The sequence below is a fragment of the Streptomyces sp. NPDC058525 genome (assembly GCF_042719495.1).
Taxonomy (GTDB): domain Bacteria; phylum Actinomycetota; class Actinomycetes; order Streptomycetales; family Streptomycetaceae; genus Streptomyces.
The window spans coordinates 1-55,267 of the sequence record NZ_JBHXNP010000029.1 but is presented as its reverse complement, the minus strand read 5'-3'; the positions used below and the strand labels follow the sequence as shown (position 1 = coordinate 55,267).

52 protein-coding genes and 7 tRNA genes (1 of these 59 cut by a window edge) are annotated in these 55,267 nt (G+C 72.5%); 19 read left to right on the top strand and 40 right to left on the bottom strand.

Annotated features, from left to right (window positions below):
• The 3 genes in view from alaS to ACFWP3_RS16200 are tightly spaced (at most 8 nt apart) and all read right to left on the bottom strand, a layout consistent with a single transcriptional unit that may run on beyond the window.
• A protein-coding gene (alaS, locus tag ACFWP3_RS16210; RefSeq protein ID WP_384221029.1) for an alanine--tRNA ligase crosses the window boundary here: on the bottom strand, positions 1 to 867 show its beginning. 1,803 nt of this gene lie to the left of the window's left edge; only the first 867 of its 2,670 coding nucleotides appear in the window; its start codon is at positions 865 to 867; its stop codon lies off the left edge, out of view.
• Positions 867 to 1,220 (bottom strand): DUF6167 family protein, encoded by a 354-nt coding sequence (locus tag ACFWP3_RS16205; protein ID WP_384221027.1) that lies wholly within the window; start codon positions 1,218 to 1,220, stop codon positions 867 to 869. Before ACFWP3_RS16205 ends, alaS begins: the two co-directional genes overlap by 1 nt.
• A gap of 8 nt (positions 1,221 to 1,228) precedes the next feature.
• Positions 1,229 to 1,657, bottom strand: coding sequence for a DUF948 domain-containing protein (locus ACFWP3_RS16200; protein WP_384221025.1), 429 nt, complete (start codon positions 1,655 to 1,657; stop codon positions 1,229 to 1,231).
• 146 nt (positions 1,658 to 1,803) lie between these two features.
• Here ACFWP3_RS16200 and ACFWP3_RS16195 point away from each other — a divergent pair, with 146 nt between their 5' ends.
• Entirely contained in the window at positions 1,804 to 3,948 is a 2,145-nt protein-coding gene (locus ACFWP3_RS16195; RefSeq protein WP_384221023.1) for an ATP-binding protein, read from the top strand.
• 14 nt (positions 3,949 to 3,962) lie between these two features.
• Here the strand turns inward: ACFWP3_RS16195 and rpsD are convergent, their stop codons facing one another.
• Positions 3,963 to 4,574 (bottom strand): 30S ribosomal protein S4, encoded by a 612-nt coding sequence (gene rpsD / locus ACFWP3_RS16190; protein ID WP_030294564.1) that lies wholly within the window; start codon positions 4,572 to 4,574, stop codon positions 3,963 to 3,965.
• A 55-nt stretch (positions 4,575 to 4,629) separates the two neighbouring features.
• Between rpsD and ACFWP3_RS16185 the strand changes: the two genes are divergently transcribed.
• The gene (locus ACFWP3_RS16185) at positions 4,630 to 5,526 is read left to right on the top strand and encodes a DUF2470 domain-containing protein (protein WP_384221020.1); all 897 of its coding nucleotides are present in this window, start codon (positions 4,630 to 4,632) and stop codon (positions 5,524 to 5,526) included.
• Between the two features lie 9 nt (positions 5,527 to 5,535).
• On the opposite strand, the gene ACFWP3_RS16180 is transcribed toward ACFWP3_RS16185, so the two are convergent.
• The 5 genes from ACFWP3_RS16180 to ACFWP3_RS16160 all read right to left on the bottom strand — a co-directional run bounded on the left by ACFWP3_RS16180 (position 5,536) and on the right by ACFWP3_RS16160 (position 10,595).
• Positions 5,536 to 6,240 (bottom strand): HNH endonuclease family protein, encoded by a 705-nt coding sequence (locus ACFWP3_RS16180; RefSeq protein ID WP_384221017.1) that lies wholly within the window; start codon positions 6,238 to 6,240, stop codon positions 5,536 to 5,538.
• Between the two features lie 52 nt (positions 6,241 to 6,292).
• Positions 6,293 to 7,648, bottom strand: a complete 1,356-nt coding sequence (locus ACFWP3_RS16175) for a replication-associated recombination protein A (RefSeq protein ID WP_384221015.1) — start codon at positions 7,646 to 7,648, stop codon at positions 6,293 to 6,295.
• A 44-nt stretch (positions 7,649 to 7,692) separates the two neighbouring features.
• A complete protein-coding gene (locus ACFWP3_RS16170; RefSeq protein ID WP_384221012.1) occupies positions 7,693 to 8,307 on the bottom strand; it encodes a vitamin K epoxide reductase family protein in 615 nt (204 codons plus the stop codon).
• A gap of 304 nt (positions 8,308 to 8,611) precedes the next feature.
• Positions 8,612 to 9,871 (bottom strand): histidine--tRNA ligase, encoded by a 1,260-nt coding sequence (hisS, locus tag ACFWP3_RS16165; protein ID WP_384221009.1) that lies wholly within the window; start codon positions 9,869 to 9,871, stop codon positions 8,612 to 8,614.
• A gap of 10 nt (positions 9,872 to 9,881) precedes the next feature.
• On the bottom strand, positions 9,882 to 10,595 hold the full coding sequence (locus ACFWP3_RS16160) for an MBL fold metallo-hydrolase (RefSeq protein ID WP_384221007.1): 714 nt from the start codon (positions 10,593 to 10,595) through the stop codon (positions 9,882 to 9,884).
• 153 nt (positions 10,596 to 10,748) lie between these two features.
• On the opposite strand from ACFWP3_RS16160, the gene ACFWP3_RS16155 reads away from it, so the two are divergent.
• Both ACFWP3_RS16155 and ACFWP3_RS16150 read left to right on the top strand, forming a co-directional pair.
• Positions 10,749 to 11,531: a peptidylprolyl isomerase gene (locus ACFWP3_RS16155; protein ID WP_384221002.1), complete on the top strand. Its 783-nt coding sequence runs from the start codon at positions 10,749 to 10,751 to the stop codon at positions 11,529 to 11,531.
• A 194-nt stretch (positions 11,532 to 11,725) separates the two neighbouring features.
• Entirely contained in the window at positions 11,726 to 12,955 is a 1,230-nt protein-coding gene (locus tag ACFWP3_RS16150) for a DUF349 domain-containing protein (RefSeq protein ID WP_384221000.1), read from the top strand.
• 67 nt (positions 12,956 to 13,022) lie between these two features.
• Here the strand turns inward: ACFWP3_RS16150 and ACFWP3_RS16145 are convergent, their stop codons facing one another.
• From ACFWP3_RS16145 to pgsA, 15 genes are all read right to left on the bottom strand, one after another.
• On the bottom strand, positions 13,023 to 15,446 hold the full coding sequence (locus ACFWP3_RS16145; protein ID WP_384220997.1) for a RelA/SpoT family protein: 2,424 nt from the start codon (positions 15,444 to 15,446) through the stop codon (positions 13,023 to 13,025).
• A 203-nt stretch (positions 15,447 to 15,649) separates the two neighbouring features.
• On the bottom strand, positions 15,650 to 16,192 hold the full coding sequence (locus tag ACFWP3_RS16140) for an adenine phosphoribosyltransferase (protein WP_384221081.1): 543 nt from the start codon (positions 16,190 to 16,192) through the stop codon (positions 15,650 to 15,652).
• A gap of 11 nt (positions 16,193 to 16,203) precedes the next feature.
• Entirely contained in the window at positions 16,204 to 17,262 is a 1,059-nt protein-coding gene (gene secF, locus ACFWP3_RS16135; RefSeq protein ID WP_384220994.1) for a protein translocase subunit SecF, read from the bottom strand.
• Between the two features lie 3 nt (positions 17,263 to 17,265).
• Complete coding sequence (secD, locus tag ACFWP3_RS16130) at positions 17,266 to 19,074, bottom strand: protein translocase subunit SecD (RefSeq protein WP_384220993.1); 1,809 nt, start codon at positions 19,072 to 19,074, stop codon at positions 17,266 to 17,268.
• 157 nt (positions 19,075 to 19,231) lie between these two features.
• Positions 19,232 to 19,693: a preprotein translocase subunit YajC gene (yajC, locus tag ACFWP3_RS16125; RefSeq protein WP_384220991.1), complete on the bottom strand. Its 462-nt coding sequence runs from the start codon at positions 19,691 to 19,693 to the stop codon at positions 19,232 to 19,234.
• Positions 19,694 to 19,859: 166 nt separating this feature from the next.
• A complete protein-coding gene (ruvB, locus tag ACFWP3_RS16120) occupies positions 19,860 to 20,918 on the bottom strand; it encodes a Holliday junction branch migration DNA helicase RuvB (RefSeq protein ID WP_384220989.1) in 1,059 nt (352 codons plus the stop codon).
• Between the two features lie 184 nt (positions 20,919 to 21,102).
• Complete coding sequence (ruvA, locus tag ACFWP3_RS16115) at positions 21,103 to 21,735, bottom strand: Holliday junction branch migration protein RuvA (RefSeq protein WP_384220986.1); 633 nt, start codon at positions 21,733 to 21,735, stop codon at positions 21,103 to 21,105.
• Positions 21,732 to 22,268, bottom strand: a complete 537-nt coding sequence (gene ruvC, locus ACFWP3_RS16110; protein ID WP_384220984.1) for a crossover junction endodeoxyribonuclease RuvC — start codon at positions 22,266 to 22,268, stop codon at positions 21,732 to 21,734. Before ruvC ends, ruvA begins: the two co-directional genes overlap by 4 nt.
• Positions 22,269 to 22,393: 125 nt before the next feature.
• Positions 22,394 to 23,146: a YebC/PmpR family DNA-binding transcriptional regulator gene (locus ACFWP3_RS16105; RefSeq protein ID WP_329193708.1), complete on the bottom strand. Its 753-nt coding sequence runs from the start codon at positions 23,144 to 23,146 to the stop codon at positions 22,394 to 22,396.
• A 57-nt stretch (positions 23,147 to 23,203) separates the two neighbouring features.
• On the bottom strand, positions 23,204 to 23,797 hold the full coding sequence (gene pdxT, locus ACFWP3_RS16100; protein ID WP_384220982.1) for a pyridoxal 5'-phosphate synthase glutaminase subunit PdxT: 594 nt from the start codon (positions 23,795 to 23,797) through the stop codon (positions 23,204 to 23,206).
• A gap of 7 nt (positions 23,798 to 23,804) precedes the next feature.
• Entirely contained in the window at positions 23,805 to 24,722 is a 918-nt protein-coding gene (pdxS, locus tag ACFWP3_RS16095; RefSeq protein WP_215144360.1) for a pyridoxal 5'-phosphate synthase lyase subunit PdxS, read from the bottom strand.
• Positions 24,723 to 24,867: 145 nt separating this feature from the next.
• The gene (locus ACFWP3_RS16090; RefSeq protein WP_384220980.1) at positions 24,868 to 25,410 is read right to left on the bottom strand and encodes a hypothetical protein; all 543 of its coding nucleotides are present in this window, start codon (positions 25,408 to 25,410) and stop codon (positions 24,868 to 24,870) included.
• Between the two features lie 78 nt (positions 25,411 to 25,488).
• Entirely contained in the window at positions 25,489 to 26,664 is a 1,176-nt protein-coding gene (locus tag ACFWP3_RS16085; RefSeq protein WP_384220977.1) for a glycosyltransferase family 4 protein, read from the bottom strand.
• Complete coding sequence (locus ACFWP3_RS16080; RefSeq protein ID WP_384220975.1) at positions 26,664 to 27,575, bottom strand: phosphatidylinositol mannoside acyltransferase; 912 nt, start codon at positions 27,573 to 27,575, stop codon at positions 26,664 to 26,666. Before ACFWP3_RS16080 ends, ACFWP3_RS16085 begins: the two co-directional genes overlap by 1 nt.
• The gene (gene pgsA, locus ACFWP3_RS16075) at positions 27,575 to 28,240 is read right to left on the bottom strand and encodes a phosphatidylinositol phosphate synthase (protein WP_384220972.1); all 666 of its coding nucleotides are present in this window, start codon (positions 28,238 to 28,240) and stop codon (positions 27,575 to 27,577) included. The genes ACFWP3_RS16080 and pgsA overlap by 1 nt, the downstream gene beginning before the upstream one ends.
• Before the next feature lie 323 nt (positions 28,241 to 28,563).
• Between pgsA and ACFWP3_RS16070 the strand changes: the two genes are divergently transcribed.
• The 3 genes from ACFWP3_RS16070 (at position 28,564) to ACFWP3_RS16060 (ending at position 33,031) form a co-directional block, all read left to right on the top strand.
• Positions 28,564 to 30,768, top strand: coding sequence for an elongation factor G-like protein EF-G2 (locus ACFWP3_RS16070; protein ID WP_384220969.1), 2,205 nt, complete (start codon positions 28,564 to 28,566; stop codon positions 30,766 to 30,768).
• A gap of 141 nt (positions 30,769 to 30,909) precedes the next feature.
• Positions 30,910 to 32,577, top strand: coding sequence for a hypothetical protein (locus ACFWP3_RS16065; protein ID WP_384220967.1), 1,668 nt, complete (start codon positions 30,910 to 30,912; stop codon positions 32,575 to 32,577).
• A 52-nt stretch (positions 32,578 to 32,629) separates the two neighbouring features.
• Complete coding sequence (locus tag ACFWP3_RS16060) at positions 32,630 to 33,031, top strand: DUF1992 domain-containing protein (RefSeq protein ID WP_384220964.1); 402 nt, start codon at positions 32,630 to 32,632, stop codon at positions 33,029 to 33,031.
• A gap of 6 nt (positions 33,032 to 33,037) precedes the next feature.
• Here the strand turns inward: ACFWP3_RS16060 and ACFWP3_RS16055 are convergent, their stop codons facing one another.
• Positions 33,038 to 33,598, bottom strand: coding sequence for an HIT family protein (locus ACFWP3_RS16055; protein WP_384220962.1), 561 nt, complete (start codon positions 33,596 to 33,598; stop codon positions 33,038 to 33,040).
• Positions 33,599 to 33,669: 71 nt separating this feature from the next.
• A complete protein-coding gene (gene thrS, locus ACFWP3_RS16050) occupies positions 33,670 to 35,646 on the bottom strand; it encodes a threonine--tRNA ligase (RefSeq protein ID WP_384220959.1) in 1,977 nt (658 codons plus the stop codon).
• A 902-nt stretch (positions 35,647 to 36,548) separates the two neighbouring features.
• On the opposite strand from thrS, the gene ACFWP3_RS16045 reads away from it, so the two are divergent.
• Entirely contained in the window at positions 36,549 to 37,019 is a 471-nt protein-coding gene (locus ACFWP3_RS16045; RefSeq protein ID WP_384220957.1) for a GNAT family N-acetyltransferase, read from the top strand.
• On the opposite strand, the gene ACFWP3_RS16040 is transcribed toward ACFWP3_RS16045, so the two are convergent.
• Together ACFWP3_RS16040 and ACFWP3_RS16035 are read right to left on the bottom strand one after the other, a co-directional pair.
• Positions 37,016 to 38,230, bottom strand: a complete 1,215-nt coding sequence (locus tag ACFWP3_RS16040) for a hypothetical protein (protein WP_384220954.1) — start codon at positions 38,228 to 38,230, stop codon at positions 37,016 to 37,018. The two genes, ACFWP3_RS16045 and ACFWP3_RS16040, sit on opposite strands and share 4 nt — an antisense overlap.
• Positions 38,230 to 38,832, bottom strand: a complete 603-nt coding sequence (locus tag ACFWP3_RS16035; protein WP_362297873.1) for a DUF4365 domain-containing protein — start codon at positions 38,830 to 38,832, stop codon at positions 38,230 to 38,232. Before ACFWP3_RS16035 ends, ACFWP3_RS16040 begins: the two co-directional genes overlap by 1 nt.
• Before the next feature lie 221 nt (positions 38,833 to 39,053).
• Between ACFWP3_RS16035 and ACFWP3_RS16030 the strand changes: the two genes are divergently transcribed.
• On the top strand, positions 39,054 to 39,779 hold the full coding sequence (locus tag ACFWP3_RS16030) for a 3'-5' exonuclease (RefSeq protein ID WP_384220951.1): 726 nt from the start codon (positions 39,054 to 39,056) through the stop codon (positions 39,777 to 39,779).
• A gap of 142 nt (positions 39,780 to 39,921) precedes the next feature.
• Here the strand turns inward: ACFWP3_RS16030 and ACFWP3_RS16025 are convergent.
• A tRNA-Val gene (locus tag ACFWP3_RS16025) sits at positions 39,922 to 39,993 on the bottom strand.
• Between the two features lie 141 nt (positions 39,994 to 40,134).
• Here ACFWP3_RS16025 and ACFWP3_RS16020 point away from each other — a divergent pair.
• Entirely contained in the window at positions 40,135 to 42,468 is a 2,334-nt protein-coding gene (locus ACFWP3_RS16020) for an SCO7613 C-terminal domain-containing membrane protein (protein ID WP_384220949.1), read from the top strand.
• A 92-nt stretch (positions 42,469 to 42,560) separates the two neighbouring features.
• Here ACFWP3_RS16020 and ACFWP3_RS16015 read toward each other — a convergent pair.
• Both ACFWP3_RS16015 and ACFWP3_RS16010 read right to left on the bottom strand, forming a co-directional pair.
• Positions 42,561 to 42,632: transfer RNA gene (locus ACFWP3_RS16015), tRNA-Val, on the bottom strand.
• Between the two features lie 57 nt (positions 42,633 to 42,689).
• Positions 42,690 to 43,124, bottom strand: coding sequence for a TIGR02611 family protein (locus ACFWP3_RS16010; protein WP_384220946.1), 435 nt, complete (start codon positions 43,122 to 43,124; stop codon positions 42,690 to 42,692).
• Positions 43,125 to 43,301: 177 nt separating this feature from the next.
• On the opposite strand from ACFWP3_RS16010, the gene ACFWP3_RS16005 reads away from it, so the two are divergent.
• Positions 43,302 to 43,715 (top strand): SsgA family sporulation/cell division regulator, encoded by a 414-nt coding sequence (locus tag ACFWP3_RS16005; protein ID WP_030011909.1) that lies wholly within the window; start codon positions 43,302 to 43,304, stop codon positions 43,713 to 43,715.
• A 213-nt stretch (positions 43,716 to 43,928) separates the two neighbouring features.
• Complete coding sequence (locus ACFWP3_RS16000) at positions 43,929 to 44,549, top strand: CGNR zinc finger domain-containing protein (RefSeq protein WP_384220944.1); 621 nt, start codon at positions 43,929 to 43,931, stop codon at positions 44,547 to 44,549.
• 235 nt (positions 44,550 to 44,784) lie between these two features.
• On the opposite strand, the gene ACFWP3_RS15995 is transcribed toward ACFWP3_RS16000, so the two are convergent.
• Complete coding sequence (locus ACFWP3_RS15995; RefSeq protein WP_384220941.1) at positions 44,785 to 45,234, bottom strand: hypothetical protein; 450 nt, start codon at positions 45,232 to 45,234, stop codon at positions 44,785 to 44,787.
• 177 nt (positions 45,235 to 45,411) lie between these two features.
• Here ACFWP3_RS15995 and ACFWP3_RS15990 point away from each other — a divergent pair, with 177 nt between their 5' ends.
• The gene (locus ACFWP3_RS15990) at positions 45,412 to 45,909 is read left to right on the top strand and encodes a DsbA family protein (protein WP_384220939.1); all 498 of its coding nucleotides are present in this window, start codon (positions 45,412 to 45,414) and stop codon (positions 45,907 to 45,909) included.
• Between the two features lie 66 nt (positions 45,910 to 45,975).
• On the opposite strand, the gene ACFWP3_RS15985 is transcribed toward ACFWP3_RS15990, so the two are convergent.
• Genes ACFWP3_RS15985 through ACFWP3_RS15975 form a run of 3 tightly spaced genes read right to left on the bottom strand, consistent with a single transcriptional unit; the run spans position 45,976 to position 48,779 of the window.
• Positions 45,976 to 46,818 (bottom strand): GNAT family N-acetyltransferase, encoded by an 843-nt coding sequence (locus ACFWP3_RS15985; protein WP_384220936.1) that lies wholly within the window; start codon positions 46,816 to 46,818, stop codon positions 45,976 to 45,978.
• Positions 46,819 to 46,861: 43 nt separating this feature from the next.
• The gene (locus ACFWP3_RS15980) at positions 46,862 to 47,683 is read right to left on the bottom strand and encodes an aminotransferase class IV (protein WP_384220934.1); all 822 of its coding nucleotides are present in this window, start codon (positions 47,681 to 47,683) and stop codon (positions 46,862 to 46,864) included.
• A 43-nt stretch (positions 47,684 to 47,726) separates the two neighbouring features.
• A complete protein-coding gene (locus ACFWP3_RS15975) occupies positions 47,727 to 48,779 on the bottom strand; it encodes a chorismate-binding protein (RefSeq protein WP_384220931.1) in 1,053 nt (350 codons plus the stop codon).
• A 181-nt stretch (positions 48,780 to 48,960) separates the two neighbouring features.
• On the opposite strand from ACFWP3_RS15975, the gene ACFWP3_RS15970 reads away from it, so the two are divergent.
• From ACFWP3_RS15970 to ACFWP3_RS15950, 5 genes are all read left to right on the top strand, one after another.
• Positions 48,961 to 49,033, top strand: a tRNA-Gly gene (locus ACFWP3_RS15970).
• 41 nt (positions 49,034 to 49,074) lie between these two features.
• Positions 49,075 to 49,148: transfer RNA gene (locus ACFWP3_RS15965), tRNA-Cys, on the top strand.
• A 1-nt stretch (position 49,149) separates the two neighbouring features.
• Positions 49,150 to 49,221: transfer RNA gene (locus ACFWP3_RS15960), tRNA-Val, on the top strand.
• A 19-nt stretch (positions 49,222 to 49,240) separates the two neighbouring features.
• Positions 49,241 to 49,312, top strand: a tRNA-Val gene (locus tag ACFWP3_RS15955).
• 48 nt (positions 49,313 to 49,360) lie between these two features.
• Positions 49,361 to 49,435, top strand: a tRNA-Val gene (locus ACFWP3_RS15950).
• A 50-nt stretch (positions 49,436 to 49,485) separates the two neighbouring features.
• Here the strand turns inward: ACFWP3_RS15950 and ACFWP3_RS15945 are convergent.
• From ACFWP3_RS15945 to ACFWP3_RS15935, 3 genes are all read right to left on the bottom strand, one after another.
• Positions 49,486 to 49,794 carry a zf-TFIIB domain-containing protein gene (locus tag ACFWP3_RS15945; RefSeq protein ID WP_384220929.1) on the bottom strand — a complete coding sequence of 103 codons (309 nt, stop codon included), beginning with the start codon at positions 49,792 to 49,794 and terminating at the stop codon, positions 49,486 to 49,488.
• Between the two features lie 65 nt (positions 49,795 to 49,859).
• Entirely contained in the window at positions 49,860 to 50,789 is a 930-nt protein-coding gene (locus ACFWP3_RS15940) for a phosphotransferase (protein ID WP_384221079.1), read from the bottom strand.
• A 257-nt stretch (positions 50,790 to 51,046) separates the two neighbouring features.
• Positions 51,047 to 51,232, bottom strand: a complete 186-nt coding sequence (locus ACFWP3_RS15935) for a hypothetical protein (protein ID WP_384220926.1) — start codon at positions 51,230 to 51,232, stop codon at positions 51,047 to 51,049.
• A 550-nt stretch (positions 51,233 to 51,782) separates the two neighbouring features.
• Here ACFWP3_RS15935 and ACFWP3_RS15930 point away from each other — a divergent pair.
• Positions 51,783 to 52,973 (top strand): serine/threonine-protein kinase, encoded by a 1,191-nt coding sequence (locus ACFWP3_RS15930; protein ID WP_384220924.1) that lies wholly within the window; start codon positions 51,783 to 51,785, stop codon positions 52,971 to 52,973.
• Between the two features lie 35 nt (positions 52,974 to 53,008).
• On the opposite strand, the gene ACFWP3_RS15925 is transcribed toward ACFWP3_RS15930, so the two are convergent.
• Entirely contained in the window at positions 53,009 to 53,827 is an 819-nt protein-coding gene (locus tag ACFWP3_RS15925) for a TrmH family RNA methyltransferase (protein ID WP_384220921.1), read from the bottom strand.
• Positions 53,828 to 53,869: 42 nt separating this feature from the next.
• Positions 53,870 to 55,099 carry a uroporphyrinogen-III C-methyltransferase gene (gene cobA, locus ACFWP3_RS15920; protein WP_384220918.1) on the bottom strand — a complete coding sequence of 410 codons (1,230 nt, stop codon included), beginning with the start codon at positions 55,097 to 55,099 and terminating at the stop codon, positions 53,870 to 53,872.
• Positions 55,100 to 55,267 lie beyond the last annotated feature (168 nt).

Sequence of the window (55,267 nt, the reverse complement as noted above, 5' to 3'; positions counted from 1 at the left end):
GGTCGAGGTGCGGATGTGGTCGGCGACCACGCGCAGCGAGACGTCCGTGTGCTGCGCGGCGCCGTACTGCACGCCGGTCAGCTCGGTGGCCTTGTCCATGACCACGCGCAGGGTGTCGGTCTCGTACATGTTCTGCACGCCCTGCAGGATCATGGCGAGACGCTCGAGGCCCAGACCCGTGTCGATGTTCTTCGACGGCAGGTCGCCGAGGATCGGGAAGTCTTCCTTCCCGTCGCCGGCGCCGCGCTCGAACTGCATGAAGACCAGGTTCCAGATCTCCACGTAGCGCTCGTCGTTGACGGCCGGGCCGCCCTCGACGCCGAACTCGGGGCCGCGGTCGTAGTTGATCTCGGAGCACGGGCCGCAGGGGCCCGGGACGCCCATGGACCAGAAGTTGTCCTTCTTGCCCAGGCGCTGGATGCGCTCCTGCGGGACGCCGATCTTGTCGCGCCAGATCTGCTCGGCCTCGTCGTCGTCGAGGTAGACCGTGATCCAGAGCTTCTCCGGCTCCAGGCCGTAGCCGCCGTCCGCCACGGAGCTGGTGAGCAGCTCCCAGGCGTACTTGATGGCGCCTTCCTTGAAGTAGTCGCCGAAGGAGAAGTTGCCGCACATCTGGAAGAACGTGCCGTGGCGGGTGGTCTTGCCCACCTCTTCGATGTCCGGCGTGCGGACGCACTTCTGGACGCTGGTGAGCGTCGGGGCCGGCGGCTTGGTCTCACCCAGGAAGTAGGGCTTGAACGGCACCATGCCCGCGGGCACCAGCAGCAGAGTCGGGTCGTCCGCGATGAGCGACGCCGAAGGGACAACGGCGTGACCGCGCTCCTCGAAGAAGCTCAGCCAGCGGCGGCGGATTTCAGCCGACTCCATCAGTGGTCCTCATTCCGGTTGTACGTAACCGCCTGGCGGTTCGTTCGGTGGGTGGTCTTGTCGTGCTCGATGGCCCGCAGCCGCCGGGGCCCGGGGAGGGCGGTGACGTTGTCGGGCCGGTCGGGGTCGCTGTTCAGCCCCAGTGCATCGTTCAGCTCGTCCTCGCGCTGCGTCATTCCCGCCTTGACGTCGAGGGCGAAGTCCTTGAGCCGGTGGCCCGCCTCCACCGCCTTGTCGGCGGCCTGGGCGGCGAGGCTCTCCGGGGTCAGCTTCTTGAGCTGACGGTTGACCTTGGTGGTGGCCCACACGCCGGCGGCGGCGCCTGCGGTGAACCAGAAGGCTCGGCGGAACATCTGCGGTCTCAGCCCTTCTGCTTCCGGCGGCGGGCCGCCGGCACGGTGCGGCCGACGATCACGGTTCGCCTGGTGGTCTTCGCGGGCGCCTCGTCCGTGCGGCCCAGCGCCCGGCGGACGCCGTAGCCGAAGGCCGCGACCTTGACCAGCGGTCCCCCGAAGGCGGATGCCACGGTGGAGGAGAGCGCGGAGGCGTTGGAGGTGACCTCCTGGACGTCGCTCGCGATGGCGTCGACCCGGTCCAGCTGGGTGCGCGCGGAGCGGACGGTCGTGGAGGCGTCCGCCAGCAGCGGGACCGCCTGCTCGGTCACGTCGGCCACCAGCTTGGTGGTCGCCTTGAGCACCTGCGCCAGCCTCGCCAGCGCCACGGCGAGGAAGGAGACCAGGATGGCCCAGAAGACGGCCACGAGGATCCCGGCCACCTCTCCACCGGACACGTTGCACCGCTCCCTGAGCCTAGAAATCCACAAAGAAAAGTCTCCCCCGACCCTATCGCGCCGGGGATCCGCTGCCGTACCCGAATTACGAGGTCGAGGCGCCCGCCTTGTACGCAGCGCGTCCGGACCAGTACCCTCCGTGTCCCATGCGACAGAGGACCAACGGCAATCTTCCCTCGGAGCTGAGCGGCTTCGTCGGGCGGGGTGCCGAACTCGCCGAGGTCGGGCGGCTCCTGGAGTCCTCGCGGCTGGTGACGGTGACCGGCGCGGGCGGGGTGGGCAAGTCCCGGCTGGTGCTCGCCGCGGCGGGCGAGCGGGCGGACGGCGAGCGGGCGGACGGAGCGCAGGAACGCTACTGCGACGGTGCATGGCTGGTCGAGCTGTCGGCCGTACGGGATCCGGACCTGCTGGAGCTGGCCGTCTCGGAGGCCCTCGGGCTGACCGACCACACCACCCGCGCGCCCCGGACCGTCCTGGCCGAGCACCTGGCGGAGCGCCGGCTGCTGCTGGTCCTGGACGGCTTCGAGCAGCTGGTCGAGGAGGTGGCGGGGCTGGTACGGGAGCTGCTGCGCGGCTGCCCCGGCCTGCGGGTGCTGGCGGCGGGCCGGCGGGCGCTGGACCTGGACGGGGAGCTGGTCCTCCCGCTGGCGCCGCCGCCCCCGGAGGAGGCGCTGGCCCTGCTGGCGGCCCGGGCCCGCGCCGCCGACCCGGCCTTCGCGGTGACCGAGGCGAACCGGGCCGAGCTGACCGAGCTGTGCGCCCGCCTCGACGGGATCCCGCTGGCCCTGGAGCTGGCGGCGGGCCGGCTGCGGGCGCTGTCCCCCGCGCAGGTGCTGGCCCGTCTCGACGACCGCTTCGCCCTGCTGACGGGCGGCTCGCGCGGGGCGCTCCCCCGGCACCGGGCGCTGCGTACGGCGATCGGCTGGAGCCACGAGCTGTGCACGGCCGCGGAGCGGCTGCTGTGGGCGCGGCTGTCGGTGTTCGCCGGCCCGTTCGACCTCGATGCCGCGGAGTACGTGTGCGCGGGTCCGGACCTGCCGGTGGAGAGCGTGCTGGACCTGGTCGGGGAGCTGCTGGCCCAGTCACTCCTGTTCCGGGAGGAGACGGCGGCCGGAGTGCGCTACCGGATGCTGGAGACCGTACGTGCGTACGGGGCGGGCTGGCTGGAGTCGCTGGGTGACGCGGGCCGGCTGCGGCGGCGGCACCGGGACTGGTACGTGGGCCTGGCGACCTGGTGCGAGCTGGACTGGTTCAGCCCCCGGCAGGCGGAGGTGGCGGCGCTGGTGGAGACGGAGCTGCCGAATCTGCGCCTCGCGATGGAGTGCTCGCTGGACGAGCCGGACGAGGCGCACCTGGCCCAGTACCTGGCGGGGACCCTGTGGTTCTACTGGGCGGGCTGCGGCCGGCTCACGGAGGGCCGGCACTGGCTGGACCGGGCCCTGGACGACGCGGACCAGCCGGTGGAGTACGAGAACTCCCGGCTGAAGGCGCTGTGGGTGCTGGGGTACGTCGCGGCCCTCCAGGGCGACGCGGTGGCCTCCATGAGCGCACTGTACGAGTGCCGGGACGCGGCGGCGCGCAGCGGAAACCTGGTGGCGGCGGCGTACGCGGTGCACCGGCTGGGCTGCCTGGCGCTGGTCTCGGACGACATGGCGCGGGCGGCGGAGCTGCTGGGCCAGGCGCTGGAGCGGTACCGGGACGCCGGGGAGCTGAACAGCAACGTGCTGATGTGCCAGGTGGAGCTGGCGATGGCGCTGGCCTTCCAGGGCGAGCCGGCCGGGGCGCTCGCGCTGTGCCAGGAGGTCCGGGAGATCTGCGAGGAGCGCGGGGAGCGCTGGACGAAGGCGTACGCCCTCTACGTCCTCGCGTACGCGGCGCTGGACGCGGGGGCGGCGGACGAGGCGCGGCAGCTGCTGACCGAGTGCGTGGCCATCAACCACGCCTTCCACGACCTGGTGGGGCTGGTGCTGGCACTGGAGCTGCTCGCGCTGGTCGCGGTCGCGCAGGGCGATCCGGCGGAGGCGGCGGTGCTCCAGGGGGCGGCGGAGCCGATGTGGGCCGGGGTGGGCCTGCAGCTGTTCGGCTCGGGGTACTTCAACGCGCCGCGGCTGATGTGCCAGGAGCGGGCGGGCGAGCTGCTGGGCGCCGAGCGCTACGCGGCGTACGCGGCCGAGGGGCGGGGGCTGAGCCGGGAGGCGGTGGTCGCGCGGGCGCGGTACGGGCCCGGGGGGCCGGAGGACGGAAAAACCCGCCGCCCCCGGAGGGGACGGCGGGTTTCCACCAGCCTGTGAGGCCTATGCCTGCATCAGCGGGCGTAGTACTCGACGACGAGCTGCTCGTCGCAGATGACCGGGATTTCCTTGCGGTTCGGGTCGCGGTCCAGGCGGAAGGCCAGGGCCTTCAGGTTGACCTGCAGGTAGCGCGGGGTCTCGCCCTCGCCTGCGTAGCCACCCTCACGGGCAACCTGGAACGGAACCTTCTCGCGGCTGCGCTCGCGCACGGTGATGACGTCGTCCGGGCGGACACGGAACGACGGCTTGTCGACCTTGCCACCGTTGACCTCGATGTGGCCGTGAACGACCATCTGGCGGGCCTGGTAGATGGTGCGGGCGATGCCCGAACGCAGGACCAGGGCGTCGAGGCGACGCTCGAGCTCGACGACCAGCGCCTCGCCCGTCTTGCCCTCGGCCTTCTTGGCGCGGTCGTACGCGCGGGCCATCTGACGCTCAGAGATGTCGTACTGAGCGCGCAGACGCTGCTTCTCCAGCAGACGGACCTTGTAGTCCGAGTTCTGCTTGCGGCCACGGCCGTGCTCGCCCGGCGGGTAGGGGCGGGCCTCGAAGTACTTGACGGCCTTCGGGGTCAGCGCAATGCCGAGGGCACGCGACTTCTTGACCTTGGGTCGCTTCTGGTTCACGTGGAACCTACCTCCATGTAAGTTAGGTGAGGCTTACCTTAGCGAGGAGGACGTAATGTCTCGACCACATGGGATCCCCCTGCCCAGTGCGCATCGGAGTTCGGATTCCAACACAACGGAATCCGCTTTCGACAACGATAGGCAAGGTCAGCCGCGTCCCAGGGAAGGCGTTCGGCAGCTCACCGGAGCCGAACGCGTACGAACCCTCGTAGAGTCCAACGCCTCAGTATCCCTCACCTTGCCGGGTGCTCGTGACAGTCACGGGCCCGACGAGTTCGGGACAGGGATGCCGGCCGCACGGACCGTCACCCCGGACGGGGACGTGATTCTCCTTGTTTCCGCGGAGTCCGCGGCTGCCAGGGCAGCCGCTCACGCCCAGGACGACGACCTCACCGCCGTGATCGAGATCACGGACGTGGCGCCGGTGTCCGTGCCACATCGTATCCGAGGCCGCGCGTGGCTGGCGGGCTGGCTGACGGCGGTGCGCGGGGCCGAGCGCGCGGCCTGCGCTGCACTGCTCGCGGAGCGGCAGCCGGTGGGCGAGCTGCTGGGGATGTCCGGCCGCCCCGCGTGGGTCATGCTCCGCCTGGAGGTCGGCGAGATCTCGGTGGACGACCTGTGGGGCGCCGAGCACGTGGACCCGGACGACATGGCCGCCGCGGCGCCGGACCCGATGGTCGCCCACGAGGCGGAGCTCCTCCAGCACCTGGCCTCCGCGCACTCCGACCGGATCGGGGAGCTGTGCGGGCTGCTCGGCGCCCGGGAGGCGGACGGCATGTCCGCCACCCCGCTCGCCCTGGACCGCCTCGGCCTGCGCGTGCGCTTCACGGGAGGCGCGGCCGGCTCCTTCGACGCCCGGTTCGACTTCCCCGAGCCGGTGGCGGACATCTGCGGCCTGCGCCGTGCGATGCGGACGCTGTTCGCGGCTGCCGGGGACCCCTCCCAGCGGTAGCTCGGGGAGTCACCGGGGGCAGGTCGCGAGCATCTCCTGGAGCGCGAGCTTCTCGGGCGGCGTCACCGACAGCCGGTACTTGGCCTTGATCCCGGTGTAGCGGCGCGCGTACTCGCACCAGTACGTCTTGAGGGGCGGCTTCCACTTGTCGGCGGTCTTGCTGCTCTTCTCGTAGTTCGTCTGCTTGTCCACGGCGAGCAGCACGTCGAGGTCGTTGGCGTACTCGAGCCTGCGCTGCGGGGTCCAGGCGTACGCGCCGCCCCGCCAGGCGGCGCCCAGCGCGACGACGTGGTCGGTCTGGATCTGCGAGGCGCGCCGGTAGGTGTAGGGGAGCTCCTTGCCGGTGTACGGGTCGTGCAGCACCCCGGAGATCACGACGCACCGGTTCCGGTCCCCCTCGCGGAGCTCCTTGAGGTCCCGGCGCAGCACGTCGTCCCGGGTGTCGCACCCGTTGCGCCCGCCGACGCCGTCGGTCTCGTCCGACCAGTACCGGCCGAAGTTCTCCCGCTTGTACGTCTCCCAGTTCTTGCCCCACTCGACCTTCAGCCCCGCCAGCTGCGTCCTGGCGGTGGCCGCGCCCGGCGGGAACCCGGCACCGGCGAGCGGCACCTGGTCCACCAGCGCCCGGACCTCGCCCGGCGCGCGGTCTTCGTGGTGGCAGGCGCCGAGCAGCAGCGCCGCCGTCACGGCGAGGATCGGCGCACGGGGTCCCATGCGACGGAGCCTGCCACATCCGCCCTCGCCCGGGCCGCAACGGCGCCGCAGGTCAGGACCCGCCGCCGCGCAACCGCTCCCGCACCTTCTCCACCACGTCCGCGTACCGCGCCTCCGCCCCGTACCGCGTCGGCTCGTAGTAGCGCTTGCCGTGCACGGCGTCCGGCGCGTACTGCTGGGCCGCGATGGCGCCCGGCACGTCGTGCGGGTAGACGTACCCCACCGCGTGCCCCAGCTTCGCCGCGCCCTTGTAGTGCCCGTCCCGCAGGTGCGTCGGCACGGACCCGGCCAGTCCGGCCCGTACGTCGGCGAGCGCCGCGCCGATCGCGGTCGTGGCCGTGTTCGACTTCGGGGCCAGCGCCAGCGCGATGGTGGCGTGCGAGAGGGTCAGCGCGGCCTCCGGGAAGCCGATCATCGCCACCGCCTGGGCCGCGGCCACGGCGAGCGGCAGGGCCGTCGGGTCGGCCAGGCCGATGTCCTCGCTCGCCGAGATCATCAGGCGCCGCGCGATGAACCGCGGGTCCTCCCCCGCGTCGATCATCCGGGCCAGGTAGTGCAGCGCCGCGTCCACGTCCGACCCGCGGATCGACTTGATCAGCGCGCTCGCCACGTCGTAGTGCTGGTCGCCGTCCCGGTCGTAGCGGACGGCGGCGCGGTCGACGGCCTCCTCCACCGTCTGGAGGCTGATCTCCGCCTCGCCCTTGGCGATGGCCGCCCCGGCCCCCGCCTCCAGCGCGGTGAGCGCCCGCCGGGCGTCGCCGCCGGCGATCCGCAGCAGGTGCGCCTCGGCGTCCGCGGGCAGGGTGACGGCCCCGCCGAGGCCGCGCTCTTCCGTCAGCGCCCGGCGCATCAGCGCGCTCAGGTCCTCGTCCGTCAGCGGCTCCAGCGTCAGCAGCAGGGAGCGCGACAGCAGCGGGGAGATGATCGAGAAGTACGGATTCTCAGTGGTGGCCGCGATCAGCGTCACCCAGCGGTTCTCGACGGCGGGGAGCAGCGAGTCCTGCTGCGCCTTGCTGAAGCGGTGGATCTCGTCGAGGAAGAGGACGGTGTCCTTGCCGTACCCGCCGGCCGCGCGCTTCGCGCCCTCGATGACCGCACGTACCTCTTTGACCCCGGCCGTGATCGCGGACAGCTCCACGAACCGCTTCTGCGTGGCCTGGCTGACCACATAGGCCAGGGTCGTCTTCCCGATGCCCGGCGGACCCCAGAGGATCACCGAGGAGGCACCGGCGGGGCCGCCGGCCCCGTCCCCGACCAGCCGCCGCAGCGGTGATCCGGGCTTCAGGAGGTGCTGCTGGCCGACGACCTCGTCCAGGGTGCGCGGGCGCATCCGGACGGCGAGCGGAGAGGTCGAGGGGTCCTTCTCCTGGCGGTCTTCGGCAGCGGCGGTGAACAGGTCTGGTTCCACACAGGAAGCCTATGCGAGGCCACCGACAGTCCCGCCGCCTCCGGTCAGGAGGTCCAGAAGTCCCACCAGCGCGTCAGGATCAGCATGCCGATGATCCCGATGTGCAGGACCGGGAGCACCCAGGTGAACTCGTCGAGGAAGCCCTTCAGCCAGCCCGGCGCGGGCAGCAGGCCCTGGCGGACGTTGTGCGAGGTGACGTACCAGAACATCAGGATCGTGGCGACCCAGGCCAGGCAGCACCACAGGCAGAGCGAGTTGATGTTGTACAGCGACTGGTAGGTCAGCCAGGCGCAGAAGACGACGCCGAAGAGGGTGCCCGCGTTCAGCGTGAGCCAGTACCAGCGGCGGAACCGGGCCCCGGCCAGCAGGCTCATCCCGACGCAGATGACGATGCCGTAGGCGACCAGTCCGAGCATGGGGTTCGGGAAGCCGAACGCCGACGCCTGGTCGCTCGTCATGATGTTGCCGCAGGAGACGATCGGGTTCAGGCTGCAGGCCGGCTTGAAGTTCGGGTCCTCCAGCAGCTTGAACTTGTCGAGCGTGATGATCCAGGCGGCGAGCAGCCCCGCGGCCCCCGTGATCACCAGCAGCAGGGCCAGCGCGCGGCTGCCCCCGATCGTCCTGGGAGCGGTGTCCGCGTCCGCGCCTCGTGTCGTCATACCGATACCGATCCCGCCCGCTCCGCATTCCCAGGTCATCAAGCAGGGCCATTGTGCCGTACGGGACTGTGCGGCCACCGTTCGATGGGGATAAGGACGTGCCCGGGCCCGGGCGCCCGTCAGGAGCCGCCCGTGCTGACCAGGCCCGACTCGTAGGCGACGACGACCAGTGGGATTCGCCGGCGGCCACCGTTCTGCACGCGGCGCGGCGGTACGGCCGGGGAGGTACCGGGGAACGGAAGCGGAACGGAAAAGGGGCGGGGCCGGGGAGAACCCCGGCCCCGCCCCTTCGCGGGCGGCCGTGTCAGCCCAGGCGGGCCTGGATCACGGTGACCAGCTCGGCCACCGGCACGGCGGCCTGCTCGCCGGACTCCATGTCCTTGAGCTGGACGACGCCGTCGGCGAGGTCGCGGTCGCCCGCGACGACCGCGAACCGCGCGCCGCTGCGGTTCGCGTCCTTCATGGCGCCCTTGAGGCCCTTGCCCCCGTAGGACATGTCGGCGGCGATACCCGCCTTGCGCAGCGCGGTCACCAGCCCGAACAGGACCGGCTTGGCCTCGCCCAGGGCCACGGCGAACACCGAGGTCGCCGCCGGGAGGTCCAGCTCGATGCCCTCGGCCTCGAGCGCCAGCACCGTACGGTCCACGCCCAGGGCCCAGCCCACGGACGGCAGCGCGGGGCCGCCGATCATCTCGGACAGGCCGTCGTATCGGCCGCCGCCGCCCACCGCGGACTGCGAGCCCAGACCGTCGTGGACGAACTCGAAGGTGGTCCGCGTGTAGTAGTCGAGCCCGCGCACCAGCTTCTCGTCGTCCTCGAAGGCGACGCCGGCCGCCGTGATCAGGGCCCGCACCTCCTCGTGGTACGCCTTGCACCCGTCGCACAGGTAGTCCCGCAGCATCGGCGCGCCGACCAGCTGCTTCTGTACGTCGGCCCGCTTGTCGTCGAGCACGCGCAGCGGGTTGATCTCGGCCCGGCGGATGGTCTCCGCGTCCAGGTCGAGGCCGCGCAGGAAGGACTGGAGCGCCTCCCGGTACACCGGGCGGCACTCCTTGTCGCCCAGCGAGTTCAGCAGGATCCGGAAGTCGCGCAGGCCCAGCGAGCGGTACGCCTGGTCGGCCAGGATGATCAGCTCGGCGTCGAGGGCCGGGTCCTCGGCGCCGATCGCCTCGGCACCGACCTGCGAGAAGTGGCGGTAGCGGCCCTTCTGCGGGCGCTCGTAGCGGTAGTACGAGCCCGAGTACCAGAGCTTGACCGGCAGGTTGCCCTGCTTGTGCAGGCTCGCCTCCAGCGCCGCGCGCAGCACCGAGGCCGTGCCCTCGGGGCGCAGGGCGAGCTGGTCGCCGCCCTTGGTCTCGAAGGCGTACATCTCCTTGGAGACGATGTCGGTGGACTCGCCCACACCGCGGGCGAAGAGGCCGACGTCCTCGAAGCCGGGGGTCTCGATGTAGCCGTAGCCGGAGTTGCGCAGGGGGGCCGAGATGGCCTCGCGCACGGCCAGGTACTTCACGGAGACCGGCGGGATCAGGTCGTACGTGCCCTTGGGGGCCTTGAAGGTGCTCACGAAACTCTCGTCACATTCCTCGTCGTGGAGCGGCTGTCGGGTCCGCTGCCAGGCCGGCCGCGACCTCCCGCAGGTACGGGTTGGTCGCGCGCTCGCGGCCGATGGTGGTCTGGGGACCGTGGCCGGACAGCACCACGGTCGAGTCGTCGAGCGGCAGGCACACGCGGCCCAGCGACTCGAGCATCTCGGCGTGGGAGCCGCCGGGCAGGTCGGTGCGTCCGATGGAGCCGGCGAAGAGCAGGTCGCCAGAGAAGAACACGGACGGCACGTCCGAGGACTCCGGCATCCGGAAGGTCACCGACCCCCTGGTATGCCCCGGCGCGTGCGCCACGGAGAAGTCCATTCCGGCCAGCTTCAGCGCGGCGCCGTCGGTCAGCTCGCGGACGTCCTCCGGCTCGCCCACGGTCAGCTCGCCCATGAGCGGCATCCCGATGGAGCGGCCGAGGGCCTTCTCCGGGTCGCTCATCATGTAGCGGTCCTCGGGGTGGATCCAGGCCGGTACGTCGTGTGCTCCGCACACCGGGACGACCGAGGCCACATGATCGATGTGGCCGTGGGTCAGCACGACCGCGACGGGCTTGAGCCGATGCTTCCGCAGCGTCTCCTCGACACCCTGGACGGCCTGGTGGCCCGGGTCGATGATCACGCACTCCTCACCGGCGGCGGGGGCGACCAGGTAACAGTTGGTCCCCCAGGCCCCGGCGGGGAACCCGGCAATCAGCACGTTCGTCCTCAATCGTCGTCCGGCGGGAGGCTGCAGATCGGAATGCTGCTGCTCAGAGCCTACCGGCGCCCGTCATCACACAGCGAACCCATATACGGTACGGCCTAACCCAGCCCGGACAGTGGTACCAGAGACGCACAAGGAGACGACCCGGTGGTCACGAGCGATCAGCGGCGGCGACAGCTCGCCAGGGAGAAGTACGAGCGCCAGCAGAAGCGCCGGGCCGAGGCCCGCCAGAAGGCGCGCCGGCGGGCGGCGGTGATCGGCGCGGCGGTGGCCGTGGTGGTCGCGACGCTGGTCGGCCTCGTCGTCGGCGGCGTCTTCGACAAGGACACGAAGGACCAGGCGGCCGACCCGGCCGCCAGCCCGTCGGCCTCGCCGTCCCCGAAGCAGTCCCCCTCGCCCGAGATGGCCATCGACCAGAAGGCGAAGTACACCTTCGCCCTGAAGACGAGCGCGGGCGACATCAACTTCACGATGGACGCGGCGAAGACCCCGCAGACCGTGAACTCGTTCAAGTCGCTGGCCGACAAGGGCTACTTCGACAACACCAAGTGCCACCGGCTGACGTCGAGCGGGATCTTCGTGCTCCAGTGCGGCGACCCGGAGGGCACCGGCATGGGCGGCCCCGGCTACAACATCCCGGACGAGAACCTGGACTCGCTCGGCAAGGCGAACGAGCAGGGGCAGGTCGTCTACCCGGCCGGCACGGTCGCGATGGCCAACACCGGCCAGCCCGGCTCGGGCGGCAGCCAGTTCTTCCTGGTCTACAAGGACAGCCCGCTGGCGCCCTCGTACACGCCGTTCGGCAAGATCGACGCGGCGGGCGTGAAGGTCCTGGAGGAGATCGCGAAGGCGGGCACGGTCGACGGCGGCTCGGACGGGGCGCCGAAGAACGAGGTCAAGATCGAGAAGGGCACCGTCACCCAGAACTGACCGGAAGCAGCTGCCGCGGGCCCGGCGGCCCCCTTACCGCGCGTACGTCGATATTCCGTCGTGCGGGATGCGGACAGCCGGCCCGGCGGTCGCCTATGTTGGCGTTGTGCAGGGCGGGCGCGGCCCGCCCCAGGAAACTGTGGACGATGCCCAGGGGGTGAACCCCTCGCAAGGCATCAGGTGGAGGAGGCGCTGTGAGCAGCGACCCGTGGGGCCGAGTCGACGAGACGGGCACCGTGTACGTGCGTACTGCCGAGGGCGAGCAGGTCGTCGGTTCGTGGCAGGCGGGCACCCCTGAGGAGGCCCTGGCCTACTTCGAGCGCAAGTACGAGGGCCTGGTGGTCGAAATCGGCCTCCTCGAAAAGCGGGTGCGGACCACCGATCTGTCCGCCAAGGACGCGCAGACGGCGATCGACCACCTGCGCACGCAGGTGGACGAGCACCACGCCGTGGGTGACCTCGACGCGCTGCGCGTACGGCTGGACAAGCTGGTCGAGACCGTCGAGTCGCGGCGCGAGGAGCGCAAGGCCCAGAAGGCCAAGCAGACCGACGAGGCCCGCGCGGCCAAGGACGCGCTGGTCGTCGAGGCCGAGCAGCTGGCGCAGAGCGACCAGTGGCGCAGTGCCGGCGAGCGGCTGCGCGCCCTGGTGGACATCTGGAAGGGTCTGCCGCGGCTGGACCGCAAGTCGGACGACGAGCTGTGGCACCGCTTCTCGCACGCCCGCTCCGCGTTCTCCAAGCGCCGCAAGGCGCACTTCGCCTCGCTGGACGCGCAGCGCGAGGATGCCCGCAAGGTCAAGGAGAAGCTGGTCGCCGAGGCCGAGTCGCTGTCGAAGTCGGCCGACTGGGGTCCGACGGCCGCCCGCTACCGCGAGCTGATGGCGGACTGGAAGGCGGCGGGCCGGGCGCAGCGCGAGGCCGAGGACGACCTGTGGAACCGCTTCCGCGGCGCGCAGGACGTGTTCTTCGCGGCGCGCAGCGAGGTCTTCGCGGAGCGCGACGCCGAGCAGGTGGAGAACCTGAAGCTGAAGGAGGAGCTGGCCGACGAGGCCGAGAAGCTCGTCCCGATCACCGACCTGAAGGCGGCCCGTGCCGCGTTCCGCTCCCTCAACGAGCGCTGGGAGGCCATCGGCCACGTGCCGCGGGACGCCCGGCCGAAGGTCGAGGGCCGGATGCACACCGTGGAGCGGGCCATCCAGGAGGCCGAGGAGGGCGAGTGGCGCCGTACGAACCCGGAGGCGCGGGCGCGTGCGGCCGGTCTGACGGGCCAGCTCCAGGCGGCCGTCGACAAGCTGCGTGAGCAGATCGACGCGGCGCGCGCGGCGGGCAACAACGCGAAGGCCGACAAGCTCTCGCGCGAGCTGGAGGGCCGCCAGGCCCTGCTGGACCAGGCGCTGAAGGGCCTGGAGGAGTTCGGCGGCTAGCGGGCTCCCCGAGCACGCACGAGGGCCCCGGTACGGATGATCCGTACCGGGGCCCTCGTGCGTGCGGCTACGGCCGGCGGGCCGAGGTCACGCGGTAGACGTCGTACACGCCCTCGACGCCCCGTACGGCCTTCAGGACGTGGCCCAGGTGCTTGGGGTCGCCCATCTCGAAGGTGAAGCGGGAGGTGGCCACGCGGTCACGGGAGGTCTGGACGGCGGCCGAGAGGATGTTCACGTGCTGGTCCGACAGGACGCGGGTGACGTCGGAGAGCAGGCGGGACCGGTCCAGGGCCTCGACCTGGATGGCGACCAGGAAGACCGAGGACTGGGTGGGCGCCCATTCGACCTCCAGCATCCGCTCGGGCTGCTGGGAGAGCGAGTCCACGTTGACGCAGTCCGCGCGGTGAACCGATACGCCGCTGCCGCGCGTGACGAACCCGATGATCGGGTCGCCCGGCACCGGGGTGCAGCAGCGGGCCAGCTTGACCCACACGTCGTCGACGCCCTTGACCACGACGCCCGGGTCGGCGTTGCTGCGCCGCTTGTTGCGGGCGCGCGCCGGCGGGATGGACTCCTCGATGTCCTCGTTGGCGGCCTCCTCGCCGCCGAGGGCCTGGACGAGCTTCTGTACGACGCCCTGCGCGGCCACGTGGCCCTCGCCGATCGCCGCGTACAGGGAGGAGATGTCGGGGTAGCGCATCTCGTGCGCGAGGGTGACGAGCGAGTCGCCGGTCAGGATGCGCTGGATCGGCAGGTTCTGCTTGCGCATGGCCCGCGCGATGGCGTCCTTGCCGTGCTCGATGGCCTCGTCGCGGCGCTCCTTGGAGAACCAGCCGCGGATCTTGTTGCGGGCCCGCGGGGACTTGACGAAGCCGAGCCAGTCGCGGGACGGGCCCGCGCCCTCGGCCTTGGAGGTGAAGACCTCGACCAGGTCGCCGTTGTCGAGGGTGGACTCCAGCGGGACGAGGCGGCCGTTGACCCGGGCCCCTATGGTCCGGTGGCCGACCTCGGTGTGGACGGCGTACGCGAAGTCCACGGGCGTGGCTCCGGCCGGCAGCGCTATGACGTCGCCCTTGGGCGTGAAGACGAAGACCTCGTTGCGGGAGAGGTCGAAGCGCAGCGAGTCGAGGAACTCGCCCGGGTCCTCGGTCTCCTTCTGCCAGTCGAGCAGCTGGCGCAGCCAGGCCATGTCGTTGACGGTGTCCTGCCCGGCGCTGCCCTTGGCGGCCTGCGGGACGTCGGTGCGGACCTTGGAGGTGCCGGCGACGGTCTGCTGCTTGTACTTCCAGTGGGCGGCGATGCCGTACTCGGCGCGGCGGTGCATGTCGAAGGTGCGGATCTGGAGCTCGACCGGCTTGCCGCTGGGCCCGATGACCGTCGTGTGGAGCGACTGGTACATGTTGAACTTGGGCATCGCGATGTAGTCCTTGAACCGGCCGGGAACCGGATTCCACCGCGCGTGCACCGTGCCGAGGGCCGCGTAGCAGTCCCGCACGGTGTCGACGAGGACGCGGATGCCCACCAGGTCGTAGATCTCCGCGAAGTCACGGCCGCGGACGATCATCTTCTGGTAGACGCTGTAGTAGTGCTTGGGCCGGCCGGTGACGGTGGCCTTGATGCGGGCGGCCCGGAGGTCGGTCTGCACCTCGTCGGTGACGACGGCGAGGTACTCGTCGCGCTTGGGGGCGCGCTCGGCGACCAGGCGCACGATCTCGTCGTACATCTTCGGGTAGAGGATCGCGAAGGAGAGGTCTTCGAGCTCCCACTTGATCGTGTTCATGCCCAGCCGGTGCGCCAGCGGGGCGTAGATCTCGAGGGTCTCGCGGGCCTTCTTCTCCTGCTTCTCCCGCTTGAGGTAGCGCATGGTGCGCATGTTGTGCAGGCGGTCGGCGAGCTTGATCACCAGGACCCGGGGGTCCTTGGCCATCGCCACGACCATCTTGCGGACGGTCTCGGCCTGGGCGGCCTCGCCGAACTTGACCCGGTCGAGCTTGGTGACGCCGTCGACGAGGAGGGCCACCGCGTCGCCGAAGTCGCGGCGCAGGTCTTCGAGGCCGTACTCGGTGTCCTCGACGGTGTCGTGCAGCAGACCCGCCATCAGGGTGGCCGGGTCCATGCCGAGCTCGGCGAGGATGGTCGTGACGGCGAGCGGGTGGGTGATGTAGGGGTCGCCGCTCTTGCGCTTCTGGCCGCGGTGCCAGCGCTCGGCGACCTGGTAGGCCTGTTCCAGCTGGCGCAGCGTCGCCGTCTCGATCTTCGGGTCGTTGCTGCGGACTATGCGGAGCAGCGGCTCCAGCACCGGGTTGTACGGGTTCGAGCGCTGGACGCCCAGCCGGGCGAGCCGGGCGCGCACCCGGTTGGAGGACCCGGCCGACTTCACCGGCGCGGGCTTGACCGGCGGGGCCGGCGGGGGCGTGGCGGCGGGCGCCGCGGCCTGCTCGGCCTGCGGGTCGGGCTGCGCGGCGGAGAGTGGCTGGACCTCGTCTGGCAAGAGCGCTCCTCTGGGGGTCCCCCCGTACGAAGGTGGGGGAGGATCCGGTGCCCGTGTCCGGTCCGGATAACCCATCGTAGCGAGGGTTGGCCACCCTCGTTCCCCGAGCCCCACGCCTGAGCCGCCTGCACGGCACTGCGCCGCACATGCGAACGGCGGGCACCCGGGATGTCCCGGATACCCGCCGCCCGGCAGCGAGAAGGTCAGACCACGATCAGCGCGTCCAGCGGAGCCCCACCCAGCGCACCGGCCACCTTGGCCCGGCCCGGCAGGAACGACAGCTCCATCAGGACCGCCACGCCGGCGACCTCCGCCCCGGCCCGCCGGATCAGCGAGAGCGAGGCTTCGGCGGTGCCGCCGGTGGCCAGGACGTCGTCGATGACCATGACCCGGTCACCGGCCGACAGATCCTCCGCGTGGACCTCGATCTCCGCGGTCCCGTATTCCAGCTCGTACGACTGCGCCAGCGTCGCCCCCGGCAGCTTCCCGGCCTTGCGCACCGGAACGAAGCCGATCCCGGCCCGCACGGCCACCGGAGCCGCCAGGATGAACCCGCGCGCCTCCAGCCCGACGATCTTCGTCGCCCCGTACTGCCCGGCCAGGGCGACCAGCGCGTCCGTCAGCGCCGCGAACGCCTTCGCGTCCGCCAGCAGCGGGGTGATGTCCTTGAACATCACGCCCGGCTTCGGGTAGTCCGCCACGTCCCTGATCCGGCTGAGCAGCAGCTCGCGCACGTCCTCGGGCAGCGGCGACGCCGTCACCGGCGCCGCCCCGGCTGACGGCCCTGCGCCACGACCTGCGGCTCGTCCACGACGGTGTCCTCACCGTCCGCGGACTCGCCCTTGGCCGCCGCGGAAGCGCGCTTCGCGAGCACCCGCTTCTTCAGGGCCTTCATCGCCGGCTCGCGCTCCTTGAGGTCCACGACCAGCGGGGTCGCGATGAAGATCGAGGAGTACGCACCGGCCGCGAGGCCGACGAACAGCGACAGCGAGATGTCGTTCAGCATGCCGGCGTCCAGCAGGCCGCCGCCGATGAACAGCAGGGCCGCGACCGGGAGCAGCGCCACGACCGTGGTGTTGATCGAGCGGACCAGCGTGCCGTTGATGCTGCGGTTGGCGATCTCGCTGTACGTGAAGCGGGTCTGCTTCGTGATGTCCTTCGACCCCTCCTTGAGACCGTCGAAGACGACGACGGTGTCGTAGAGCGAGTAGCCGAGGATCGTCAGCAGACCGATGACCGTACCCGGCGTGACCTCGAAGCCGACCAGCGAGTAGATGCCGACCGTGATCGTGAGGTCGTGGATCAGGGCGATCAGCGCCGCGACCGCCATCCGCCACTCGAAGGCGATGGCCAGGTAGACCACCACGAGGACCATGAAGATCCCGAGGCCGGTCCAGGCCTTGTTGGCGATCTGCTCACCCCAGCTGGGGCCGACCAGGTCGGCGTTGATGCCGGCCTCGTCGACCTTGAGGTCGGCGGCGAGCTTCTTCTTGACGTCGGTCGCGGCGTCGGTGTCCACACCCGAGATCTGGATGCGCAGGCCCCCGGTGCCGAGCTCCTGGACGATCGCGTCGTGACCGGAGGCCTCCTCGGCGAACTCACGCGCCTTGGGCTCCGAGACGGCCGTCTTCGGGGTGGTGAAGACGGCACCGCCCTTGAACTCGATGCCCATGTTGAGGCCCTGAACGGCCAGGGCCGCGATCGCCGTGATGGTGATCAGGATGGAAACGCCGTACCAGATGAAGCGCTTGCCGACGAAGTCGTAGCCGACCTCACCGCGGTACAGCCTGGCGCCGAGATCTCCCAGCTTCGACATCTCTCACGCCTCCTTTGCGTCGACGGGGGCGGGTGCGGAACCCGTACGGCGGGACCGGCGCAGCGGCGGCTTGGCGCCGAGCCGCTCCGGGTCCAGCCCGGACCACGGGTGACCGCTGGAGAAGAACTTCGTACGCGCCAGCAGCGTCATGATCGGCTTGGTGAAGAGGAACACCACGACCACGTCGAGCAGGGTGGTGAGACCCAGCGTGAAGGCGAAGCCCTGCACCTTGCCGACGGTGACGATGAACAGCACCGCGGCCGCCAGGAACGACACGAAGTCGGAGACCAGGATGGTGCGCCGGGCCCGCGGCCAGGCGCGCTCGACGGCCGGACGCAGGGTGCGGCCCTCGCGGATCTCGTCGCGGATGCGTTCGAAGTACACGATGAACGAGTCCGCCGTGATGCCGATCGCGACGATCGCACCGCAGACGGCGGGCAGGTTCAGCGCGAAGCCGATGCCCTTTCCGAGCAGCGTCATGATCGTGTAGGTGAGGATGGCGGACACCAGGAGGCTGATGATGGCGACGAACGCCAGGCCCCGGTAGTACACCAGCAGGTAGATCACCACGAGCAGCAGGCCGATGGCGCCGGCGATCAGGCCGGCCTTCAGCTGCTCGCCGCCGAGCGCGGCGGTGACGGTGGTGACGCTGTCCTCGCTGAAGGAGAGCGGCAGGGCGCCGTACGAGAGCATGTTGCCCAGGTCCTGCGCGGACTGCTGGGTGAAGCCGCCCGAGATCTCCGCGTTGCCGCCGGTCAGCGCCTGGCTGACGGACGGGTCGGAGATGACCTGGCCGTCGAGGACGATCGCGAACTGGTTCTGCGGGGCCTGCTTGGTGGCGAGCTCACCGGTGATCTTGGCGAACTTGTCGGCGCCCTTGTCGGTGAACTGCATCGTGACGATCCACATGCCGCGCTGCGGGTCGATCTGGCCCTTGGCGTCCTTGACGTCCTGGCCGTCGACCTGGGCGGGACCGAGGATCCACTTGCCCCAGGCGGCGCCGCGCTGGCCGCAGGCGACCATCGGGTCCTCGGGCTTGACGCCCTTGCCGGCGGCCGCGCGCTGCTCCTCGTTGGTGCAGTCCAGCTTGGCGAAGGCCTCCTGCAGGCCGGCGGCCGCGGTGTCCTCGGCCGTCGGGGGCGTGGAGGGCGACGGAGCGCCCGACGCCGAGCCCGACGGGGTCGGCGTGGCCTTGTTGTCGTCTGCCTTCTTCGACTCGCTACCCGAGGGGGTGGGAGTGGGGGCGTTCGGGGCCTTGAGGGCCTCGCTGAGCGCACGGCCCTGGGAAGTGGCGCTGGACGACGGGGTGGCCGACGGGGACTTGCCGTCCTCGGCCTTGGGGGCGCCGGAGCCGCTCGCGGAGGGGCTCGGGCTCTGGGTGCCTTCGGGCGCGGCGGGGGCGCCGTCGGCGAAGGCGAGGACCGGGCGGAAGTACAGCTGGGCGGTGGTACCGACCTGCTCGCGCGCCTGCTGCTCGTTCGTCCCCTTGGGGATGTTCACGATGATGTGGTCGCGGCCCTGCGTCTGGACCTCGGCCTCCGACACGCCGAGACCGTTGACGCGGCGCTCGATGATGCCGACCGCCGTGTTCATGTTGGTCTCGTTGATCGCGTCCGGCTTGCCCGGCTCGCTCTTGGCCTTGAGCGTGATGCTCGTGCCGCCGGCGAGGTCGATGCCCAGCCGGGGAGTCGTCTGCTTGGAGAGGAACATCCCCGCGGTGAGCGCCACCATCGCGATCAGGATGATCGCCAGGGCGCGCCCCGGCCTCCCCTGAGCCCCCGTGGGCCGCCGGCCCTTCTTCGGTGCTGCCACCTTGTCGTTTCTCCCTGTCCAACCGCCCCGCGCCGGGTCAGCGCGCGGACGGCCACGAAAATGTGTGGTGGGGACCCCTGCCCCCCGCAGAAGTGGGTCACTGCCCGGGACCGCGACGGCCGCCGGTCAGGCGGCTTCGCGGTCCCCGGCCCGTGCGCTACTTCGCGCCGGGCTCGCCGTCCGCCTTGCCGTCCTTGGGCTCGTCGCCCTTGGGCTCGTCGTCCTTCGGCTCGTCCTTCTTGCCGAGGTCGAGCTTGGGGGCCGCGTCCTCGTCCTTCCCGGTGAGGGAGGAGGCGTCGTCGGGGACGACCGGCGTGTCGATGGTCAGATCATCGGTGGTGCCGTGGACGATGCGGTTGTATTCCGCGTCTTCGAGGACGGCGCCGATGGCGTTCTTCGCGAAGATCGCGTGGACGCCGGGAGCCACCTCGAGGGTGACGGTGTCGTCACCGATCTCCTTCACCGTGGCGTACATGCCGCCAATGGTGCGGACCCCGGTGCCGGGCGTCATCTGGTCGCGCATCTGCGCGGCAGCCTGCTGCTTCTTCTTCGCGGAGCGGGTCATCAGGAACATCGCCCCGATGAGCACGATGAACGGGAGGAGTGTCACGAGATTCACGGGACGGAGATCCTTCGCACGACCGCGCGCGGACGGGCGGCCTTTTCTACGGGGGTGGGCATGCCGACCCGAAAGGTCGGCATCGGCGGAGTCTAGGCGAGTCCGCACCGATGGAACAACGCCCAGCATGGCACCGCAGTTCCTGAGGGTGCGAACCTCCGCGCCGTCAGGCCCCGAACAAGCCCTGTTGTCCGCTTGATCCGCTCCCGTGCTGCTGCGGCGGCACGAGTCCCAGGTGGGACCAGGCGGCGGGCGTCGCGACCCGGCCCCTGGGGGTGCGCGCGAGCAGGCCCTCGCGGACGAGGAAGGGCTCGGCGACCTCCTCCACGGTCTCCCGCTCCTCGCCGACGGCGACGGCGAGCGTGGACAGGCCCACGGGCCCGCCGCCGAAGAGCTTGAGCAGCGCCTCCAGCACGGCCCGGTCCAGCCGGTCGAGCCCGCGCGCGTCCACCTCGTACACCTGGAGGGCGGTACCGGCCACCTCCCGGTTGATCACGCCGTCGGCGCGGACCTGGGCGTAGTCGCGGACGCGGCGCAGCAGGCGGTTCGCGATGCGGGGGGTGCCGCGGGAGCGGCCGGCGATCTCGGCGGCGCCGTCGGTGTCGATCTCCACGTCGAGGAGGCGGGCGGAGCGGTGGATGACGCGCTCCAGCTCCTCGGGGGCGTAGAACTCCATGTGCCCGGTGAAGCCGAACCGGTCGCGCAGCGGGGGCGGCAGCAGGCCGGCCCGGGTGGTGGCCCCGACCAGGGTGAACGGCGGCAGCTCCAGCGGGATCGCGGTGGCCCCGGGCCCCTTGCCGACGATCACGTCGACGCGGAAGTCCTCCATGGCCATGTAGAGCATCTCCTCGGCGGGCCGGGACATGCGGTGGATCTCGTCGAGGAAGAGCACCTCGCCCTCCTGGAGGGAGGAGAGGATGGCGGCGAGGTCGCCGGCGTGCTGGATGGCGGGGCCGGAGGTGATGCGGATGGGCGCGCCCATCTCGGCCGCGATGATCATCGACAGGGTGGTCTTGCCGAGGCCGGGGGCGCCGGAGAGCAGGACGTGGTCGGCGGTGGCGCCGCGCTGCTTGGCCGCCTTGAGGACGAGGTCCAGCTGCTGGCGGACCTTCTCCTGGCCGACGAACTCCTCGAGGTCCTTGGGACGCAGCGCCGCCTCGACGGCGGTGTCTTCCCCGTCGGCTGCCGGCGCGACAATGCGGTCGCTCTCGTCGTCCCAGTTCACGGTGTCAGTCTGCCTTCTCGGTTCGTACGGTGAGTCGTCGGGTGCGGCCCCGCCATATGCAGCCTCGCCGGTGTCAGCAGGCAATCCAGCCGAAGCCGACGGACGGCATCAGCCAAATCCAGCCCCGCCGGCGATTGAGGCTCGGGGTCTGGGGCGGAGCCCCAGCAGCGGCGCCGCACGGATCTCAGCGGGCTCGGTTCAGGGACTGGAGGGCCGCGCGCAGGAGCTGGGGAACGGGGGCCGAGCCGCCGGCGGCGATGGCGGCTTCGGCCTGCGGCGTCACCGCCGCCACCGCCTCCTCCGCATCGCGCGAGGCATACCCCAGCCCGATCAGGGCCGCGGCGAGCTGCTCCGTCCACGGCGCCGGACCCGACGCGGCGGCCCGCTGCGGCCCCACCAGGCCGCTGGAGCCGAGCGGCGCGCCCAGCTTGTCCTTCAGCTCCAGCAGCAGCTTCTGCGCGCCCTTCTTGCCGATCCCCGGCACCGCCGTCAGCGCCTTCTCGTCGCCCGTCGAGACGGCGACCCGCAGGGCGTCCGGGCTGTGCACCCCGAGCATCGCCTGCGCGAGCCTCGGGCCTACGCCGCTCGCGGTCTGGAGCAGTTCGAAGACCTGCCGCTCGTCGTCGTCGGCGAAGCCGTACAGCGTGAGCGAGTCCTCCCGTACGACCAGCGAGGTGGCCAGCCGGGCCGGTTCGCCCGTCCGCAGGCCGGCGATGGTGTTCGGCGTGCACTGCACGGCCATGCCCACTCCCCCGACCTCGATCACGGCCAGGGTGGGGGCGAGCGCGGCGACGGGGCCGCTGACGAAGGCGATCATCGGGTACGGCCTTTCGAGCCTGAGGCGTGCAGGGCGACCGCCTGCTGGAGGCGGTTCTGGGCGGGGGCCCGCCAGATGTGGCAGATGGCCAGGGCGAGGGCGTCGGCGGCATCGGCCGGCTTCGGCGGCGCGTCCAGCCTGAGCAGGCGGGTCACCATGGCCCCGACCTGGGCCTTGTCGGCCCGGCCGCTGCCGGTGACGGCGGCCTTGACCTCGCTCGGCGTGTGCAGGGCGACCGGTATCCCGCGCCGGGCCGCGCACAGCATGGCGACGGCACTGGCCTGGGCGGTGCCCATCACGGTGCTCACGTTGTGCTGGCTGAACACCCGCTCCACGGCGACGACTTCGGGCCGGTGCGTGTCGAGCCATTCCTCGATGCCCTGCTCGATGGCGACGAGCCGGTCGCCCAACTCGGCGTCCACGGGCGTGCGTACGACCCCCACCCCGAGCATGGCCAGGGGGCGGCCGGCGACCCCTTCGACGACGCCGATGCCGCATCGCGTCAGCCCCGGGTCCACGCCGAGTACGCGCATCCCGCCCCCATCCTCGATCACATGTCCGTGTTCGTGCAGGGTATCGGGACCCACTGACAAAGAGACCAAAGCGACGGGCCGACAGGGTGTGTCCTGTCGGCCCGTCGTCGGAATCGGTGCCCTGCTCAGGCGTCGACCTTCTCCATGACCTCGTCCGAGACGTCGAAGTTGGCGAAGACGTTCTGCACGTCGTCGCTGTCCTCCAGCGCGTCGATCAGCTTGAAGATCTTGCGCGCGCCCTCCTCGTCCAGCTCGACCTGCATGGTCGGGACGAAGCTGGAGTCGGCCGAGTCGTAGTCGATGCCCGCCTCCTGGAGCGCGGTGCGGACCGCGACCATGTCGGTCGGCTCGCTGATGATCTCGAAGGTGTCGCCGTTGTCGTTGACCTCTTCGGCGCCGGCTTCGAGCACCGTCTCCAGGACGTCGTCCTCGGTGAGCTCGCCCTTGGGCAGCAGGACGACGCCCTTGCGGTTGAACAGGTACGAGACCGAGCCCGGGTCGGCCATCGAGCCGCCGTTGCGGGTCATGGCGACCCGCACGTCGGAGGCGGCGCGGTTGCGGTTGTCGGTGAGGCACTCGATGAGCACCGCGACGCCGTTCGGGCCGTAGCCCTCGTACATGATCGTTTCGTAGTCGGCGCCGCCGGCCTCGAGACCACCGCCGCGCTTGACCGCGGAGTCGATGTTCTTGTTCGGGACCGAGCTCTTCTTGGCCTTCTGGATGGCGTCGAACAGCGTCGGGTTGCCGTCGATGTCGGCGCCGCCCATACGGGCCGCGACCTCGATGTTCTTGATCAGCTTCGCGAAGAGCTTGCCGCGCTTGGCATCGATCACGGCCTTCTTGTGCTTCGTCGTAGCCCATTTAGAGTGGCCGGACATCCGCCTGTCTCCTTCGCGTAACCAACAGTGTTCGTCCCCGATCCTACCGGGACCTGATTACAGCCCCGCGCGCACCATGTCGACGAAGTACGCGTGGACTCGGTCGTCGCCGGTCAGCTCGGGGTGGAACGAGGTCGCGAGGACGTTGCCCTGGCGGACGGCGACCGTGTGGCCGTCGTACGCGGCGAGCACCTCGGCGGCGGCGCCGACGGACTCGACCCACGGGGCGCGGATGAAGACGCCCTGCACCGGGCCGCCCGCTATGCCCGCGAACTCGATCTCCGCCTCGAAGGACTCGTTCTGGCGGCCGAAGGCGTTGCGGCGCACGATCATGTCGATGCCGCCCAGGGTCTCCTGGTCCTCGCGGCCGTCCAGGAGCTTGTCGGCGAGCATGATCATGCCGGCGCAGGTGCCGTACACCGGCATGCCGGCGGCCACGCGCTCGCGCAGCGGCTCCAGCATGCCGAACAGCACGGCGAGCTTCGACATGGTCGTGGACTCGCCGCCGGGGATCACCAGGGCGTCGACCTCGGCGAGCTCCTCGGGACGCCGGACCGGCCTGGCCACGGCGTCCGCCGCGGCCAGGGCGATCAGGTGCTCCCGTACGTCGCCCTGGAGAGCCAGGACACCGATCACGGGGGGATTCGTCATCTCGGTACTACCAGCCGCGGTTGGCGTAGCGCTCGGCCTCGGGGAGGGTGTCGCAGTTGATGCCGACCATGGCCTCGCCCAGGTTGCGGGACGCGTCCGCGATGATCTTCGGGTCGTCGTAGAAGGTGGTGGCCTTCACGATGGCGGCGGCGCGCTTGGCCGGGTCGCCCGACTTGAAGATGCCGGAGCCGACGAAGACGCCCTCGGCGCCGAGCTGGCGCATCAGCGCGGCGTCGGCGGGGGTGGCGACGCCACCGGCGGAGAACAGGACGACCGGGAGCTTGCCGAGCTCGGCGACCTCCTTGACCAGCTCGTACGGGGCGCGCAGCTCCTTGGCGGCGGCGAACAGCTCGTTGTTGTCGTAGCCGCGCAGGCGGGCGATCTCGTTCTTGATCTGGCGCAGGTGGCGGACGGCCTCGACGACGTTGCCGGTGCCGGCCTCGCCCTTCGAGCGGATCATGGCCGCGCCCTCGGCGATGCGGCGCAGGGCCTCGCCCAGGTTGGTGGCGCCACAGACGAAGGGGGTGGTGAAGGCCCACTTGTCGGAGTGGTTGACCTCGTCGGCCGGGGTCAGGACCTCGGACTCGTCGATGTAGTCGACGCCGAGGGACTGCAGGACCTGGGCCTCGACGAAGTGGCCGATGCGGGACTTGGCCATGACCGGGATCGACACGGCCTCGATGATCTCTTCGATCATGTTCGGGTCCGACATGCGCGCCACGCCGCCGTCCTTGCGGATGTCGGCGGGGACCCGCTCGAGGGCCATGACGGCCACGGCGCCGGCGTCTTCGGCGATCTTCGCCTGCTCGGCGTTGACCACGTCCATGATCACGCCGCCCTTGAGCTGCTCGGCCATGCCGCGCTTGACGCGCGAGGTGCCGATGGCCGACTCAGCGGACTGGGGGGTGGTGGGAAGCGTGCTCACGGATTGACCTCACTCGAAAGGAAGACGGGTGCTACTGGTACTACTCCGCCGAGCAAACCCCACGGACCAGTCCACTACAAGGGCCAATATGGAGCCAGTGGCCTCTGCAATTGTCCCTCGCGGCCCTTGGCGGGTGTCGTGTCGCTCAGACCGGCCGCTCCGCGAGGTCCGCCGGAGGCTCGTCGTCCATTTCAAAGGCCAGCGGGAAGGGCGCGTGCCCGGCCAGCCGGAACCAGCGGACCTTGCGGTGCCGGCGCAGGGCCCGGGCGGCCCGTACGGCGTCGTTGTGGAACCGGCGCGCCATGGGCACCCGCCGCACGGCCGCCGCCAGCTCCTCGGCGGCCTCCGCCCCACCCGGCGCGGCCTTCAGCACCTCGACCTGGTCGGCATCGGCGAACACGGCGCGCAGCGCCTGGCTGAGCTCGCTCTCGGCGACCTCCCGGTGCTCCTCCTCGGCCTGCCGCGCGGCGTGCGCGGACTCGTACAGCACGAGGGAGGACGCGGGGTCGAGCACTCCGGAGGTGGCCACCTCCACCACCACGGAGGCCCGCCGCACGAGCTGCGCGTCGAGCGCGGCCCGCGCGGCGTCCATCCGCGAGTGCAGCCGGTCGAGCCGCCCGGCGGTCCAGCTGAGGTAGACCCCGATGACTCCGAGGGCCAGGGCGATCCAGACAAGGGTTTCGATCACGCTGCGCGACCCTACCGCTCAGCGCGCCCCCCGCCCCCATCGGGCCCGGCCCGCACCCTGCGCGCCGGGGGTGGGCCGTCAGGAGGAGGGGGTGGTGTCCTTCGAGAAGCCGAGGCGGGTGCGGAGGGGGACCCGTTCGTCCGCGGCCACCGCCGCCGCGCCGTCCGTGACCGTCTCGTAGACCGCGAGGATGTCCGCGCCGACCGTGGACCAGTCGAAGCGGCGTACGTGCGCCGAGCCGCGGGCGCTCAGTTCCGCGCGGCGGGCCGGGTCGCGCAGCAGGGCGATCGCGCCGTCCGCGAGGGCGTCGGCGTTCTCGTTGGCGAAGAGGTCGCCCGCGCCGCCCTGGTCCAGGACCTGCGCGAAGGCGTCCAGATCGGACGCGAGGACCGTCGCGCCCGCCGACAGGGCCTCGACCAGGATGATGCCGAAGCTCTCGCCGCCGGTGTTCGGGGCCACGTACACGTCGACGCTGCGCAGCAGCCGCGCCTTGTCCTCGTCCGAGACCATGCCCAGGAACTCGACCCGGGAGCGGAGCTCGGCGGGCAGGGAGGCCACCGCCTCCTCCTCGTCGCCGCGGCCCGCGACGAGCAGCCGTACGTCCGGGCAGGCCGCCGCGATCTTCGGGAAGGCCGCCATCAGCACCGGCAGGCCCTTGCGCGGCTCGTCGATGCGGCCGATGAAGCCCAGGGTCTGGCCGGACCAGTCGGGATGGGGTTCCGCGGCGGCGAAGAAGTCCACGTCGACGCCGTTGGGGATGACGACCGCGTCGCCGCCCAGGTGCTCCACGAGCGTGCGCCGGGCGTACTCGCTCACCGCGATCCGGGCGCTGATCTTCTCCAGGGCCGGCTGGAGGATCGGGTACGCCGCGATCATCGCCCGCGAGCGCGGGTTCGAGGTGTGGAAGGTCGCCACGATCGGGCCCTGCGCGGCCCAGCAGGACAGCAGCCCCAGCGAGGGCGAGGCCGGCTCGTGGATGTGGATGACGTCGAAGGTGCCGTCGTGCAGCCAGCGCCGCACGCGGGCGGCGGAGAGGAAGCCGAAGTTCAGGCGGGCGACGGAGCCGTTGTACGGCACCGGCACGGCGCGGCCCGCCGAGATCACGTACGGCGGCAGCGGGGTCTCGTCGTCCGCCGGGGCCAGGACCGACACGTCGTGGCCGAGGCGGATCAGGTGCTCGGCGAGGTCCCGGATGTGGAACTGGACGCCGCCCGGCACGTCCCACGAATACGGGCACACGATGCCGATCTTCACTACGGGCGCTCCCCCTGGTCGGTCAGATCGTCGAGCCACAGCCGCTGCAGCATGTGCCAGTCCTCCGGGTGCTCGGCGATGCCCCACGCGAAGGCGTCCGCCACGGCCTGGGTCATGGCGGCGGTCTTCTCGACCCGCGTGCCGGTCCCGGGCACCTCCACCTCGGGGTGGATCCGGCCGTACATCTTCGGCGAGTCCCCGTAGTACAGGGTCGCCGGGAGCAGCACCGCCCCCGTCTGCTGCGCCAGCAGCGCCGGCCCGGCCGGCATGCGCGCCTTGGCGCCGAAGAAGTCCACCTCGACCCCGGAGGCCGACAGGTCGCGGTCGGCGACCAGGCAGACCAGGCCGCCGGCGCGCAGCCTGCGCGCGAGGGTGCCGAAGGCGGCGCCCCCGCTGTGCGGCAGGACCTCCATGCCGAGGCTCTCGCGGTAGGCCACGAAGCGGTCGTAGAGGCTCTCGGGCTTGAGCCGCTCGGCGACCGTGGTGAACGGCACGCCGATGTGGCCGATGGCCCAGGCCCCCGCGAGGTCCCAGTTGGCCAGGTGCGGCAGGGCGACGACGACCCCGCGCCCGGAGGCGAGGGCCTCGCGCAGGATGTGCTCGTCCTTCATCTCGACGTCCGAGCCGAACCGCACGGGGTCCATGGCCGGCAGCCGGAAGGATTCCATCCAGTACCGCATGTACGAGCGCATGCCCGCGTGCGACAGCTCGCGCAGCCGCTCCGGCGTCGCGTCCGGCACCACCCGGGCCAGGTTGGACTCCAGCCGCAGCACGCTCTTGCCGCGCCGCTTCCACGCCACGTCCGCGATCTTGCGGCCCAGGGCCACCGCGGCCGGTTCCGGGAGCTTCTTCACTCCGGCCCAGCCGAGCCCGTACAGCCCGTCGACCAGCTTGTCCTGCGCCGCGCCCATCAGGCCGCGCCGCCCTCTGCGCCGGCCGCGGCGGCGTCCGCCTCGGCCGATTCGCGGCGTACGGTGACCACGCGCTGGATCAGCGTGACCAGCGAGCCGGCCGCCACGATCCACAGCGCGATCGGCAGCAGCACCCCGATCCAGGACGGCACGCCGAAGGTCTGGAGCCCGGACAGGCCGGCCGCGACCAGGGAGATCACCAGCCGCTCGGCGCGCTCGATCAGCCCGTTGACGGCGACCGGCAGGCCGATCGACTCGCCGCGCGCCTTGGTGTAGGAGACCACCTGGCCGCTGGCCAGGCAGAAGATCGCCACCGCACAGAGCGCGTTGTCGTTGCCGGAGCCCGCGTACCAGAGGGCGAGTCCGCCGAAGATCGCCGCGTCCGCCACCCGGTCGAGGGTGGAGTCGAGGAAGGCGCCCCACCGGCTGGAGACGCCGGCCTGGCGGGCCATGTTCCCGTCCACCAGGTCGGAGAAGACGAAGAGGGTGATGGTGATCGTGCCCCAGAAGAACTCGCCCCGGGGGAAGAAGACCAGCGCTCCCGCCACCACTCCGGCCGTGCCGATCAGGGTGACCGCGTCCGGACTCACCCCCCGCCGGAGCAGAAACGCGGCGAACGGCGTGAGAACACGCGTGAAGAATGCACGCGCGTACTTGTTCAGCATGGCCTTCCCGGAGGGTCGCTGGGCCGCACGGCCACCACGGCCACCGGCTGGCCCATCGTAGCCAGCACGCCGCCCCCCGCACGCCGCGCACCCACCGGTTCGCTCCGCGTAAGACATACGTCACGTCGCGGACCGGCTCCCGTACCCCTCCGGTACGGCAGCCGTACGGCAGGCGTACGCCCCCGGTACGTGCCCGGTACGACGTATGGACGCGGTGTGACACCAGTGCAAAGCTCGAAGGGCCCCCTTTCCCTCCTCGAAGGCATGCGAAGGCACTCGCCAATCCACCCTCCTCACCGTCACCACCGGGAGGCACGAGAATCATGGGAGCCACCTCACACCAAGCCGGAGCCGCCGGCAGGGCACTGACGGCCGACCGCCCGTCCTCCGTACGGAACGTCGTGCTGGTCGGCCACAGCGGATCCGGCAAGACCACGCTGGTCGAAGCCCTCGCCCTGACCGCCGGAGCGGTCAACCGGGCGGGCCGGGTCGAGGACGGTGCCACGGTCTCCGACTACGACGAGATCGAGCACCGCCGACAACGCTCCGTCCAGCTGTCCCTCGTCCCCGTCGAATGGGGCGGAATCAAGATCAACATCCTGGACACCCCCGGATACGCCGACTTCGTCGGAGAGCTCAGGGCCGGTCTGCGCGCAGCGGACGCGGCCCTTTTCGTCGTCTCGGCCTCCGACGGCATCGACGGCGCCACCCGCATGGTCTGGGACGAGTGCGAGGCCGTCGGCATGCCGCGCGCCATTGTCGTCACGCACCTGGAGGCCGCCCGCGCCGACTACACGCAGATGGCGAACATCTGCGGCGAGATCTTCGGCGCCGAGGACCCGGACGCGGTCATCCCGCTCTACCTGCCCCTGCACGGCCCCGCGGGCCCCGACGGCCACGCCCCCGTGACCGGCCTGCTCGGCCTGCTCTCCCAGCGCGTGTACGAGTACTCCTCCGGCGAGCGCGTCGAACGCGATCCGGACCCCGCCGAGCTCGCCCTCATCTCCGGCGCCCGCTCCCGCCTCATCGAGGGGATCATCGCCGAGAGCGAGGACGAGAGCCTCATGGACCGCTACCTCGGCGGCGAGGACATCGACATCAAGACCCTCGTCGACGACCTGGAGCGCGCCGTGGCCCGCGGCACCTTCCACCCCGTCCTGATGGCGGCGCCCGCCGCCGAGGGCGCCCGGCAGGGCCTGGGCACCGTGGAACTCCTCGAGCTGGTCACCGGCGGCTTCCCCACCCCCCTGGAGCGCGCCGCCCTCGCCGTCACCGCCCCGGACGGCACCCCGCACCCGGCCCTCACCTGCGACCCGGCCGGCCCCCTGCTCGCCGAGGTCGTCAAGACCTCCTCCGACCCGTACGTCGGCCGCGTCTCCCTCGTACGCGTGTTCTCCGGCACCCTGCACCCCGACGCGACCGTGCACGTCTCGGGCCACGGCCTCACCGACCGCGGGCACGAGGACCACGTCCTCCGGGAGGCGGACGAGCGGATCGGCGCCCTCAGCTCCCCCTTCGGCAAACAGCAGCGCACCCTCAACCGGTGCATCGCGGGCGACCTGGCCTGCGTGGCCAAACTGACCCGCGCCGAGACCGGCGACACCCTCTCGGCCAAGGACGCCCCGCTCCTGATGGAGCCCTGGGCCATGCCCGATCCGCTGCTCCCCCTCGCCATCGAGGCCCACAGCAAGGCCGACGAGGACAAGCTCTCGCAGGGCCTGTCCCGGCTCGTCGCCGAGGACCCGACCATGCGGCTGGAGCAGAATCCGCACACCCACCAGGTCGTCCTGTGGTGCCTCGGCGAGGCCCACCAGGACGTCGCGCTGGAGCGGCTGCGCACCCGCTACGGCGTCCAGGTCGACGCGGTGCCGCACAAGGTGAGCCTGCGCGAGACCTTCGGGGCGAAGGCGGCGGGGCGCGGCCGGCACGTCAAACAGTCCGGCGGCCACGGCCAGTTCGCCATCTGCGAGATCGAGGTGGAGCCCCTGCCGCCCGGCAGCGGCATCGAGTTCGTCGACAAGGTCGTCGGCGGGGCCGTGCCGCGCCAGTTCATCCCGTCCGTGGAGAAGGGCGTACGCACCCAGGCCGCCCGCGGGATCGCCGCCGGGTATCCGCTGGTCGACGTGCGCATCACCCTCCTCGACGGCAAGGCGCACTCGGTGGACTCCTCCGACGCCGCCTTCCAGACCGCCGGCGCGCTCGCCCTGCGCGAAGCCGCCGCCGAGGCGAGCATCCACCTCCTGGAACCCGTAGCCGAGCTCGCCGTCGTGGTCCCCGACGAGTACGTCGGGCCCGTCATGAGCGACCTCGCGGGCCGCCGCGGCCGGGTCGTCGGCACCGAACAGGCCGAACCGGGGCGCACCCGGGTCCGCGCCGAGATCCCCGAGATCGAGATCGGGCGCTACGCCGTGGAGCTGCGCTCGGTCTCGCACGGCACCGGCCGCTTCGCCCGGAGCTACGCCCGCCACGAACCCATGCCGCCCCAGGTCGCGGACAAGGTGCGCGAACGGACGGAGAAGGGAACGTAACTGACGTGACGTCGGGAGACGCCGTCCACCCAACCCTGTTGCGGTGGACGGCATTTCCCTGTCCCATGACCATGGGGTGAGATCGCCCGATAGGCTCATCGGCGCACCAAAGAGCACGAACGCACAGCGATGGGGGCAGCGGTGGCGGACGACGGATTCGACTTCAGGCCCGGGGCGCAGATTCCGCTGCAGGGCGGCGGGGGGCAGACGGCGGCGACCAACGCACTGGCCTCCGCCGCGTACCGGGACGGCGCGAAGGACAGCGGGCTGGACCTCATACTCGGGGCCAACAACGAGAACCACCCCGCCACGGTCAAGCCCCCGAAGGTCTCCCTCTTCGAGCCCAGCCTCGGCGAGGCCTTCTGCCGGGCCGTCGAGGCCCGCACCCTCGCCCCCGGCCGCAAGCCGCTGATCCAGTCCTTCGGCGCCGATCCGCAGACCGTCGTCGAGCACTGCCTGGCGGCCTCCCGCATCCGCAAGGAGCGCGACCAGAAGCTCCGCCTGATCATGCTCGTCTGCGGCGTGGTGTTCCTCCCGGGCCTGCTGCTGTGGCTGGGCCTGTTCCAGCTCCGCAAGTCCCTGGCCTCCGGCGAGGGCAAGCGCGCCTCCTGGATGGGCACCGCGCTCCTGGTCGGCGTGGCGATCGTGGCGGCCGTGCTGATGTTCAGGCTGCCGTTCACCGGCTTCCTGGGCATCTACCTGCGCGGCATGATCATCGCCCCGGTCCTGGGCTGGCTGCTCGCCCGCCGGCTCTGCGAGTCCACCGCCGCCGACCTGCGCTCCCGCTGGGACGGGCTGCTGGCCGGCGACGGGATCGGCGCGAAGATCCCGGAGGCGGTGCCGGGCAACCCCGACGAGAAGGCCCGCGAGGACCTGCGCCACCAGCTGGCCAAGCTGACCGCCGAGGACCGCAGCAACCACGTCTTCTACGCGGGCCCCAAGGGCATCCTCGGCATGGGCACGCGCTGGGGCAGCTGGCAGATGGCGGAGGAGCTCACCCCCAAGACCGAGGGCGCCGAGATCCACCCCTTCCGCAGCTGGGACGTCATACGCGCGATCGACACCCAGCTCCGCAAGCTGGAGCGCGGCCCCCTGCACACCGGCGGCTTCCCGCCCGCCGCGATACAGCACTGGATCGTCACCCCGATCGGCGAGGGCGCCGGCGAGGTGGCCCGGCCGACCGGCGAGAACGTCGACACCTTCCTCATCAAGCCGCACGAGATCACCCGGATCTGCAACGAGCAGCAGTTCAGCGCCGGGAACCGGCACTACCTGGGCATCCAGTACCCGCTGTGGGACGGCCAGCTGGTCATCACGATGCTGGTGACCGTCACCGTGCTCTACAAGACGCTGCGCGTGGACGTCACCGCGCACGCACTGGGCCCCGTACACGGCCTGTTCACGACGAAGTCCAAGGCGCCGGTGGTGGAGGTGCCCAAGAGCATCCGCTTCTGGGAGACCGTGGAGCGGCCGCTGCCGCTGGTGGACGCGCAGGAGGTGGTGCGCCTCGCCGTGCGGGCCCCGCTGACCTGGTACCCGCCGATCCTCGACTTCTTCGGCGGCAAGCTGGTCCTGCCCGAGCCCTTCGGCCTGCGGCACGTGTGGGCGGGGTCGATGTGGCGCCACCGGTTCATGGCCGACGACGCCATCCGCACCGTGGCCCCGGTGCTGAGGTCCGTGCACGCCGCGACCTTCAAGGTCCTGGAGGAGAACGGCGTCGACACCGACCGCTTCACCAACCGCTCCTCGATCATGAGCGGTCTGATCCAGGAGCCGTCACCGCGCAAGGCGGACATGTACGACGCGTAGGTACGCTGAAGGCGAGGCCCGGCCGATCCCGGAACCGGAGGAGCGAGCGACCATGACCGAGCGCAAACCGCCTGGTGTCGACATCGAGTCCTGGGTGGACCGGCAGATCAGGGAAGCCGCCGACCGCGGCGACTTCGAGAACCTGCCGGGCTGGGGCAAGCCGCTGGCCTCGCTCGACGCCCCCTACGACGAGCTGTGGTGGATCAGGGGGAAGCTGCACCGCGAGGGGTTCTCCGCCCTGCCTCCGTCGCTCGCGCTGCGCAAGGAAGCCGAGGACGCGCGGGAGGCGGCCCTGGCGGCCCGTTCCGAGCGCCAGGCGCGGGAGATCCTCACCGCGGTCAACGAGAAGATCCGCGCGGCCCTGCGCATGCCGCCGCAGGGGCCGCCGCTCAACCTCGCCGAGTTCGACGTCGAGGACGTGCTGCGCACCTGGCGCGAGGCCCGCGCCGGGTAGCCGCGGTCAGTCGGTGGGCCAGGCCTCGGCGAGCATCTGGCGGGTGTCCGCGAGGAGTTGGGGCAGCACCTTGGTGTGCCCGACGACCGGCATGAAGTTCGTGTCCCCGCCCCAGCGGGGCACGATGTGCTGGTGCAGGTGCGCGGCGATGCCGGCCCCGGCGGCCGCGCCCTGGTTCATGCCGATGTTGAACCCGTGCGCCCCGGACGCCTTGCGCAGCGCCACCATGGCCCGCTTGGTGAGATCGGCCAGCTCGGCCGTCTCGGGCCCGTCGAGCTCGGTGTAGTCGGCGACGTGCCGGTACGGGACGACCATCAGGTGGCCGCCGTTGTACGGGTACAGGTTCAGCACCGCGTAGACGTGCTTGCCGCGGGCGACGACCAGGCCGTCCACGTCCGACATCTCCGGAATCCCGCAGAAGGGACAGCCGTCCCCGGCCTCCGGGCCGGTCGGCTTGTTCTCCCCCTGGATGTAGGCCATCCGGTGGGGCGTCCACAGACGCTGGAACGCGTCCTGCGTGCCCACACCGATCTGCTGCTCCGGCTCAGTCGTCATGGCGGCAAGCATATGACCTCGCCTGCGCGTACGAGGAAGGCCCCCGGAAAGTGATCACTTTCCGGGGGCCCGCCGACCGCCGGTCAGACCTGGACGCGGTCCGCGACGACCTTGGCCAGCTTGGCCAGCGCCTCGTCCTTGGCGATGCCGTTCTCCTGCGAACCGTCGCGGTAGCGGAAGGAGACGGTGCCCGCGGCCATGTCCTCGTCACCGACGATGATCATGAACGGGACCTTGAGCTTCTGGTGGTTGCGGATTTTCTTCTGCATCCGGTCCGAGGAGGCGTCCACCTCGACCCGCAGGCCCTGCTTCTTCGCCGCGGCGGCGAACTCCTGCAGGTACTCGACGTGCCCGTCCCCGATCGGGATGCCGACCGCCTGGACCGGGGCCAGCCACGGCGGCATGGCGCCCGCGTAGTGCTCCAGCAGCACGGCGAAGAACCGCTCGATCGAGCCGAACAGCGCACGGTGGATCATGACCGGGCGCTGGCGCGAGCCGTCCGGGGCGGTGTACTCCAGGTTGAACCGCTCCGGCAGGTTGAAGTCGAGCTGGACGGTCGACATCTGCCAGGTGCGGCCGATGGCGTCCCGTGCCTGCACGGAGATCTTCGGGCCGTAGAAGGCCGCGCCGCCCGGGTCGGGGGTCAGCGGGAGGCCCTGCTTCTCGGCGACCTGCTGGAGGACGGCGGTGGCCTCCTCCCACACCTCGTCCGAGCCGACGAACTTCTCCGGGTCCTTGGTGGACAGCTCGAGGTAGAAGTCGGTCAGGCCGTAGTCGCGCAGCAGGTTCAGCACGAAGGTGAGCGTGCGGTCGAGCTCCTCCGCCATCTGCTCACGGGTGCAGTAGATGTGCGCGTCGTCCTGGGTGAAGCCGCGGGCGCGGGTGAGCCCGTGCACGACACCGGACTTCTCGTAGCGGTACACGGTCCCGAACTCGAAGAGCCGCAGCGGCAGTTCGCGGTAGGAGCGGCCGCGCGCGTCGAAGATCAGGTTGTGCATCGGGCAGTTCATGGGCTTGAGGTAGTAGTCGGTACCACCGTCGAGCTGCATGGGGGGGTACATGCCCTCCGCGTACCAGTCCAGGTGCCCGCTCTTCTCGAAGAGCGCGCCCTTGGTGGCGTGCGGGGAGTAGACGAACTCGTAGCCCTCCTCCTCGTGCCGGCGGCGCGAGTAGTCCTCCATGGTCCGGCGGATGATGCCGCCGCGCGGGTGGAAGACGGCCAGGCCGGAGCCGATCTCGTCCGGGATGGAGAAGAGGTCGAGCTCGTTGCCGAGCTTGCGGTGGTCGCGCTTCTCGGCCTCGGCGAGGAAGTCGAGGTGGGCCTTCAGCTCTTCCTTCGACGGCCAGGCGGTGCCGTAGATGCGCTGGAGCATCGGGTTCTTCTCGCTGCCGCGCCAGTAGGCGGCCGCGTTGCGCATGAGCTTGAAGGCCGGGATGTTGCGGGTGGTGGGCAGGTGGGGACCGCGGCAGAGGTCCTTCCAGCACAGGTCGCCGGTCTTCGCGTCGAGGTTGTCGTAGATGGTCAGCTCGCCGCCGCCCACCTCGACGTTCGCGCCGTCGTCGGTGGAGGCGGAGCCCTTGATGCCGATGAGCTCGAGCTTGTACGGCTCGTCGGCGAGCTCCTCGCGGGCCGCCTCGTCGGTGACCACGCGGCGGGAGAAGCGCTGGCCGCGCTTCTGGATCTCCTGCATCTTCTTCTCGATGGCCTTCAGGTCCTCCGGGGTGAAGGGCCGGGCCACGTCGAAGTCGTAGTAGAAGCCGTTCTGGACCGGCGGGCCGATGCCGAGCTTGGCCTCGGGGAACAGCTCCTGCACGGCCTGCGCCATGACGTGCGCGGTCGAGTGGCGCAGGATGTTCAGGCCGTCCTCGGAGGAGATCTCCACCGGCTCGACGGTCTCGCCGTCCTTCACCTCGTACGCGAGGTCCTTGAGCTCGCCCGCGATGCGCGCGGCGACGATGGTGCGCTCGCCGGCGAAGAGCTCCGCCGCCGTAGTGCCCGTGGCCACCACGCGCTCGTCCCGCTCGGAATCGCGTTGGATGATCACACGGACGTCTGACACCGGTCTCTCCTGAACTCTGGGGGTGCGCGAGCGAACACTGCGCGCGTGAATCGTACCGAGCGGAGTGGCTGCGCCGCGAAACGGTTACCTGCCGACCCCGGCCCGGCCCGCCGCCCGCACCGGTGCGCGGCCCGCGACCCGCGGGCGGGGCCCCTGGGGCAGGCCCCTCTGCTCCGCACGGACGCGTCCTCGGCGGGGCCCTTCCGGGGCGCGGGCACACGGGAGGCGGGCCCGGCCCTGGCGGGGCGGCGCAGGCGGGGCCCTTCCGGGGAACGGGCACACGGGAGGCGGGCCCGGCCCTGGCGGGGCGGCGCAGGCGGGGCGCAGAGCGGGGCCCTTTCGGAGCGCCAGCGCGTGAGAGGCGGGCCCGGCCCTGGCCGGGCGGCGCAGGCCGAGCGTGGGGCGGGGCCGTTCCGGGGCGCGGGCGTGTAGGAGACGGGCCAAGCCCTGGCCGGGGCGCGCAGGCGGGGCGTGGGGTGGGGCCCCTCCGGGGCGTCTCCTCGGCTCGCGAACCCCGAGGCCGACCGGCCTGTGCCCGGCGGTGGGTTCGCTCGGCCTGCGGGGACGCCCCGGAGTGTCCCCACCCCACCTACAAGGCGGAACCTCGGCGTCGCCGTAAGCAGTCGGCAGCCGGAGTGTTCCCGCCCTGCGGGCAAGGCCGGGACACGGCCTCGCCGTAGGTGGCCGGCGGAGCTCGGCCTGTGGGGGCGCCCCGGAGTGTCCCCACCCCATCCGCCAGGCGGGACCTCGGCGTCGCCATAGGCAGTCGGCACAGCCGGGGCATCCCCCGCCCCGCGCGCAACGCCGGGGCGGAGGATGCGCCGGGGTGCCCCGCCCTGCGGGCAAGGCCGGGGCACGGCCTCGCCGTAGGTGGTCGTAGTCTGGGGCTTATGTCGATTTTGGTGCTGGATCTGGCCGATGATGCCACCGCGGTGGCCGTGCATCGGATCGGGCGGGCGGCGTATGCCGTGGAGGCGGAGCTGATCGGGTTCGGCGGCATCCCGGCGCTGGGGGAGAGCCTCGCTCAGATGCGGGCGCGCGGATTGAGCTGGGTCGGTGCCGTTGGCGCGGGCGGCGAGCTTGCCGGGTTTCTGGCCTGGGAGGAGACGGGCGGCGGCATCGGGATCGACCGGTTGTGTGTGGATCCCGCCTGGTTCCGACGGGGTATCGCGTCCCGCCTGCTCCGTCACGCCCTGACGGAGCTCTTCGCCGGCCTCGACGTGACGGTCAGCACGGGGGCGGCCAACCAGCCCGCCGTGGCCCTGTACACCCGGATGGGCTTCACCCGCGGCCCGGACTTCTCCCCCGCCCCGGGGCTGACCATGGCGTCGTTCCGGTTCGGCTCCGCCTCCGGCATCCCCACGGAGCCCTAGTCCGGCAGGACGTCCGCAGGGTCGAACGCGTCGTCCAGCGACTTCATCAGCCGGTCCCGCTCCACCTCGTCCAGCGGGACCGGGGTCACGTCCGTGACGTCGGAGAGCCGGCGGAACCCGCCCCGCCGCTGGAGCCGCCCGCTGACCCGGACCGGCAGGCCGACCAGGTGCGCGTGGCCCGCCACCCGGTACGCCTCCTCGTCCAGCGCGACCCGGACGTACGGGATCTCCGCCCCGGCCAGGACCCGCAGCCGGACCGTGCCCCCGCCGCCCGCCGCCGAGCGCCGCATCCGTACCACCGCGCCCGCGATCCGGACCTGTACGGCCGGCTCGGTCCGCGTGTAGCGGGCGGCCGCCTCGCGGAGCACCGGCAGGTCGCCGGGCGAGAACTCCACCGGCTCCGGCCGGGCCGCGCAGCCCGCCGGGGCCCCCGCCGCCGGAGCCCAGGCCAGCGCGACCCGGGCCCCCTCGGAGCCGCGGACCAGCGCGATCAGCGCATCGGCGAGCTCGCGGCTGACCCCGGCCCGCACGGCCGCGTCGAAGGCCTCCATGCCGCCGGTCGCCCGCTGGTAGTCCACGGCCTCGCGGGCCGCGTGCAGCGCGTGGTGCAGCCGGGTCACGGTCCCCCGCTCGCCGTCCACCGGCACGAACGCCGTGAGCCGCCGCCCGCCGGGGGACGGCCCCACCAGGACCCCGTCCAGCGCCCGTTCGGCCTGAGCCCGGTGCCGGGCCCCGTAATAGCCGGCCCGCTCCCGGTCGGCCAGGGCCCCGGCCAGCAGGAGCCGGCGGGCGGCCGAGCGCAGCTGTTCCTGCCCCGTCCAGTCGGCCTCGCCCCGGAGCCCGTACGCCCCTTCGGGGATCTCCCGCTCCCAGCGGACCTCGTCGCTCGGCACGCCCAGTCCGTACAGCACCTCCCGCGCCGACGGCAGCGAGCTGCGCGAGAGCGCGGTCAGCGCCTCCTCCAGCAGGTCCGCGCAGTCGGGGAAGGTACGGCTCTCGGGGACGAGCAGGCTGGTGCCCCCGGTGGCCGAGGCGTGGGCGGCCGGCGGGGTCCAGCGCCCGTAGCGTCCGGCGGCCCCGCCGCGCCGCAGCCAGCCGTGCCGGTGCAGCAGCGCGCCGAGCACGGCCGGGTCCACCTGCTCGGGGTCGGGCACGGCGGAGGCGAACTCCGGGGACGGGAGCGGTTCGAGGTGCGGTGCGTGCCAGTTCATCAGGGTGTCCCTCCCGACCCGACCCGGGTCATGATCTCGCACAGCGCACGGTCGTCGAAGATCCGCGAGGTCGGGATCCGTACGGTGGTCCGGCGCCGGCCGGTCACAGGGTGTCCGGCGAGGTTGGTCCAGTAGCAGCAGTGGCGCAGGTCGAGCCGGTCGTGTCCGGCGGCGAGCCACTGGTCGCGCTCCCGCGGGACGAGCATCACGACGAGGATCTTGTGGACGGCGACCGGGGTGCGGGCCAGCTTCACCAGGTGCTCGTTGTCCAGGGTGAAGCCGAAGGTGGGCCCGGCCGGCCGCGGCGGTATCTGGTAGGTCGCCTTCAACTGCACCTTGATGGTGACCTCGTCGTCGACGACGTGCTCGGGGGCGCCGTGGCTGACGTGCCAGTCGATGCCGTTGTCCGGAAAGGGCTGGGACAGCGAGCAGCCGGCCGCGGCCGCGACGGCGTGCAGGTATCCCACCTGAAGGGTCTCCATGCAGGCGGTGGTGGCGAGGGTGCCGCGCAGCGGTCCGCTCCGCGCCTCGCCCGGCGTGCCGGTGCGCGGATCGATCCGCCCCGCCAGCACCCCGCCCTGTTCGGGCTGCGCGAGCGCCATGGCCGGCTCCCCATGCCTTCCGGGCTCTGCCGTGGGTGGTGGGTGGGGTGACGACCGGTCATGTGCACGGCCCCCCATGGGTGTTGTCTCCGCACCCGGGTGCCCGCAAACGGCGTACGGGGCAAACAGCCCGGGTATCACCGATGCGGGCAAGGGTGGCACGTTCCGGGCGGCGGCGCCCGGGTGCGCCCCATCTGCCGACCGGGGACGAGGAGTTCGCCATGACACGCTGGTACGAGGGCCCGCTGGCCGCATTCGACACGGAGACGACCGGGGTGGACGTCGAGGAGGACCGGATCGTGTCCGCCGCGCTCGTCGTGCAGGAGTGCGCGGGCGGGCGGGTGCGCACCACGCGCTGGCTGGTCAATCCCGGCGTCCCGGTGCCCCCGGGCGCCACGGAAGTGCACGGGCTGACCGACGAGCACCTCCAGCGCCACGGCCGGTGGCCGGCGCCGGTGGTGGAGGAGATAGCCCGTGCGCTCGGGGAGCAGCAGGTGGCGGGCCGGCCGGTGGTGGTGATGAACGCGCCGTTCGACCTGACGCTGCTGGACCGGGAGTTGCGCCGGCACCGGGCGTCCTCGCTGACGCGGTATCTGGACAACCGGCCGCTGACGGTGCTGGATCCGCGGGTGCTGGACAAGCACCTGGACCGCTACCGCAAGGGCCGCCGGACCCTGACGGACCTGTGCGCGCACTACGGGATAGAGCTGGAGGGCGCGCACGACGCGGCGGCGGACGCGCTGGCCTCGCTGGAGCTGGTCCGGGCGGTGGGGCGGCGGTTCGCGGCCCGGCTGGAGCGGCTGTCGCCGGCCGAGCTGCACACGCTGCAGGCGGTGTGGCACGCGGCGCAGGCGCGGGGGCTGCAGGCGTGGTTCGCACGGCAGGGGACGCCGGAGCCGGTGGATCCGCACTGGCCGCTGCGGCCGGGCCTGTCGACGGCGGCGTAGGCACCGGCGTAGCCGCGGCCTCAGCCGGCAGCCCGCAGCCGCAACCCGCAGCCCGCAGCCCGCAGCCGTCCGGGCAACGTGCCGTGTACGTGCCGGACATGCGGAAGGCCGGTCCGTCAGATGACGGACCGGCCTCTCCCGGTGGGCGATACTGGGATCGAACCAGTGACCCCTTCGGTGTGAACGAAGTGCTCTCCCGCTGAGCTAATCGCCCGGGAACGCACTGAACAATACAGAAGCCTTGGGGCTGGTTCAAACCGCTTCCGGCGGACCCCGGCGGGCCGTGCGTACTCAGGGCGGATCTGAGTACGCCGCCCCATGTCCCGACCGCGTGACGGGCGCCACACTGCGAACCATGAACTCCCCCCTGCCGCCGGCCGAAGAGCTGGCGCTCATCGACCGTGAGCTGGCTCAACTCGATGTCCGGCGCCTGTACTTGCTGGGCCGCCGGGACTGGCTGCTGCGGCTGCCGACACCTCCCGCGCGGACCCCGGCGATGCCCGCGCACCCCAAGGAGACCTCGGCCCCGAGCGCCCAGAACGTGCTGCTCACCCTGGGCGCGGTGCTCCTGGCCGTGGCCGCGCTGGCCTTCACCCTGCTCAGCTGGGGCTCGCTCGGGATCGCCGGGCGCTCGGCGGTGCTGGCCGCGGTGACGGCGGCGGCGCTGGCGGCGCCCGCCGTGCTGCTGCGCCGCGGGCTGGGCTCGACGGCCGAGTCGGTGGCGGCGGTGGGTCTGCTGCTGACCGTGCTGGACGCGTACGCGCTGTACGCGGTCGGGCTGCCGGGCACGGACGGCACGGCGTACGCGGCGGGGGCGGCGGCGGTGCTGGCCGCGGTGTGGGCCGGGTACGGCCTGGCCCTGCGCGGGCTGCGGATCCCGCTGCCCGCGGCGGTGCTGGCGGCGCAGTTCCCGCTGCCCCTGGCCGCGCTGGCCGCGCAGGCGGGTCCGTCCGAGCTCGGCTGGGCGCTGCTGGCGACGGCCGCGCTGGACGCGGCCCTCGCGCTGCGGGCCCGGGCCGCGGCCGTCCCGGCGGCGGTGCTGGGCGCGGGCGCGCTGCTGATCGGCGCGGCCGGGTCCTGGTCGGCGGCCTCGGCCGGCGAGGCGCTGGCCCCGTCGGGGCTGCTGCTCGCGGCCGCTGCGCTGGGCACGGCGGCGGCGTGGCGGGAGCCGCGCGCGTGGCCCGCCGCGCCGGCGGGCGGCCTGGCCGCGGTGGTCGCGCTGGCCGGGCCGGCCCGGCCGGAGCTGGCTCCCGACTGGGCGGTCCTGGCGTACCTGCTGGCGGCGCTGCCGCTGCTGGCGGCCGTACGGGTCCGCGCCCTGCCGGGGCCGGTGCGGCGCGGGCTGGCCGGGGCCGGTGCGGTGGCGGCCGGCCTGGCCGCCCTGGCGGCCGCGTCCGCGGTGGCTCCGGTCCTGCTGGCCCGGGCCGGGGTGCTGGCCGAGGTGTGGGCGGCGACGGATCCGGCCCGGGACCCGTTCTGGCCGGGTGCGGCGGTGCCGGTGACGCTGCTGGTGGCGGCGGGGGCCGCCGGGTGGCTGTCCCGGGTGTCGGCGCGGCCGGAGGCGGCGACGGTGGCGGCGCCCGCGGCGGTGGTCCTGGCCTGGGCGGGGCTGTTCGCGGCGCCGGAGCTGCTCGGCCTGCCGGTGGCGGCGGTGTTCGCGGTCCAGACCGCGGTGACGGGGGCGGCGGGCGTGCTCGCCCTGCGCGCTCCGGGGCGCGCGGCCGCGATCGCGGCCGCCGGGTGCGCGCTGCTCGGGGCCGGGAACGTGTCCCTGGGCGCGCTGGACGGCCGCGGCTCCACCTTCGCGGTCTGGGGGCTGCTGGGCGCGGGCTGCGCGGCTGGGGCGGCGTACGCGGCCGCTGCGCGGCCGGTGCGGGCGGGGGCGGCGGTGTGCGCCGTCGGCTACGCCACGGGGCTGCTGGTGGCGGCGGCCGCCGTGACGGATCTGGCGGTGGTCTGGTGGGCGCTCCCGGTGCTGGCCGTCCCGGCCGCGGTGGCTGCGCTCGGTCCGCGGCTCGGCGCCGTGCGGGTGCCGGCCGAGATCGCGGCGGGCGCGGCCGGCGCGCTGGCGGTCGCCCTGTCGGCGGGCCGCGCCGGGACGCTGGCGCTGGTGCTCGCCCTGGCCGGGGTGATCTGCTCCGGCGCCGCGGTGCGGGCGGACCGGCGGGTGCTGGGCTGGGCGGCCGGGGCGCTGTTCGCGGCCGCGACCTGGGTCCGGCTGGCGGAGGCCGGGGTCACGGCCCCGGAGGCGTACACGCTGCCGGTGACGGTGCCCGCCCTGGTGCTGGGCTTCCTGCGGCGTCGCGGGGACCTGGCGGCGTCCTCGTGGGCGGCGTACGGGCCGGGGCTGGCCGCGACCCTGCTGCCGAGCCTGCTGGCCGTGCTGGCCGGCTCCCAGGCGGGGACCGCGAGCTGGCTGCGCCCGCTGCTGCTGGGGCTGGCCGCGCTGGCGGTGACCCTGGTGGGCGCCCAGCGGCGGCTCCAGGCCCCGCTCCTGCTCGGCGGCGGGACGCTGGCGGCGGTGGCGCTGCACGAGCTGGCCCCGTACGTGGTGCAGCTCGCGGGGGCCCTGCCGCGCTGGGTGGCGCCGGCCCTGGCGGGCCTGCTGCTGCTGGCGGTGGGGGCGACGTACGAGAAGCGGCTGCGCGACGCCCGGCGCCTGAGGGACGCGATCGGACGGCTCGGGTAACCGGCGGGAGCGGCGGCGCCGGCGGGACCGGCCGGGAGGCCGGAAACGCCAGAGGCCCGGAGACGGTGAAGTCTCCGGGCCTCTGGTCCGGGTGGGCGATACTGGGTTCGAACCAGTGACCCCTTCGGTGTGAACGAAGTGCTCTCCCACTGAGCTAATCGCCCGGACGCACCGCAAACATTACCGCATGTCAGCGGTGCTCCATGACCACCTCCGCGCGGTCACTGGTCCTTGAGGTCCCAGGGCAGCACGAGCCCGTACTTCCACAGGTAGAAGCCGATCAGCGCGGCCGCGATCACGAGGCCCGCGGTGGTCAGGATGATGTTGCGGCGGCGGACCTTGGGGTCGAGCGCCTTCTGCGCGGCCTCGGTGACCTTGCGCTTGGTCCAGCGCAGCACCAGGTGCGCCCAGGCGAACTCGGTGGCCCAGATCGCCAGGCCCGCGAAGATCGCGACCCAGCCCGGCCCGGGCAGGACGAGCATGGCGATGCCCGCCCCGATCACGGCCAGGCCGACGATGAACACGCCGACCTGCCAGCTCAGGTGCAGGGTCTTGCGGGCCTTGATGAAGGCGGGCGCCTTCGAGACGTGCACGTGTTCGACGGCCGACTCACTGCTCGCGGACTCGTTGGTCTCGCGGTCACTCCCCGTATTCATGGGGTCGAATCTACCGGAGCCGGAAGCACACGCGAACGGTGGTTTGGATCCGCCGTACGAGGGACCCAGAGGTCCGCAAAACGGTCAGAGGGGTTTACAACGGCACCGTAGGTGGCATGTCGATTTCGCCGACGTGCGAATCCCCGAGCGCACACTGAGCGAAAGGCCCTGGCGCTTATGAACACCACGGTCAGCTGCGAGCTGCACCTGCGCCTCGTTGTGTCGAGCGAGTCCTCACTGCCTGTTCCCGCGGGCCTGCGGTATGACACGGCCGACCCCTACGCCGTGCACGCCACCTTCCACACCGGCGCCGAGGAGACGGTCGAATGGGTATTCGCCCGCGACCTCCTCGCAGAGGGCCTGCACCGGCCCACCGGTACCGGCGACGTCCGCGTCTGGCCGTCCCGCAGCCACGGTCAGGGCGTCGTCTGCATCGCCCTGAGCTCACCGGAGGGAGAAGCGCTGCTCGAAGCACCCGCGCGAGCACTCGAGTCGTTCCTCAAGCGGACGGACGCCGCGGTCCCGCCCGGGACCGAGCACCGGCACTTCGACCTCGACAAGGAGCTCTCCCACATCCTGGCCGAAAGCTGAGCCAGGCCCACCGCCGCGCGACACCGTCCGACTCGGGGCGACGGTGCGTGCCGGACAACCACATACGCGAGACCGGCGCCGTCCACGCGGGACCCATCCGCGGGGCCGGCGCCGGTGTGCGTCCAGGGACCGCCCGGACGAGTACCCGCTAGAGTCGGCCCCCAGCGGCGGCAGCAGCCCGTCGCCGCAGGCCCGGCCCTTGAGGGAGACCCCGTGCAGATCCCCCACGACACCCGTCGCGCGCTCGACGTCGTCGTCGCGCTGGTGAACACCGCGGCCGAGCCGGACCAGCCCGACGGGCTCTCGGACATCGGCGCGCTGCGCGGTTTCGTCCAGGAGTACTCGATCAGCGACGTCGGCGAGCTCGGCGCGCGCGATCTGGCCGGGGTCCGCACGGTCCGCGGCAAGTTCGCCCAGGTCTTCGCGGCGCCGAACGCCCGTGCGGCGTCCGTGCTGATCAACGAGCTGGTGGCGACGGCCGGCACCACCCCGCAGCTCACGGACCACGACGGCTACGACTGGCACGTGCACTACTTCGCGCCGGGCGCCTCGGTGGGCGACCACCTCGCGGCCGACGGCGGCATGGCGCTGGCCTTCATCGTGGTCTCCGGGGAGCAGGAACGGCTGCGCCGCTGCGAGGCCCCGGACTGCCGGCGCGCCTTCGTCGACCTGTCCCGCAACCGCTCGCGGCGCTACTGCGACAGCCGGACCTGCGGGAACCGGCTGCACGTGGCGGCGTACCGGGCCCGGCGCAAGGAGGCCGACGCGGGGCACTCAGAGCAGGAAGAGATCGTGCACGGCGGCCAGCAGCAGCAGGACCCCGATCACGCCTAGAAAGATCATCAAGGGCGGCTGGGAGAGCGCGAAGAGGCAGCCTCGCGGCTCGTCGGCGACAGGGGCGGGTGCCGGTGCGGGCACCGAGGGCTCACTCTGCGATGTTTCGAGCATGTCGGGGCGATGATGGCGCAGCGCGCCGCCATCCGTGCTTCAACACGCCATTTTCCGCGCGGGAGTTCGCCCGATCTCGTGGACCTCGGCGGTTCCGGGCCGGATCGGCCGGTCCGGCCGGTCAGATCCCGTGCTTCTTGAGGATCGCCTCGATGTCGGAGAAGTCGTCCGCCGGGGCGGCGGCCTGCGGGTTCTTGCGCGCGGTGGGCTGCGGGCGGGCGCCGGAGCCGAGCGAGGGCGCGGAGGCGGCGGGGGCGACGGCCTCCGGGGCCCGGCCGCCCTTCGCGGCCTTGGCCGGCTTCTCCGTGCCGCCGAGCCTGCGGCGCTCGACCGCGCGGGTGGTCATGAAGAGCAGCCAGGCCAGCCCCAGCAGTCCGAAGCCGGCCCAGACGGTCGGCTTGAAGACCATTCCGGACACCCACTCCACGACGCCGGTCAGCACGAGCCCGACCGGCACCAGCGCGTACGCGGCGATCCGCGTGGCGGCCAGGAAGCGCCTGCGGTAGGCGGTGATCGCGGCGATGCCCAGGCCCGCCGCGGACACCGCGGAGCAAATGGTCTCGGCGAGCATGCGGTCCTCCAGGTGTGGGCGGTCTGTCCCTATCCATCCTGCCCCGCCCGCGGCCGTACGGGCCAGGTGCGCGGCCTCCTGCGGACGGATCTCGGGGACATCTCCGGGTCGGTCCTCCTCCCCAGGGGGTGCATCGCCGGGTCGAGCGGGGTGCGCGGGGGCTGGGAGACTGTGCACATGACCGATTCCGTGATCCTCGACGTCTGGTGCGAACTCCAGTGTTCGGACTGCCACAGCGCACTGGACGACGTGCGCGCCCTGCGGGCCCGCTACGGCGACCGGCTGGACATCCGGCTGCGCCACTTCCCCCTGGAGAAGCACAAGCACGCCTTCGCCGCGGCGCAGGCCGCCGAGGAGGCCGTGGAGCAGGGCCGGGGCTGGCCGTACGCGGAGGCCGTGCTGGCGCGCAGCGCGGAGCTGGGCGAGCGCGGCGAGCCGGTCCTGCTGGACGTGGCACGTGAACTCGGTCTGGACGCCGAGGAGTTCGACACGGCTCTGATCGACGGCCGGCACATCCTGATCGTCGACGCCGATCAGGCCGAGGGCAAGGCGATCGGTGTCACCGGCACCCCGACGTACGTGATCGGCGGCGAGCGCCTGGACGGCGGCAAGAGCCAGGAGGGCCTGCGCGCCCGCATCGAGGAGATCGCGGACCGGCTGCTCGCGGGCTCCTGACCCCCGGGCCTCCTCGGCCTCCCCAGCCTTCCCGGCCTCCTCGGCCTGCGTGGTCCTCGGCCCGCGTCAGACGAGCGCCTTGATGGCGTTGACGGCGATGTCCCGATAGCCGAGCGATGCGTAGAGCCGGCGGGCCGGGGTGTTGCCCTCGACGACGTGCAGGGCCAGGGTGCGGGAGCCGGCGGCCAGCGCCGTGTGCTCGGCCAGCCGCATGAGGGTGCGGCCGTGCCCCCGCCCGCGGTGCCCGGCGTCGACCTCGACGTCGTAGACGTACGGGACGCTGCCGAGGCCGGGCAGGTCGCGCTCCCCCACCCACAGGGTGCCCAGGTTGCCGCCGTCGGCCGCCTCCAGGACGAGGAAGGTCGCACCGGGCGTGTCCCGGCCGCCCGGCAGCATCCGGGCGTGCTCGGCGCGGGAGGCGGCCAGGCCCTGCTCCTCGGTCATGCCCGGGGCGACCAGTCGACGGCCGTACTCGACGATGCCCGGCTCGAGCCAGGCGGCGAACTCGGCCTCCGTCATCGGGCGGCCGGCACTGTCCGCCGGGAGGGCGGGCGGCTCGGCGGGCAGGTCCTTGGCCATGACCCGGCCGGTCTCCACGTAGCCGAGGGCCGTCGCCAGCCGCAGGGCGCGCGCCGCGTCGGCGGGCACCGACACGGCGATGCTCGTGCAGCGCCAGGAGCGCAGCACCTCCTCGGCGGCGAGCGCGGCGACCGTGCCCCGGCCGCGCCCACGGTCCGGCTCGTCGATCCACAGGCCCCGGATCACCCCGACCTCCGGCTGGGCGCCGGAGCGGGTGGCGAGTTCGAGGCTGCCGACGTGCCGGCTGTTGACCCGCACCGCGTACGTCCGCGAGCGGGTTCCGTCACTGTGCTGCTGGAGCGGCTGCGCGGGCCGCAGGGTGGTGGTCATCACCTCGTGTTGTACCTGCCCGGCGGCCGCGCGTACACCGGGTTCACGGATCGAGGTCCGCCCCGGCCTTCGCGTCGAAGATCCGCATGGCCTCGGCGGTGACCGGGCCGGGGGCGGTGCCGAGCTGCCGGCCGTCGATCCGCAGCACCGACTGGACGTCGCGCAGCGAGGAGGTCAGGAAGACCTCCTCGGCCTGTTCGAGCGCCTCGAAGGGCAGGTCGGTCTCCTTGGCCCCGGCCCACTCGACGACCAGTGCGCGCGTGATGCCCGCCAGGCAGCCGGAGGCCGTCGGCGGGGTGTGCAGTTCCCCGTCGAGCACGACGAAGACGTTGGAGCCGGTGCCCTCGCAGAGCCGTCCCACCGTGTTGGCGAGGAGCGCCTCGGAGGCTCCGGCCCGGTGGGCGGCGGCCAGGGCGACGACGTTCTCGGCGTACGAGGTGGTCTTCAGGCCGGCCACGGCGGAGCGCTCGTTGCGGACCCAGTCCACCCGCAGGACGGCGGTGGTGTCCGGGCGGCGGACCGACTCGGCTACGGCGGCGACCAGGGTGGGCGCCGCGTTCCCGCGGTCGGAGCCGAGCGGGGAGAGGCCGCCGGTGTAGGTCACGCGCAGCCGTGCCAGGGGCATCGGGTTGGCTTCCAGTACGGCCGCGCACGCGCGGCGCACCTCGTCGAGGTCGGGATCCGGGAGGCCGAGGCCGCGCGCCGAGCGGGTCAGCCGCTCGAGGTGGCGGGTGAGCGCGAAGGGCCGGCCGCCCTCGGCCTTGAGGGTCTCGAACACGCCGTCACCCACGGTCAGCCCGTGGTCGAAGACCGACACCTTCGCGTCGTCCACGTCCCGCAGCGCTCCATCGAGCCAGATTCTCACCGTACGACCCCTCTCGAAGTGCCGTTCATCCCGTTCATCCCATTTATCCCGTTCGTCCTGCCTGGTACGCACCCGACGCTACCCGCAGCAGGCGGGCGGCCTTGAGTTCGGTCTCGGCCCACTCCCGGTCGGGGTCGGAGCCCCAGGTGATGCCGGCGCCGGTGCCGAACAGCAGCCGGGGGCCGCCGGGGGCCGCCCGGTCGATCCAGAAGGTGCGGATGCCGACGGCGAGCTCCGCGGTGCCCCGGTCGGCGTCGACCCAGCCGATGCCCCCGCAGTAGGGGCCGCGCGGGGCGGTCTCCAGCTCCTCGATGATCCGCAGGGCGGAGGACTTGGGCGCCCCGGTGACGGACCCGGGCGGGAAGGCGGCGGCGAGCAGCTCGGGCCAGCCGGCGCCGTCGGCGAGCTCGCCGCTCACCGTGGAGACGAGGTGGACCAGGCCCGGGTGCTCCTCGACGGCGCACAGCTCGGGGACGGTGACCGAGCCGGTGGCGCAGACGCGGCCCAGGTCGTTGCGGACCAGGTCGACGATCATCACGTTCTCGGCGTGGTCCTTGGGGAGCAGGTCGGCGACGGTGCGGCCGGTGCCCTTGATCGGGCCGGATTCGATGCGGCGGCCGCTGCGGCGCAGGAAGAGCTCCGGGGAGGCGGTGGCGATCTCCACGCCGTGCGCGCGCAGCCGAATCGTTCCTGCGTAGGGGGCGGGGTTGCCGCGGGCGAGCAGCGCGGTGAGGGCGTCGACGTCCGCACCGGCCGGGTCGGGCAGCGGCGCGGACATCACGCGGCAGAGGTTGGCCTGGTAGACCTCGCCGGCCGCGATGTACTCGCGGATGCGGCGGACGCCGGCGACGTACGCGGCGCGGTCGAGCGAGCTGGACCAGTGGTCGGCTTCGGGGCCCCGCCAGGCGCCGGGTCGCGGCGCGGGCACGGGGTCGGGGCGTATGTCTCCGAAGCGCGCGCAGACGAGCCGCCCTTCGAAGTCGGCGGTCACCGCCCAGAAGCCGGTGGAGTCCAGGGCGGCGGGATCGCTGGTCACGTCCCGGAGGTCGGTCGCGAGGAGGCCGCCGAAGCGGGCCATGGGAGGCAGGTCGTGCACGGCTGCGAGTCTATGACCGGTGACGCGACGGCGCCGGTGAGGTGACGGCGGGGTGACCGCCGGTGATCGAGCGGCAGCACGCTGCGGAAACGCGTTTTTGAGCTGGCCCGGGAATCCGCTAGAGTTCAACACGTCGCCAGGGAGCGAAGGGGCCGAAACCCCGGAGCGAACACGGTGACCTGCGGACGTAGCTCAGTTGGTAGAGCACCACCTTGCCAAGGTGGATGTCGCGAGTTCGAGTCTCGTCGTCCGCTCGAAGTGGGGGATTTCTTCCCGAGAACCCCTGCAGCTCCATGGTGGAGTGGCCGAGAGGCGAGGCAACGGCCTGCAAAGCCGTCTACACGGGTTCAAATCCCGTCTCCACCTCCAAGGACGATTAGCTCAGCGGGAGAGCGCTTCCCTGACACGGAAGAGGTCACTGGTTCAATCCCAGTATCGTCCACTGATCCGCAAGGATCCCCGCGCGATTAGCTCAGCGGGAGAGCGCTTCCCTGACACGGAAGAGGTCACTGGTTCAATCCCAGTATCGCGCACGCAGCACCATGCAGTACGAGCTTCACCTGCGGCTTCATGCCGTTCCCGCGCGATTAGCTCAGCGGGAGAGCGCTTCCCTGACACGGAAGAGGTCACTGGTTCAATCCCAGTATCGCGCACCATCCGGAAGCCCCGGCCGTCGAGACGGCCGGGGCTTCCGCGTTGCCCGGCTTCAGGAGGAGAAGAGCATCCGGCCGAAGCCGCCCTTGCGGTGGCCGTGGTGGCCGTGGCCGTGTCCGCCGTGCTGCGGGGCGCCCCAGGCCGGGGCCGGGGCCGCGTGCGGGGCCGGATAGGGGGCCGGGGGTGCGGCGGGCGGCGGGACCTGGCCGTACTGCTGCGCGGTGTACTGGGACTCCAGTCGGGTCAGCGCCTCCAGCTCGCCGTAGTCGAGAAAGATGCCGCGGCATCCGCTGCACTGCTCTATCTGGACACCGTTGCGGTTGTAGGTGTGCATCATCGCGTGACACTTCGGACACTGCATGGACCGATCAACTCCTCGCCGTGGACGTCGCCATCGGATGCATGCCCGATGGCGGGATGTTCACCCTACGGCGGAGGCTCGGAGTCCAAGTCGGCCGGGAGGGCGGCGATTCGGGCGCAGGCGTCCGTCATCAGCCGCTCCTCGCCGTCGAGTCGGCGGCCGCTTTCCGCCGCTTTGGCCAGGGCCAGGGCCGCCGTCTGCACGGTGAGCGCCCGGGCGGCGAGGTCGAGTTCCGGCCAGGGGTCGCTGCCGGGCGGGCCGGCGGCCGGGCCGCCGGCGGACCGGTAGGCGTCGAGGAAGCGCAGCCAGGTCGCGGTGTCGAGCAGGCCGGCGGCGTACCAGGCGGCCGGGCGGGCCAGGTCCCAGGCGGGCGCGCCGAGGCCGAGGTCGTCGACGTCGATGAGGAGCCAGGCGCCCGCCGGGGCGGGATGGCGCACCAACTGCCCCAGGTGCAGGTCCCCGTGGCACAGGGCCCCGCCGGGCGGGGGCGCCGCCGCTCCGCGCGCCCAGGCGGGCAGGGACCGGGCGGCGGCCCGTACGGCGCGCGTGGCGGCGGGCTCGGTCCCCAGGGGCTCCGCCCGCGCCAGCCGGTCCAGGGCCCGGGCGAGCTTGGCCGGTCCGCGCATCGGCGGGACCGGGCCCGGGAGCCCGTCGGGCGGGGTCCGGTGCAGGGCGGCCAGGAGCCGGCCGGCCTCCTCCCAGGGCGCGTCGGCGGGCCGCTCCGGATCGACCGGAGCGCCGTAGGGCCAGAGGGAGGCGGGCCTGCCGTGCACGGATCCGGTCCCGGGGCGCAGGGGCGGCAGCAGTACCCCGCGGAGGGCCGGGTGCCCGGCGATCCCCAGCCGTACGGCGAGGGCCTCCCGGTCGGCGTCCTCCGCGTGCGCCTTGGCCACGGCGTCCCCGCAGCGCACCACGGTCCCGTCGTACCGGTCGGCGAGCAGCTCGTACGCGCGGTGGCCGCCTTCCGAGGCCCAGGCCGCGAGGGCGGCGGGCAGCCCGGGGCGGTTCGTGTGCGGGGCGGTTCGTCGCTCCAGCTGGACCAGGCCTCCTCGCCGCCGGGTGCCGACTCTTCCGAGGAGGAGCGTACGGGCGCCGTGCACGGGGGTGCGGAGGGGCGCGAAAAAGGGTGCTGCCCGTCCGACTCCCCAGTCGTACGGGCAGCACCCTTCACCTGCCGTCCGTCGCCACGCCCCCGTCCCCACGGGGTGTGACAGGCCGATTCCCGGGCCGCTCTCCCGGGCTGTGGCGCCGCTCAGCGCCCCAGCATCGCGCCCACGGACGACGCCTGTGCCGCCACCTGGTCGAAGCCTCCGAAGAGGAAGAGCAGGAGGGCGGCCAGGGGGAGCACCATCGCGGCGGCCACCAACGGGTGCCGCGTACCGGACTCATGGCCGTTGAACGCGAATGCCTTGCGTCCCTGCCCTGCGATGTCCGCCATGGTCCTCTCCCTGTCGTTGACAGCGGCGGGCTTTTGACCTCGGGGGACGAGTGCGCCACCCGCCGCTTGTCTTCAACACTAGGCGCGCGGAGGGTTCCCGGCCTCATGCCCTCGTACCCATTGCCGGGCCTCCAGGAGGATGACGGGCCCCGGTCGGTGTACTCCCCTGGGTGGAGACCGCTCCCCCGGTGTCGGGGTCTTCCCGGAGGGGGTCAGCGCAGGGTGGTGACTTCGCTCACTTCCGTCACTCCCTGTTGATGCGCGTCCGCCGGTGGGGCACGGGCACGACCGGCTCGCGGGTGCGCGCCGTACGGACGCGGGCGGACCGGGCCCGGAGCTCCTTGATCGTCCAACCCCCTTGCCCACGGCCCGGATTGATCGACCCGGTCGCTTCGGGGCTCGGACCGGCGCGAATCCTTGAGGACCCCTCAAGTGTGCTGCTGCGCACTGACAATCGAATCCCCCGGCGAGGGCGCGGCCTCTGAGCGCACATGCCGGATGGTCCGTAAGCTGTGCCACGTCAACAGGACGACCGGTCAGCGGGGTGGACATGGCGATGATGCGGCTCCGGCGCGAGGACCCGCGTGTCGTCGGCTCGTTCAGACTGCACCGACGGCTCGGCGCCGGCGGCATGGGCGTGGTCTATCTGGGATCGGACCGGCGCGGGCAGCGCGTCGCGCTCAAGGTCATCCGGCCGGATCTGGCCGAGGACCAGGAGTTCCGGTCCCGGTTCGCGCGCGAGGTGTCCGCCGCCCGGCGCATCCGGGGCGGCTGCACCGCCCGCCTGGTCGCGGCGGACCTGGAGGCCGAGCGGCCGTGGTTCGCCACCCAGTACGTCCCCGGGCCCTCCCTGCACGACAAGGTGGCCGAGGAAGGCCCCCTGACGGCCGCGCAGATCGCCGCGATCGGTGCCGCCCTCTCCGAGGGCCTGGTCGCCGTGCACGAGGCGGGCGTCGTCCACCGCGACCTCAAGCCGTCGAACATCCTCCTCTCCCCCAAGGGCCCGCGGATCATCGACTTCGGGATCGCCTGGGCCACCGGGGCGAGCACCCTGACCCACGTGGGCACCGCCGTCGGCTCCCCCGGCTTCCTCGCGCCCGAACAGGTGCGCGGCGCCGCCGTCACCCCCGCCACGGACGTCTTCGCCCTCGGCGCCACCCTCGCCTACGCGGCGACGGCGGACTCGCCCTTCGGGCACGGCAGTTCCGAGGTCATGCTGTACCGGGTGGTGCACGAGGAGCCCCACCTCGTCGGGGTCCCGGACGCGCTCGCTCCGCTGGTCCGGGCCTGCCTGGCGAAGGACCCCGAGGAGCGGCCCAGCACGCTCCAGCTGTCGATGCGGCTCAAGGAGATCGCGGCCCGCGAGGCGCAGGGGCTGTCCGACGGGCGTCCCCCGGCGCAGCGCGCCCGCGTCGAGCGGCCGACCGGCCGGCTCGCCGAGGAGTACGCCGACCAGCGCACGGAGCGCCGTACCGGCGGCTCGACCGCGCCGCGGCCCCAGGGCGGCCCGCAGAGCGGGCCGCAGTCGCGGCCCTCGTCCCCGCGCAACCCGCGCACGCCGGGCGGCCCGTCCTCCCGGCCGACCGCGGGGCGTACGGGCGGCCGCCCGGGCCCCCGCACGACGGGGACGGGCCGGCGGCCCTCGCGGCCGGACCCGAAGCTGATGCGCCAGCGGCTGATCGTGTTCGTCGTGGTCACGCTGATCGTGGCCCTGGGCATCGCGGCGGCCCAGAAGTTCTGACGGGCCCCCGGGCCGCAGGGCCCGGGGCGTGCGACTCAGGCCCCGTCGCGGCCCTGGGCCACGGCGTAGAAGGCCACCGCGGCTGCGGCGCCCACGTTCAGCGAGTCCACGCCGTGCGCCATGGGGATGCGCACCCATTCGTCGGCGGCGACCAGCGCCTGCGTGGACAGGCCGTCCCCTTCGGCGCCGAGCATCAGCGCGACCCGCTCCAGGGACTGGGGCGCGGCCACGTCGATGGGCGAGGCCTTCTGGTGCGGGGTGAGGGCCAGCAGCTTGAAGCCGGCCTCCCGGACCGAGTCCAGGCCCTTGGGCCAGACGTCCAGGCGGGCGTACGGGACGGAGAACACCGCACCCATGGAGACCTTCACCGAGCGGCGGTAGAGCGGGTCCGCGCAGTCGGGCGACAGCAGGACCGCGTCCATGCCGAGGGCAGCGGCGCTGCGGAAGATCGCCCCGATGTTGGTGTGGTCGTTGACCGCTTCCATGATGACGACGCGGCGGGTGGTGGTGAGGAGTTCCTCGGCCGTCGGCAGCGGCTTGCGCTGCATGGAGGCGAGGGCGCCGCGGTGCACGTGGTAGCCGGTGACGCGTTCGGCGAGCTCCGGGCTGACGGCGTAGACCGGGGCCGGGAGTTCGTCGATGACGTCGCGCATGACGTCGACCCACTTGGCGGAGAGCAGCATCGAGCGCATCTCGTACCCGGCGTCCTTGGCACGTCTGATGACCTTCTCGCCCTCGGCGATGAAAAGGCCTTCCGCGGGCTCGCGCCTGCGCCGGAGTTCGACGTCGGTCAGGCCCGTGTAGTCGCGCAGGCGCGGGTCGTCGGGGTCCTCGACGGTGATGAGATCAGCCACAGGGTGATACTGCCTTGTCCTGGGTGCGGTGCCAACGGCCTGTCAGGCGCTGGTGCCGGGGCGGGCGCCGGGGTCGAGGACGGTGACGACCTCGCCGATGACGATGACGGCGGGCGGGCGGACCTCCGCGGCGCGGACCGTGTCCCCGACGGTCTCGAGGGTGGCGTCCACCCGGCGCTGGGCGGCGGTGGTGCCCTCCTGGATCACGGCGACCGGGGTCCCGGCGGGCTTTCCGTGCCGTACGAGGGCCTCGGCGATCGAGCCGATCTTGTCGACGCCCATCAGGATGACGAGGGTGCCGGTGAGCTTGGCGAGGGAGGCCCAGTCCACGAGGGAACGCGGGTCCTCGGGGCCGACGTGGCCGCTGACCACGGTGAACTCGTGGGCCACGCCCCGGTGGGTGACCGGGATGCCGACGGCGCCGGGCACGGAGATGGAGCTGGAGATGCCGGGGACGACGGTGCAGGTGATCCCGGCCTCGGCGAGCGCCTGGAGCTCCTCCATGCCGCGGCCGAAGACGTACGGGTCCCCGCCCTTGAGCCGGACCACGGCCTTGCCGGCCTTGGCGTGCTCGATCAGCGCGTTGTTGATGGCCTCCTGGGCCATGTAGCGCCCGTACGGGATCTTCGCGGCGTCGATGACCTCGACGTGCGGGGGGAGCTCGTCGAGCAGGTCGCGGGGGCCGAGCCGGTCCGCGATGACGACATCGGCCTCGGCGAGGAGGCGGCGGCCGCGCACGGTGATGAGGTCGGGGTCGCCGGGTCCGCCGCCGACGAGGGAGACGCCGGGGGTGTGCGGGCGGGCCGCGGTGAGGGAGCCGTCGCGCAGGCCTTCGACGACCGCGTCACGGACGGCCGCGGAGCGGCGCGGGTCGTTGCCGCTGAGCACGGCGACGGTGACGCCCTCCACGCGGCCGGTGGCCGGGGTCCAGGCGGTGGCGGCCGCGGCGTCGTCCGCGCGGACGCACCAGATCCGCTCGCGCTCGGCTTCGGCGGAGGCGCGGTCGTTGGCCTCGCGGTCCCGGGTGGCGACGAGCGCGTACCAGGCCTCGGCGAGGTCGCCGTCCTCGTAGCGGCGGCGCTCCCAGCGGATCTCGCCGGTCTCGGCCATGGCGTCCACGGAGGGGGTGGCGGAGGGCGAGATCAGGACGATCTCGGCGCCGGCCGCGATGAGCGCGGGGAGGCGGCGCTGGGCGACCTGTCCGCCGCCGATGACGACGACACGGCGGCCGGCGAGTCTCAGGCCGACGGGGTACGCGGGGTGTTCAGCCATGGCGGTGCGGCTCCTGGTGCGGCGGTCGTCATTGTGGCTTGCCGCTGCGGCGATGGAGCGGCGGACGGGGGGGTGTGTGCGGGTGCGGGGCTGACGTGGGCTTTCTCGTGCGGGTCCACGATACGGCCCGCCCGCTGCACGGGGCCCCTGGGGCTCCGCCCCAGACCC

Bases quoted from the DNA above. Each gene is read 5' to 3' on its own strand.
- ACFWP3_RS16205 (WP_384221027.1), bottom strand. From the start codon at position 1,220: ATGTTCCGCCGAGCCTTCTGGTTCACCGCAGGCGCCGCCGCCGGCGTG.
- ACFWP3_RS16195 (WP_384221023.1), top strand. From the start codon at position 1,804: ATGCGACAGAGGACCAACGGCAATCTTCCCTCGGAGCTGAGCGGCTTC.
- ACFWP3_RS16185 (WP_384221020.1), top strand. From the start codon at position 4,630: ATGTCTCGACCACATGGGATCCCCCTGCCCAGTGCGCATCGGAGTTCG.
- ACFWP3_RS16180 (WP_384221017.1), bottom strand. From the start codon at position 6,240: ATGGGACCCCGTGCGCCGATCCTCGCCGTGACGGCGGCGCTGCTGCTC.
- ACFWP3_RS16170 (WP_384221012.1), bottom strand. From the start codon at position 8,307: ATGACGACACGAGGCGCGGACGCGGACACCGCTCCCAGGACGATCGGG.
- secF (WP_384220994.1), bottom strand. From the start codon at position 17,262: ATGTCGAAGCTGGGAGATCTCGGCGCCAGGCTGTACCGCGGTGAGGTC.
- ruvA (WP_384220986.1), bottom strand. From the start codon at position 21,735: ATGATCGCCTTCGTCAGCGGCCCCGTCGCCGCGCTCGCCCCCACCCTG.
- ruvC (WP_384220984.1), bottom strand. From the start codon at position 22,268: ATGCGCGTACTCGGCGTGGACCCGGGGCTGACGCGATGCGGCATCGGC.
- ACFWP3_RS16105 (WP_329193708.1), bottom strand. From the start codon at position 23,146: ATGTCCGGCCACTCTAAATGGGCTACGACGAAGCACAAGAAGGCCGTG.
- pdxT (WP_384220982.1), bottom strand. From the start codon at position 23,797: ATGACGAATCCCCCCGTGATCGGTGTCCTGGCTCTCCAGGGCGACGTA.
- ACFWP3_RS16080 (WP_384220975.1), bottom strand. From the start codon at position 27,575: ATGGGCGCGGCGCAGGACAAGCTGGTCGACGGGCTGTACGGGCTCGGC.
- pgsA (WP_384220972.1), bottom strand. From the start codon at position 28,240: ATGCTGAACAAGTACGCGCGTGCATTCTTCACGCGTGTTCTCACGCCG.
- ACFWP3_RS16070 (WP_384220969.1), top strand. From the start codon at position 28,564: ATGGGAGCCACCTCACACCAAGCCGGAGCCGCCGGCAGGGCACTGACG.
- ACFWP3_RS16060 (WP_384220964.1), top strand. From the start codon at position 32,630: ATGACCGAGCGCAAACCGCCTGGTGTCGACATCGAGTCCTGGGTGGAC.
- ACFWP3_RS16055 (WP_384220962.1), bottom strand. From the start codon at position 33,598: ATGCTTGCCGCCATGACGACTGAGCCGGAGCAGCAGATCGGTGTGGGC.
- ACFWP3_RS16040 (WP_384220954.1), bottom strand. From the start codon at position 38,230: ATGAACTGGCACGCACCGCACCTCGAACCGCTCCCGTCCCCGGAGTTC.
- ACFWP3_RS16035 (WP_362297873.1), bottom strand. From the start codon at position 38,832: ATGGCGCTCGCGCAGCCCGAACAGGGCGGGGTGCTGGCGGGGCGGATC.
- ACFWP3_RS16030 (WP_384220951.1), top strand. From the start codon at position 39,054: ATGACACGCTGGTACGAGGGCCCGCTGGCCGCATTCGACACGGAGACG.
- ACFWP3_RS16020 (WP_384220949.1), top strand. From the start codon at position 40,135: ATGAACTCCCCCCTGCCGCCGGCCGAAGAGCTGGCGCTCATCGACCGT.
- ACFWP3_RS16010 (WP_384220946.1), bottom strand. From the start codon at position 43,124: ATGAATACGGGGAGTGACCGCGAGACCAACGAGTCCGCGAGCAGTGAG.
- ACFWP3_RS16005 (WP_030011909.1), top strand. From the start codon at position 43,302: ATGAACACCACGGTCAGCTGCGAGCTGCACCTGCGCCTCGTTGTGTCG.
- ACFWP3_RS15995 (WP_384220941.1), bottom strand. From the start codon at position 45,234: ATGCTCGCCGAGACCATTTGCTCCGCGGTGTCCGCGGCGGGCCTGGGC.
- ACFWP3_RS15990 (WP_384220939.1), top strand. From the start codon at position 45,412: ATGACCGATTCCGTGATCCTCGACGTCTGGTGCGAACTCCAGTGTTCG.
- ACFWP3_RS15985 (WP_384220936.1), bottom strand. From the start codon at position 46,818: ATGACCACCACCCTGCGGCCCGCGCAGCCGCTCCAGCAGCACAGTGAC.
- ACFWP3_RS15945 (WP_384220929.1), bottom strand. From the start codon at position 49,794: ATGCAGTGTCCGAAGTGTCACGCGATGATGCACACCTACAACCGCAAC.
- ACFWP3_RS15935 (WP_384220926.1), bottom strand. From the start codon at position 51,232: ATGGCGGACATCGCAGGGCAGGGACGCAAGGCATTCGCGTTCAACGGC.
- ACFWP3_RS15930 (WP_384220924.1), top strand. From the start codon at position 51,783: ATGGCGATGATGCGGCTCCGGCGCGAGGACCCGCGTGTCGTCGGCTCG.
- cobA (WP_384220918.1), bottom strand. From the start codon at position 55,099: ATGGCTGAACACCCCGCGTACCCCGTCGGCCTGAGACTCGCCGGCCGC.